This window comes from Kitasatospora sp. GAS1066B, assembly GCF_041262605.1.
GTDB lineage: Bacteria > Actinomycetota > Actinomycetes > Streptomycetales > Streptomycetaceae > Kitasatospora.
Map to the genome: position 1 here is coordinate 1 of NZ_JBGCCO010000049.1, position 43,531 is coordinate 43,531.

Below are 43,531 nucleotides of genomic sequence, written 5' to 3' on the forward strand. Positions count from 1 at the left end.
GAGCTGCAGTTACTCCTCGCCACCTGGGCCGGCGCATGCCCTACCTGCCACCGCGACATACCCACACCCACACGAACCTGACCAAGCCCTACTAGGCCACCGCGTCTACCGGAGCCGCTGCCTGGGCCTGCGCCGGCTGCCCCGGTACGCCGCCGCCCCAGGCGGGGGCCGGCGTGCGCCGGACCAGGGCGAGCACCAGCACGCCCGCCACCAGGCCGGTGCAGCCCGCCACCAGGAAGACCCGGTCGAGCCCGGCCGCGAAGGCCACGTGCAGGTCGGGGCGCCCGGCGACGTGGCCGGTGAACTGCCGTACCCGGTCCTGGAAGACGGTGCCGAGCAGCGCGATGCCCAGCGCGTAACCCAGCTGCCGCGCGGTGTTGACCGCGCCGCTGGCCATCCCGGCCCGCTCGCGCGGCACCGCCGCCAGCGCGGTGGACATCAGCAGCGGCGTGGACATCCCGACGCCGACCCCGGTCACCAGCAGGCCCGGCAGCAGCGCGGCCCAGCCGGAGCCGGCCGAGACCAGGCCGAGCAGCAGGGTGCCGCCGCCGATCAGCAGCAGCCCGACGCCGATCGGCAGTTGCGGCGCCAGCCGGTGCGCCACCTTGCCGCTGACCAGTGCCACCACGAAGGCGGCCAGCGCCAGCGGGCAGACCGCCAGGCCGGCGTCGAGCGGGCTGAGGTCCAGCACCTGCTGCAGCCAGAGCGAGGTGTAGGTGAGCTGCGCGAAGGCCGCGGCGGTGAGCAGCAGGCCGCCCAGCAGCAGGCCGAGGAAGGTGCGGTTGCGCAGCAGGCCCAGGTCGAGCAGCGGGTGCCCGTCCCGGCCGCCGCGCAGCTCGGCCACGACGAAGACGACCAGCGCCAGCACGCTCACCGCGATCGAGCCGAGCACCAGCAGGCTGCCCCAGCCCTTGTCGCCGCTCTCGATCAGCCCGTAGGTCAGCGCACCGGCGAAGACGGTGAAACTCAGCGCACCGGCCAGGTCGAGCCGACCGCGCGCCGCACCCGCGCCGCCCTTGAGGTAGCCCACGGTCATCAGCAGCGCGAGCACCGCCACCGGGACGTTGACCATGAAGATCGAGCGCCAGCCGAACTGGTCGGTGAGCAGCCCGCCGAGCACCGGCCCGACGGCCGCCGCGGCCCCGTTGACCGCGCCCCAGACACCGAACGCGGTGCCCCGGTCCCGGCCGTGGTAGGCGCCGTTCAGCAGCGCGGTGGTCGAGGTCATCATCGCGGCGCCGCCGATCCCCTGGGCCGCCCGGGAGGCGATCAGGGTGGCCGCGTCCGGCGCGAGCGCGCAGGTCAGCGAGGCGACGGCGAAGACGACCAGGCCGCCGAGGTAGAGCCGCCGGTGGCCGAGCCGGTCGCCCAGCGAACCGAGCGCCATCAGCAGCGCGGCCAGCACCAGGGCGTAGATGTCCACCACCCACTGCAGGGAGGTGAACGAGGAGTGCAGGTCGGTCGACATCTTGGGCAGCGCGACGTTCACGATGCTGACGTCGACCAGCAGCATGAACGCACCCAGGCAGATCGCCGCCAGGGGTATCCACTTGCGCACGGGTGGCTCCGATCGGGAATTGTGGAATGAACGACCCCTACGATGAACGGGCCCACTCGAATTCCCCAGCCGGCCGACTTGATCCGGCGAATTTCGACATCCAGTACCCTGATCCGATGGAATCCGACACCTTCGACGAGCTGGACCGCCAGCTCGTCCATGCCCTTCAGCTGAACGCCCGGGCCCCGTTCAGCCGGATCGCGGCGGTGCTGGGCGTCTCGGACCAGACCGTGGCCCGCCGCTACACCAGACTGCGCGGCGCGAACTGGATCCGGGTGCTGGGGCTGACCGCCCCCGAGGCGCTGGGCGAGGTGCGCTGGCACGTCCGGGTGCAGTGCACCCCGGACGCCGCCGGTACGGTCGCCGAGGCGCTGGCCCGCCGCGAGGACACCGCCTGGGTGACCCTCAACTCGGGCGGCACCGAGATCAACTGCTCCACCCGGGCCCACCCCACCCAGGCCGACCACTCGCTGCTGCTGGAGCGACTGCCGCGCACCCCCAGCGTGGTCGGCGTCACCGCGCACTGCGTGATGCACACCTTCTTCGGCGGCGCGCAGAGCATGGTGGTGAAGTCCGGCACGCTGACCGGCGGGCAGGTGGCCGCGCTGACCGTCGACGCACCGGCCGACGCACCCACCGAACGGCCGCCCGGGCCGCCGCCGACGCTGGACGAGGCGGACCGGCGGCTACTCGACGCGCTGGCCGTCGACGGCCGGGCGCCGCTGGCCGAACTGGCCGCCGCCACCGGCTGGTCGGCGAGCACGGTGCGGCGCCGGCTGGACGAGCTGACCGGCTGCGGGGTGCTCTACTTCGACCTGGACGTGGACTGGCGGATCTTCCAGGTGCGCACCCACACCACCCTGTGGCTCTCCGTCGCCCCCGCCGAACTCGCCGCCACCGGAGCCGCGTTGGCCGCCCACCCGGAGGTGGCCTACGCCTGCGCGACCACCGGGCCGACCAACCTGCACGCGGTGGTGCTGACCCGGGACGTCCAGGAACTCTACGGCTACCTCACCACCCGGATCGCCTCGCTGCCCGCGGTGCGGCACCTGGAGACCGCCCCGACGATGCGCATCGTCAAGGGCCCGGGTCCGCTCCCGCTGCCGCCCCGGCGACGCTAGGTCCTGTCCGGTCCTAGGGGCTCTCGTGCGGCAGGTACTTCGACCGGTCGTGCTCGTCGGCCAGGAACGGGACCGACTGGAACCAGAGCACCCCGCAGGCCCGGCAGCAGACCTCCTGGGTCTGCCCCCACTCGGTCGGTGCGAGGGTGGCCGCCCCCTCGACCAGGTCGCGTCCGCACAGGCCCGTCAGGCTGTCGTCCTGGACCATGTGCCACTGCTTCACCGGGCCGGATCGGCCCTGATCGCCGTATTCGGCGTGCATCCGATGCAACATAACTCCACAATGCGCCCGGGCCGGGGCACCCGCTAGGCGAGCGAGCCGTGCAGGCGCAGCCGGGCGACGCCGCCGTCGGGGAAGACGTCGATCCGGGCGTGGGTGGCCGGGCGGGTGCCCGCACCGAGCACGAATCGGTGCACGGCGTCCGGCCGCAGCCCGGTGCGCGGGAGCAGCTCGAACCAGCCGGGTGCGGTGGGGTCGGCCGGGTCGCCGGCCCGCGGGTCGGTGGCGTCGAAGCCCAGCACCGCGGCCCAGCCGGCCGCGTTGCCGAGGTAGTTGCCGGTGTCCACCTCCAGCGCCCGGATCACGCCGCGCCCGGCCAGCCGCAGCCGGACCCAGTCGTGCCCCTGGTCGCGGCGGCGCCGGTTCTCCCAGCCCTCGCCCATCTCGCGGGAGCGGCCGGGCAGGATCAGGTTGAGCGGCGGCGAGAAGAAGCGGTCGGAGGCGTCCTCCACGCTGCCGCCGTGCTCCAGCGCCGCGAGATCGAAGGTGCCCAGCGCGGCGAGCCAGGCCGGGTCGGGCAGCCCGGTGCCGTGCACCCGCAGCCGGGCGATCCCGCCATCCGGGAACTGGGTGAGCCGCAGGTGGGTGAAGCGGCGGCGGTCCTCGACAGCGAAACCGTTGGTGGCGTGGCCCTCGACGGCGGTGGGCGGGACCAGCCGCTGCCAGCGCACCCCCGGGTCGAGCAGCTCGCGCGGGCCCGGCTGGCCGGGCAGTTCGGCGGCCTCGACGCCGATCCGCTGCGGGTAGTTGCCGCGGAAGTGCGCGGTGTCGACCACGATCCCGTGGATCGACCCCGGCAGCCCGAGCCGGATCAGCGCCCAGTCGTGGTCGGCGGCGGTCGGGTGCGGGTGGGCGGTGTCCGCGCCCCGACGGCGGCGGGTCTCCCAGCCGTCCATCAGCTGGCCCTTGGGGCCGAAGGTGTGCGGGCGGAAGACGGCGGCCTCGGGGCGCAGCAGGTTCTCGCGCTCGGCGAAGAACTCGTCACTGGCGGCCAGGACGGCGGCGCCCAGCCGGCGGTCGGCCAGGTCGGGAAGTCGGCGGTAGGGAGCGTCGGCGGCGAGGTCCTGGTAGTCGGCGTATGCGGGGTCGTAGGTGGTCATGGCTCCACTCTGGGAGCCGACGACCCTTCAGGTCCATCGCAAAGAACTGATCAAAACGTTGAGCCCGACTTAACGATTTCCCGCACCACCCGGCGCAGCGGCGGCGCCTGCTCGGTGCCGGCCCGCACCGCGGCCACCACCCGGCGGTTGGGCAGGTCGGCCGGCAGCGTGCGGACCACCACCGGGCCCCCACCGCCCGCCAGCAGCCGGGGCACCAGCGCCACGCCGAGCCCGGCCCCGACCATGGCGAGGATGGCCGCCCAGTCGGCGGCGGTGTGCGCCCGCTCGGGCACGAACCCGGCCTCGGCACAGGCGCCGAGCGTGATGTCCCGCCACGGGCCGGCCGCGCCGAAGATCCACGGCTCGCCGGCGAGGTCGGCCAGCCGCAGCCCCGCCCGCTCGGCCCACGGGTGGTCCAGCGGCAGCGCGATGTCCAACGGGTCGTCCAGCACCGGGAGCTGGACGAACCTCGGGTCCCGGGCCACGCTCCCCCGCACGTTGAGCGAGACCGACACGTCCACCTCCCCGGCGGCCAGCAGCGCCACCGCCTCGGCCGCCTCCGCCTCCACCACCCGCACCACCAACCGCGGCGCCCGCTCCCGCAACCGCACCACCGCCGGCACCACCAGCGCCGTGATCGCCGTCGCGAACGCCCCGACCCGCACCTCCCCCGCCTCCCCGTGCAGATAACCGGCCAACTCCGCCTCGGCCTCCTCCAGTTGACCGAACACCCGATCCGCATGGCGCAACACCAGCCGGGCCGCCGCAGTCAACCGCACCCGCCGCCCGTACGGCTCCACCATCGGCGCCCCCACCTGCCGCGCCAGCGCCGCCAACTGCTGCGACACCGCCGACGGCGTCAGGTTGAGCCGGGCCCCGGCCTCGGTCACCGTGCCGTACTCGTGCAGGGCTTGCAGGATGCGGAGCTTCTTGAGGTCCCAGTCGGTCATGGGGGGAGATTACGTCCCGGAAGTCGGCCAGATCGACGTTCGGTGATATCTCTGAAGGCTGTCAGCGGCGAGTGCTAATTCTTGAGACCGACCGAAATCTCCTACCCGAGAGTCGAGATGAGTCTCTCCAATCTCTTGCCACGCCGTCGAACCGAGCAGCCCGCCATGCCCCCGCAGCCGCCCGCCGGACCGGGGGAGCCGCCCGTGCCGGTGCTCCCCGGAGGCGACTTCGACCTGCGGATTCGGGTCGCTCTCTCGCTTCATCAGGCAGACACCGAACTGATTCTGACAGCCTTTCGGGAGGCGAACTGGAACTGCGTACCTGACGCGGATTTCCAGGACCCCGAGCTGGATTCCCACTGGTTCGTCGACATTCCACTGGTCGGCGGCAGGTGGATGGCCGTGACCCTGGCCAAGCTCAAGGTATGGCGGCTGGTGAAACCGTACGGCGTGCTGGTGGATGTCCGCGGTGGTTGGGTGCTCGAGCCGAGCGCGATGCGCCGCAAGAGCTACTACGTGCGCCGTCCGCCCCGCACCGCGAAGGGCCTCGATCGGCTGCTCACCGACCTCGGGCTGCGCGACGACACGGAGTCGATCGACGCACGCTCCCGCTCAGCCGCCGCGCAGGAGTTCGAGCGTCGGGCCGCGCTGCACAACGGCCCCGCCCGGTCGGCCGGCGCGGTGCTGCACGGCCCGGACGGGGAGACCAGCGGCCGCTACCTGCTCCGCGACGGCGGCACGCCGATCGCGCGGTTCGTCGCCGTCTTCGTGGCGGGCATCGCGCTGGCGCTGTTCAGTCAGCCCCTGTGGAGCGCTGCCACGCTGGCTCCCTTCCTCGGGCTCTTCGCCTTCGCGCTCTACCTGACGTTCGGCCAGGAGGGGACCCGAAGGTTCCGGCTGCTGATCGCGGCCGTCGGGGCGAGCGCCGCCACGCTCCTGTCGGTGGTGGCCGGGCTCCTCGCGCCGTCCGGCAGCTTGTGGGGGCGCGCGGCACCGTTCCTCGCGGTCTTCGCCTTCTTCGGGCTACGGTTCCTGGTCCGCGGCACCGGCGCGCGGAAGCTGGCCACCCTGGCTGTACCCCTGCTCATCACGCTCGTCCCGCCGTTTCTGCAGCAGATCGGCGACTTCTCCTACCGGTCCTACCTGTGGGAATTCGGGATGCGGACGGGCGATGTCGAACTGGGCGGAATCGATCAGACGTGGCCCGCCTTCCGCGTGCTCGCCATCGGGCTGGCGGCGTACGTCCTCACGCTCGCGATCGCGGGATACGTCCGCTGGCTGCACACCGATCTGGGCCGGTACGTGGTCATCCCGCTCGCTCTGCTCTACGTCCTGGTGATGGCCACGGCCGCCAGCCAGCACGGAACCCGAGCCGCCGCCACCGCCTGGCACACCGCCGTCGCCCGGCAGCTCCCCCGCACCTTCCACGCGCTCTCCGCCACCGCGGTCTGCGTGCGCCCGCTCGCCGGCGCCATCGCCAGCGAAGGAGCGCCCCTGCCGCAGGGTGCGCCGCTGCTGACCTTCGACCCGCTCGCTGCCCGGGTCGCGCTCTGGGACCCGGGCACCGGCAAGGTCACCCGGGTCGCCGCGGCGGACGTCGTGATCACCACGGTCGACGGGCTCGCCTCGCGCTGTCCCTGAGGTTCGCTACGAGGCCACCCGCAGCGCCGGGCGGTTCAGCACCTTGTCGAAGCTGACGATCGCGCCGTGCTGCGGGTGGTTCTGCAGGCGGACGTGGTCGGTCAGGGCGCGGATCAGGAAGAGGCCGCGGCCCGACTCGGCGGTGAGGTCGGGGAAGGTGTCCAGGTCGGGCAGCCGGGGGAGGGTGGGGTGCGGGCGGCCGGGCGGGAGCACGTGGGTGTCGTAGGGGGTGGGGCGGTTGCGGCGGGCAGGGCCGAGGGCGGCGGGGCCCGGCAGGGTGGCTCGGCCGCGGCGGCGGCGCGGGCGGGCGTGCGGGTGCGCGGCGGGCAGCGGGGGCAAGGCGGGCAGCGCGCGGCGGGCCGGCACCAGGTGCGGGGCGGCGGGCAGGCCGGGACCGGAGTCGATCACCTCGATCCGCAGCAGGTCGCCGTCGAGCGCGGCGGTGACCTGGAAGCCGTCGCCGCGGCCCGCGCCCGCGTGCTCCACCGCGTTCGCGCAGGCCTCGGTCAGCGCGAGGCCGAGGTCCTGGGCGATCTGCGGGTCGACGCCGGCGCTCTCCATGGTGCCGAGCAGGAAGCGCCGGGCCAGCGGAACGCTCGCCAGCTCGCGCTTGAGGTGCAGAGTCCACCAGATGTCCACGACCGGTCCCTCCTGGCTGGGGCTCCACATACAACTAGGTATTGCCGAGCGATCCGACCGTGAACCGTCGCTGCGCGGCCACTCCGCCCATTCGGCGGATGGACTGCCGCGGCACGGTATGCCGAACGGCGCGCATCTCACCCGTTCGCGCCGGGGCCATCGGGAGTAACGGGAGCAGGCCCGTCCACCGGTACGCACCCCGCCCCGAACGGGCCGGGGCCCGGTGAGATGATGGCTCGGCCATGACCGACCGCCAGCCCGCACCGCCACCGGACGCCACACCGGCGCTCCGGCCCGCGCTGCGCGCGGCGTGGGACCTGCGGCTGCTGCGCGCGGTCCCGTTCGCGCTGGTCTGCACGGTGGTGGCCGCGGCCGGGCACCTGATGGGCGGTGGCGGCGAGATCGCCGTGCCGACCCTGCTGCTCGGCTTCGCCCTGGTCACCGCCCTGGCGTCGCTGCTCGGTGGGCGGGAACGCTCGCTGCTCGGCATCGCCGGTGCGCTGGGCGCCGGTCAGCTCGGCCTGCACCTGCTCTTCCACGGCACCGGCGGCCACATGATGGCCGGGATGACGATGGATCAGGTCGCCGGGCGGCTGATCTGCAACGACATGCCCGGCATGGCGCACACGCTGCCCGCCGGGATCAGCCCCGCACAGCTGCTGAGCAGCGCGGGTCTGGATCCGAACGCCTACCACGCCACCACCACCGGCGCCTGGTGGCAGTTCGGCGTGACCCCCGTGATGCTGCTCGGCCACCTGCTCGCCGCGGTCGTGGCCGGCTGGTGGCTACGGCGCGGTGAGGTGGCGGTGTGGCGGCTGGTCCAGTTGGCCGGCGGCGCCGCCCGTGAGGCGCGGCAGTGGACCGCCCCGCTGAGTCGGGCACTGGCGCTGGTCGCCGCGGTGCTGCGCGGCCTGCTCAGGGCGGCCGGCGCCGGGGTACGCGGGCCGTGCCCCGGGGCGGGAGACCGGCGGCTGCCGGTGGCGGCCGCGCTGCGGCACAGCGTGATCCGGCGTGGTCCGCCGGTGGCGGCCTGCGCGCGCTGACCCGCCGTCACCACCGGGATCGACACTGAGCCGGCTGACGGTCCGGGGTCCGGGCGCGCCTTTCGCACCCGTCATCACCCCACTGTCCGGGGCACCCCTGTGCCCTGCTCCCGATGGAGACCGCCCCGATGCGTTCGCATTCCGCCCGCCGCTGTGCCACCGCCGTCGTCCTGGCGGCCGGTGCCCTGCTGGCCACCGCCGTCCCCGCCTTCGCGCACGTCACCGTGCAGCCGAACACCGCCCAGCAGGGCGGCTACACCGCCGTCGCCTTCCGGGTGCCGGATGAGAGCGACAAGGCGAGCACGGTGAAGCTCGAGGTCACCGTGCCCACCGATCACCCGATCGCCTCGGTGTCCACCCAGCCGGTGCCCGGCTGGACCGCCACCGTCGACAAGACCCACCTGGACACGCCGGTGAAGACCGACGACGGCGACTCGGTCTCCGATGCGGTCAGCAAGATCACCTGGACCGCCGACGCCACCGGCAAGGTCGGCCCGGGCCAGTTCCAGGAGTTCAAGATCTCCTTCGGCCCGCTGCCCAAGGACACCGACAAGCTGGTCTTCAAGGCGCTGCAGACCTACGACGACGGCACCGTGGTGCGCTGGATCGACGAGGCCAAGCAGGGCCAGCCCGAGCCGCAGCACCCCGCCCCGACGCTGACCCTCACCCCCGCCGCGAACACCACCCAGGCCGCCGCGGTGAACGTGCCGACCAGCACCGCCGCGGGCAAGTCCGACGACGGCACCGCCCGCACGCTGGGCGTGGTGGGCATCGTGGTCGGCGTGCTCGGTGCCGGGCTCGGCGTGCTCGGCCTGCGCGGCAAGCGCGGCACTCCGACCTCCTAGCCACGGCCAGCCGCCGGGGCCGTCCGATCCGCACCCGAGCGGACGGCCCCGGCGGACGGCCCCACCAGCCACGAGCCCTCACGAACGGACCGCCACAGCATGAAGTTCCTCTCCTCCCGCCGCCGGGCCGCCGGTGCCGCCACTCTCGCGCTGGCCGCCGCCCTCGCGCTGACCGCCTGCGGCTCGGGCACCACCAAGAGCGCCGGCCCGGTGGCCGTGGTCTCCCAGCAGGCCCAGAACTCGCCCTACCAGGGCACCGTGCTGGCCAAGCACTTCGACAAGCCCGACCTGGTGCTGACCGACACCAGCGGCCAGCCCTTCGACCTGCGCAAGCAGACCGCGGGCAAGACCACGCTGCTCTACTTCGGCTACACCAGCTGCCCGGACGTCTGCCCGACCACCATGGGCGACATCGGCGTGGCCCTGCAGAAGCTGCCCGCCGACCAGCAGGCCGAGATCAACGTGGTCTTCGTCTCCACCGACCCGCAGGTCGACACCCCCAAGGTGCTGCGGACCTGGCTGGACTCGTTCAACAAGAACTTCATCGGGCTGACCGGCGACCTGACCACGGTCAAGGCCGCCGCGCAGAGCCTGGGCATCCTGGTCGAGGATCCGATCGTCAACAAGGACGGCACGGTGACCTCCACCCACGGCGCCCAGGTGCTGGCCTTCCAGCCCTCCGACGACAAGGCCCACGTGGTCTACCTGAGCGACACCTCCACCGCCACCTTCGAGCACGACCTGCCGCTGTTCGCCAAGGGGGTGGCGGCCTGATGCCCGCCTCCCGGGACTTCCGGCGCACCGCGCTGGCCGGCGCCGCGGTGGCCGCCGCGCTGACCGCGAGCGCCATAGTGGTCGCCTGCGGCGGCAGCGGCGGCGGATCCGGCGCGAGCGCCAAGCTGAGCGTCACCGACTCCTACATCCCGCTCCCAGCGGGCGCGAGCGGCGACGACAGCATGGCGGCCGGGTACCTGACGGTCCGCAACACCGGCGGCGCGGCGGACACCCTGGTGCGGGTGAGCAGCCCCGGGGCCGGCTCGGTGAGCATGCACCAGTCCACCGACACCACCATGCGGGAGGTGGACAGCCTGCCGGTCCCGGCCGACGGCACCCTGCAACTGAGCCGCGGCGGCACCCACCTGATGATCATGGGCTGGCAGAAGCCACCCGCCGTCGGCGACCAGCTGGAGCTGGACCTGACCTTCGCGCACAGTGGCACCATCACCGTCGAGGTGCCGGTGAAACCCCTCACCTACCGTCCCGGGAGCTGACCTCCAGATGCTGCTGCGCAAAGCCCGGACCTGGCTCGCCACCGCGGGCGCCCTGTTGATCCTGCTGATCGGCACCGCCTCCCCGGCCGCCGCGCACGCGGCACTGCTGCAGACCGACCCCGCGCAGAACTCGGTGGTGGCCACCGAGCCGGCCGCCGTGACGCTCACCTTCAGCGAAGGCGTGTCGCTGTTCGGCGACTCGGTGCGGGTACTCGACCCGGCCGGCAAGCCGGTCGACCTCGGCAACCCGGGACACGCCGACGGCAAGGGCGACACCGCCACCGTCGCGCTCCGTCCCGGCCTCGGCAACGGCACCTACACGGTGGCCTGGCGGGCCGTCTCGGCGGACACCCACGTGGTCGGCGGCGCCTTCACCTTCTCGATCGGCGCGGCCTCGGACACCTCGGTCTCCGCCTCGCAGATCCAGGGCGCCCAGGCGAACGGCACGGTCTCCGCGCTGTACGGGACCGGGCGGGCGGTGGCGTACGGGGCGTTCGCGCTGCTCGTCGGGGTGGCGGCCTTCGTGCTGCTCTGCTGGCCGCGCGGGGCCCGGACCCGGGCGGTGCAGCGGCTGTTGATGGGCGGTTGGGTCGCGCTGCTCGCGTCCACCGTCGCGGTGCTGCTGCTGCGCGGCCCGTACGAGCAGGGCAGCGGGCTCGGCCAGGCGTTCAACCTCTCGCTGGTGCGCGGCTCGCTGGACGAGCGCCTCGGCACCGCGCTGGCCGCGCGGTTGCTGCTGCTGGCCGCGGCCGGGGTCTTCCTGTCGCTGCTGGTGGGGCAGTTGGGTCAGCAGGACACCGCCGCCGAGCAGGCGCAGGCGCCGACCGGTGATCCGGAGGAGGACGAGCTGCGGCGCCTGGAGCGGCGAGCCGCCGACCGGCCGCTGCGCGAGGCGCGGCTGGCGCTCGGAGTGGGCGGGGCGCTGCTGGCGCTGGGGCTGGCGGCCACCTGGGCGGCGGCCGACCACGCGGCGGTCGGGATCCAGGTCTGGGTCGCGCTGCCCTTCGACATGCTGCACCTGATCGCGATGGCCTGTTGGCTGGGTGGCCTGGTCGCGCTGCTCTTCGCACTGCGGGACGGGGCCGGGGCGGTGGTGGCCGAGCGGTTCTCCAAGGTCGCACTGGTCTCGGTGGCCGCGCTGGTGGCGACCGGCGTCTACCAGGCCTGGCGGGGCGTCGGCTCCTGGGGCGCGCTGGTGGACACCGAGTACGGGCGGCTGTTGCTGATCAAGGTCGGTCTGGTGCTGCTGATGCTGGCTGCGGCCTGGTTCTCGCGGCGCTGGACGGCGCGGCTGCGGGCGGGTGCGGTGGGTGCGGTGGCCGTGGACCTGGCGGAGGGCCTGGCACAGGAAGTCGAACAGGTCGACGTCCGGGTCGCCGCCACGGTCGGCGAGGCGGGGGGCCCTGCTGAGGAGGCCGCCGCCGACGACCCGAAGCGGCAGGCCCAACTGGCCCGGCAGCGGGCCGCGGTGGCGACGGCCGGGGTGCGCCGGGCACAGGACGGCTCACCGGCGCAGGCCGGGCTGCGGCGCTCGGTGCTGATCGAGGCGATGGTGGCGATCGGCGTGCTGGTGGTGACCACCCTGCTGACCAACTCGCCGCCCGGCCGGGTGGCGGCCCAGGTCGCCGCCGCCGGTGCGAGCACCGCCGCCCCGGCGCCGAGCGCCGGCGCCCGCACCGTGGAGCTCAAGCTGCCCTACAACACCGGCGGCACCGAGCAGGGGGCCAAGGGCACCGCCACCCTCACCGTCACCCCGGCCACCACCGGCGCCGACCAGCTCACCCTGCTGGTGGCCGACACCGCCGGCAAGCCGGTGGACGTGCCCGAGACCCAGCTCTCCTTCACGCTGCCCGACCGCGACCTCGGGCCGCTGCCGGTGACGCTGACCAAGGCCGGCACCGGGCGCTGGACCGGCACGGCGCAGATCCCGCTCGCCGGCGAGTGGGTCGCGGCGGTGGTCGTCCGGTCCTCGGACATCGACCAGGACACCGAGACCAAGCAACTGACGATCGGCGGCTGACCCATGACGACGACAGGTTTCTCCCGCCGGGCGCTGCTCGGCGGGGCCGGCGCCGGGCTCGCCGTCGGGGCCGCCGGTGGGGCGCTGGCCCATGCGGCGGCGGTCCCCGCGACGCCGTCCGGGCCGCCGGCGCTCGGCGCCGCCCGGGTCGACTGGCAGGGCCCGCACCAGGCCGGGATCACGCAGCCGCAGCAGGCCCGGGTCCAGCTGGCCGCCTTCGACCTGGCCCCGACCGCCGGGCGCGCCGGGCTGCGGGGACTGCTGAAGGAGTGGTCCCAGACCATCGCCCGGCTGACCGTGGGCGAGCCGGCCGGCAACCACGAGAACCAGATCGCGCTGGACGCCGGGCCCAGCTCGCTGACCGTGACGGTCGGCTTCGGCCCGTCCCTGTTCGACAAGACGGGCCTGGCCGACCGCAGGCCGGCCGCGCTGGCCCCGCTGCCCGCCTTCCCGCTGGACGCGCTCGACCCGGCCCGCGGCGATGGCGACCTGTGGGTGCAGATCGGCGCGGACGACGCGCTGGTGGCCTTCCACGCGCTGCGGGTGCTGCAGCAGCAGGCGGCGCCCGCCGCCACCGTCCGCTGGCAGATGGCCGGCTTCGCCCGCACCCCGGGCGCCACCGCCGAGCCGATGACCGGCCGCAACCTGATGGGTCAGCTGGACGGCACCAACAACCCCAAGCCGACCGACCCGGACTTCGCCGCCAAGGTCTTCGCCACCGGCCCCGACTGGATGGCCGGCGGCTCGTACCTCGTGCTGCGGCGGATCCGGATGCTGCTGGACGACTGGGAGAACCTGCCGACGGACCGTCAGGAACGTGTCATCGGGCGGCGCAAGTCCGACGGCGCACCGCTCTCCGGCGGCACCGAGCGCACCGCGGTGGACCTCGCCGGGCAGAACCCGGACGGCACCCTGGCGATCCCCGCCGACGCGCACATCCGGGTGGCCGCGCCGGCCGCCAACGGTGGCGCGGCCATGCTGCGGCGCGGCTTCTCCTACGCCGACGGGACGCTGCCGGACGGCTCGCCGGACGCCGGCCTGCTCTTCCTCGCCTTCCAGGCCGACCCGGCGCGCGGTTTCGTCCCGGTGCAGCAGAAGCTGGCCCGCGCAGACGGACTCTCCCGGTTCCTGCGGCACGAGGCGAGCGGGCTGTACGCGGTGCCGCCCGGTGTGGCGGGCGGCGAAGGGTACCTGGGACAGGCGCTGCTGGAGGGGTGATCGGACCACTGACCGGACCGCGGCGCCGCGCGGGCGCCGAAGTGGCTATGGTGGCAGGTCTGGTACCGGTCGAACTCGAGCTCACGGAGGCGCGGAATGTCGGCGACCCGCTACACCTACCTGGGGCCGGCCGGCACCTTTACCGAGGCGGCGCTGCACACCCTGCCCGAGGCGGCCACCCGCGAGCTGGTGCCGCTGACCTCGGTGCAGGCCGCGCTGGACGCCGTGCGCGGCGGTGAGGCGGCGGGCGCCTTCGTGGCGATCGAGAACTCGGTGGAGGGCGCGGTCACCGCGACCGCCGACGAGCTGGCCTTCGGCTCGCCGCTGATGATCTACCGCGAGGTGCTGCTGCCGATCAGCTTCGCGCTGCTGGTGCGCCCCGGCACCGAGCTGGCCGACATCAAGACCGTCACCAGCCACCCGGTGGCGCAGCCGCAGGTGCGCCGCTGGCTGGGCACCCACCTGCCGGAGGCCGACTGGGAGGCGGCCGCCTCCAACGCGGACGGTGCCCGGCTGGTCCAGGAGGGGCAGGTGGACGGCGCCTTCGCCGGCGAGTTCGCCGCCCCGCTCTACGGGCTGCACCCGCTGGTCACCGACATCCACGACGCCGCGACCGCGACCACCCGTTTCGTGCTGGTCGGCCGCCAGGGCCGGGTCGCCTCGCCGACCGGCTGGGACAAGACCTCCATGGTGGTCTGGCTCGGCGACAACCACCCGGGCGCGCTGCTCGAACTGCTGCAGGAATTCGCGGTGCGCGGGGTCAACCTGATGCGGATCGAATCCCGGCCGACCGGCCAGGGCCTGGGCAACTACTGCTTCTCGATCGACTGCGAGGGGCACCTGAGCGACCGGCGGGTGGCCGAGGCGCTGATGGGCCTGCGGCGGATCTGCCCGCAGGTCCGGTTCCTCGGCTCCTATCCGCGCGCCGACCGCCGGGCCGCCACGGCGCGCCGTCCGGGTTCTTCGGACGAGGATTTCGTCAGGGCCGCCGATTGGCTGGCGCGTTGCCTGGACGGCCGCGGCGAAAGCTGACGGACGGTTCCACGCCACCTCCCCGTCGCTTTTCGGACATCTCTCCGAAAGGCGACCAGAAGGCTCATCCACAGGGCGGCGACCTGCCCGCTCCGCCATCCACAGGCTGGGCTACCCGGTAGTTATCCACCGGTTATCCACAGACCTGGGGATGAGTCGACAAACCGGCTTAGCTACTCCCAGGCCGGGTCTGATCATCGGTAAGCACGCCAAAAGGGACCGATCACATCAGAGTCACCCTTCTGCAGAGAAGTCACCCCTCCGAGTGGTGGAATTCGCTCCGCCGGGACCGCGAAGCGAGGTTTGAAACCCGAAAACACCGGTTCGGGGGTGCCGAATCCGGCGCCAGGCCGTCATCCACAGGGCCCAGCCCGGGCCTGTGGACAAATAGCGGCGAAGGATCTTGTGAGGCGAGTTATCCACAGGGATCGATAAGTTATCCCCAGCCGGGTCCGGCCCCGGTAGGCTTGCCCCCGTGATTGACCTTCGTCTGCTTCGTGAAGACCCTGACCGAGTGCGCGCCTCGCAGCGCGCCCGTGGCGAGGACGTCGACCTGGTCGACGCCCTGCTCTCCGCCGATGAGCGCCGCCGGTCGTCGGGCAGCCGCTTCGACGAGCTGCGCAACGAGCAGAAGGGTCTGGGCAAGCAGGTCGCCAAGGCCCAGGGCGAGGAGAAGGCCGCCCTGCTCCAGCGCACCAAGGAGCTGGCCGCCGAGGTCAAGGCCGCCGACGCCGAACAGGGCGAGGCCAAGGAGGAGGCCGAGCGGCTGCTGCGCTCGCTGGCCAACCTGATCGACCCCGCCGCCCCGGTCGGCGGCGAGGAGGACTTCGTCACGCTGGAGGAGATCGGCACCCCGCGCGATTTCGCGGCCGAGGGCTTCGAGCCCAAGGACCACGTGGAGCTCGGCCAACTGCTCGGCGCGATCGACATGGAGCGCGGGGCCAAGGTGGCCGGCTCCCGCTCCTACTACCTGACCGGCCCCGGCGCCCTGCTGGAGCTGGCCCTGGTCAACATGGCGATGGCCCAGGCCTCCGCCCTCGGCTTCATCCCGATGATCACCCCGGCCCTGGTCCGCCCGGCCGCCATGGACGGTACCGGCTTCCTCGGCCAGGCCGCCGAGAACGTGTACCACCTGGAGCAGGAGGACCGGTACCTGGTCGGCACCAGCGAGGTCCCGCTCGCGGCCTACCACATGGACGAGATCCTGGACGCCGAGAAGCTGCCGCTGCGCTACGCCGGCTTCTCCTCCTGCTTCCGCCGCGAGGCCGGGACCTACGGCAAGGACACCCGCGGCATCATCCGGGTGCACCAGTTCGAGAAGGTCGAGATGTTCGTCTACACCACCCCGGAGGAGGCGGAGGCCGAGCACCGCCGCCTGCTCCAGTGGGAGAAGGACTTCCTGAACGCGCTGGAGCTGCCCTACCGGGTGATCGACGTCGCCTCCGGCGACCTCGGCGCCTCGGCCGCCCGGAAGTTCGACATCGAGGCCTGGATCCCGACCCAGGGCAAGTACCGCGAGGTCACCTCCACCTCGAACACCACCGAGTACCAGTCCCGCCGGCTGTCGATCCGGATGCGCGAGGAGGGCAAGGTCCGCCCGCTGGCCACCCTCAACGGCACCCTGGCCGCCGTCCCCCGGCTGATCGTGGCGATCCTGGAGAACCACCAGCAGGCCGACGGCTCGGTGGTGCTCCCCGAGGCGCTGCGCCCGTTCCTGGGTGGCCGGACCACGCTGGACCCGGTCAAGTGACCGCCGGGCTGCCGTACCGGCTGATCGCCACCGATCTGGACGGCACCCTGCTCACCCCCGCGGAGACGGTCTCCGACCGGACCCGCGCCGCCCTGGCCACCGCGACGGCGGCCGGGGCGGTCCACATCGTCGTCACCGGGCGAGCGGTCTCCTGGGCCCGCCCGGTCCTCGACGAGATCGGCTACACCGGGATCGCGGTCTGCGGCCAGGGCGCGCAGGTGTACGACGCCGGCGCGCACAAGCTGCTCACCTCGATGACCCTGGACCGGATGCTCGGCCAACTGGCGCTGGCCAAGCTGGAGGCGGAGCTCGGCCCGCTGGCCGTGGCCGCCGTCCAGGACGGCCTGGACGGCGCCGCGCTGGCCCTCGGCCCGTACCGGCTGGAGACGGCGGGCGACTTCTCGTTGCGCCAAGTGCTGGGCCGCGCCGAGCTGTTCGCCGAGCCGATCAGCAAACTCTTCCTGCAGCACCCGGAACTGACGGATGATCAGCTGACCGCCGCCGCCCGGGGGATCGTCGGCGACCTGGTCGGCGTCACGCTGGCCGGGCCGCGGATCGTCGAGCTGCTGCCGCTGGGCCTGACCAAGGCCACCGGGCTGGCCGTCGCGGCCCGCCGGCTGGGGCTGCGGGCCGCCGACACCATCGCGTTCGGGGACATGCCCAACGACCTGCCGATGTTCCACTGGGCCGCGCACGGGGTGGCGATGGCCAACGCGCACCAGGAGCTGCTGGCGGTGGCCGACGAGGTGACCGCGAGCAACGCCGAGGACGGGGTCGCGACGGTGCTGGAGCGACTCTACGGCTGACGGATCGTCAGCCGTCAGCCGTTGTAGCTGAGTTTGGCGCACGGATCGTCGTCGGCCGAGCGGGCGTTGTCGGCGATGCTGGAGGGCAGCGGGGCAGGCTGGGCCGCCGGCGCCGTCGAGCCGCTGGGCGCCGCGGCGCCGGCTGCCGCCGCCGCGTAGTCCTTGCCGAGGATCAGGTCCAGCCCGCTCCCGCTCTTCTCCAACGTCGCGCCGGGGAAGAGCCGGGCCAGCTGCTGAGCCGCCGTCACCGCGCCGGCTCCGTACTGGATCAGCGTGGTGTCGTGGTTCTGCGCGGCCGCGTTGGCGGCGCCGGTCACGGTGAAGCCGGCCTCCTTGAGCTTGGCGCCGGCCACGCCGGTCAGGCCCTTGGTGGTGGTGCCGTTGTAGACCATGACCTTGGCGCCGGCGCCGTCCACCGCGGCGCTCGGGCTCGGGCTGGGTATGGAGGCGGCGCTGGGGCTGGGACTCGGGCCACCGCTCGCCGCCGCGCCGGGCTGCTGTCCGCTGGCGTCCTGGCCGTCCAGCGTTCGGTCGGCCTTGAGCGCGGCCCAGAGCCGGTCCGCGTCCGGCTCGACCCAGGCCACCCGGGGGCCCTCGAAGCGCCAGGGGACGGTGACGAACTTGACGTCGTGCAGGTCGATGTTCTTCATCGACAGCCCGAAGCCGAGCAGCTTTTCGGCCGAGGCCAGGTCCGGGTCCACCGTCACCGACTTGGTGGCGGCGTCGGCCAGCGGCAGCAGGGTGGTGGGGTTCATCCCCTGGCCCTTGACCTTCTTGATCAGCGCGGCGAGGAAGGCCTGCTGACGCTGCATCCGGCCGATGTCGGAGCCGTCCCCGATGCCGTGCCGCACCCGGACGTAGTCCAGCGCCCGCTGGCCGGAGATGGTCTGCAACCCCTTGGCGAAGAGCTGGTCGCCCTTGTGGCCGAGGTTGGGGTTCAGGTCGCCCTGGTAGACGGCGTTCGGCAGGCAGACCTGGACGCCGCCGACCGCGCTGGTCATCGCCGAGAAGCCGGCGAAGTCGACCACCAGGGTGTGGTCGACCCGGAGCCCGGTCAGGTGCTCCACGGTGTTCTGGGTGCAGGCCGGGTTGCCGGCGTTGGTGTTCCCCATCGAGAAGGCCGCGTTGAACATGGTGTTCGGCTGCGGCTTGGTCCACTTGCCGTTGACCAGACAGGACGGGATCTCGACCAGCGAGTCACGCGGTATCGAGATGCCGACCGCGTGCTTGTGGTCGGCGTAGACGTGCAACAGGATCGTGGTGTCCGAGCGGGCGCCGGCGTCGCCACCGCCGCCGAGGTCGCTGTTGCCGCCGCCGCGCGAGTCGGAGCCGATCAGCAGCACGTTGACCGGCTTGTTGCCGTTGGCGTCGGGGGTCGCCTCCGGCGGGCGGTCGGGGGCGATGCCGGCCCGGTCGAAGCTCTTGATGTTGCCGGTCAGCTTCAGATAGACCGCGCCGGTGGCGGAGGCCGTCAGCACCACGGCGGCCGCCGCCGTCCAGGCGATGATCTTCTTCCTACTGGCCGGCTTGCGTCGCGCCCGGGCACGGGCACGACGGGCGGCGGCCCGGCCGCCGGTGCCCGCCGGCGATTCCTGCGGAGTGTCGCGGTCGGACGACCGTGCCCTCTGGCCTGCCATCCGCACTCCCCTCCATCGGTTCTCCGCCGGCGCTTTCAGCGGAGCATATAGAGAGATCACCACGATGCCTTGACCGGGCCTTGACTTGCACTATTGCTTAACCATGCAAGTGGGTCTCACAACCTGCATGCACAGCCCACAGGGGCACTTGTAGGATGACCGGGCAAGTGGTTGTAGGATGACCGGGCAAGCCAGCAGATGGACCAGGCGGACGGGCGGAGGTGGCGGGTGACCAGCGGTAGCGGTAGCGGTAGCGGTACGGGCAACGGCGGCGGCTCCCTGCAGGCCGCCGGTCGGCGCTCCCTGGTGGACCTCGCGATCGAGCAGCTCCGTGCGCAGTTGGCGGCGGGCAGCTGGGCGGTCGGCGAGCGGATCCCCACCGAGCACGAGCTGGCCGAGCGGTTGCAGGTCGGCCGCAACACCGTGCGCGAGGCGGTCCGGGTGCTGGTGCACGCGGGCATGCTGGTCACCCGGCAGGGCGAGGGCACCTTCGTGCGCAGCACCAGCGACCCCGCCGCCGTGCTGCGCGGCGTGCAGCGCTCCGGCGTGCGCGACGTGCTGGAGGTGCGCGCGGCGCTGGAGGCCGAGGCGGCCCGGCTGGCCGCCGTCCGGCACACCCCCGAGGACCTGGACCGGATGCGGGCCGCGCTCGCCCGGGAGGCCGAGGTGATCGCCGCACACCCGGAGCGGGTCGGCCGCGAGGCCACCGTCGAGCATGACCTGGAGTTCCACACCGCGGTCGTCGAGGCCGCCCACAATCCCGCGTTGACCGAGGTCTACCGCTACTTCGGCGCCTCGGTACGCGAGTCGATGCGCACCGCGTTCGGCGACCACGAGATGCCCGAGGTGGTCGTGGCCACCCACGCGGCGCTGGTCGACGCGATCGCGAGCGGCGACCCCGAGCGGGCCGAGACCGCCTGTCGCGCCCTGCTCGCCGAGCCGACCGCGGCGGTCGAGCAGTTGCTCGCGGAGTTCGCCGCGCGGAAGTAGTCGGCAGCCGCCGGCCCGCACCACAGCGGGCCCCCGTCTCCCCCTGCCACCCCCCGTTTCCCTAGAAATGGCACCACCATGTCCGTCACCCGGGCCCAGCAGTCGCTGCCCACTTCGGCCGTCCGTGTCCGTACCAAGCTCGCCCACCCGGCGCTGCTGCTGACCGGGATCGTGCTGGTCGCGCTGAACATGCGGGCCTGCCTGGCCGCGATCTCGCCGATGGTCGGCGAGATCCAGCACACCTTCGGCCTCTCGACCACGGTCAGCGGGCTGATCACCACCGTGCCGGTGCTCTTCCAGGGCCTCGGCGCGCCGCTCACCCCGCGGCTGACCCGCCGCTTCGGCACCGAGCGGGTGGTGCTCGGGGCGGTGCTGGTGCTGGGCGCCGGGGTGCTGCTGCGGGTGCTGCCCTCGGTGGTGGCGCTGTACGCGGGCTGCGTGGTGATCGGGGTGGCGATCGCCGTGCTGAACGTCTCGATGCCCGGACTGGTCAAGCGCGAGTTCCCGCAGCGGGCGGCGGCGATGACCGGGGTGTACTCGACCACGATGCTGGTCGGCGCCACCCTGGCGGCCGGCAGCTCGGTGCCGCTGGAGCACGCGCTCGGCGGCGGCTGGCGGGCCTCGCTCGGGGCCTGGTCACTGCTGGCGCTGGTGGCGGCGGTGGCCTGGCTGCCGCAGGTGCTGAAGGCCCGTCAGGACCGGGCCGCTGGGCTCGCGGAAGCCGCGGGGGCTGCCGCTGCTCCGGCTCGGACGGTCGCCGAGAAGCCGATCGCTGGGATCTGGCGACTGCCGCTGGCCTGGCAGATCAGCCTGTTCATGGGCATCTCCTCGCTGATGGTCTACACCCTGGTCGCCTGGATGCCGACGATCCTGGCCGACCACGGCATGAGCCGGGACCAGGCCGGCCTGGTCTTCGCGTTCAGCAACCTGGTGCAGGTGGTGGGCGCCTTCCTGGTGCCGCTGCTGGCCGGCCGGCTGACCCGGCAGCGCGGGCTCGCGGTGGCGATGGCGGCGCTGAACGCGGCCGGCGTGCTGGTGCTGCTGCTCGCACCGGTCTCCGGTGCCTGGGTCGCGGCGGCGGTGCTCGGCCTGGCGCAGGGCGGTTCGCTCGGCCTGGCGCTGGCCTTCATCGTGCTGCGCACCCGCAGCGCGGCGGGCGCCGCCCGGCTGGGCGGCATGTCGCAGGCGGTCGGCTACCTGATCGCCGCCGCCGGCCCGGTCGGCGGGGGCGCGCTGCACCAGCTGACCGGGAGTTGGACGGCGGTGCTGGTGGTGCTGCTCGCTCTGGCGGGCGTGGCGGCCGTGGCCGGCTGGGGAGCCGGGCGGGACCGGACGCTGTAGCGGACGGAGGTAGCAGTCGGGGGTAGCAGTCGGGGGCGGCGGACACCCGTGCCCACCGCCCCCGCAACCGGCCGGCGTAAGCGTCAGTCGTCCGAGCTGAGCGTCAGCCCGGCCAGCCGGACCGTGGCGAAGGCGGTGGTCGCGACGATGACGATCACCAGCAGCGCAATGGCCGCGCCGAGCGCGACATCGGCGGTGATGGCGCCCGGTGACGCGATGGTCTTGGCGATCGACAGGCCCCACTGCTGGATGCTCAGCGTCCTGGCGCCCTTGACGAAGTTGCCGACCAGGCTCTCCCAGACCAGCGCGTACGCCAGCCCCACCACCACCGCGTTGCGGGTGACCACGCCCAGCAGCAGGAAGAGCGCGCTGTAGGCGGCGCCCGCCACCAGGGTGCCGACCGTGTAGGCGAGCGCCAGCCGGTCCGCGGTGCCGTCCAGGATCAGCCCCGCGATCAGGGTGGGAACGGCGGCGAAGACCCAGCTGGTGAGAACGGCGACGGCGAGCTTGGTGGTGATGATCACCCGCCGTGGCAGCGGCTTGGCCAGCAGGTAGACGATCGAGCCGTCGTCGATCTCGGTCGAGATCACGCCGGTGCCCACCACCAGCCCGAGCAGCGGGACCAGGGTGCCGAGCCCCAGCGTGCCGAGGATGCTGACGGTCAGGTCGTGCTTGTCGGTGTCGGCGGTGCTGGAAGCGCTCGCCACCACGGCCATCAGCAGCAGCAGGACCGGGACGACCAGCAGCAGGATCGCCCGCCGCCGGCCGAGGAGACCGCGTACGGTCAGCCGTGCCACGGTCAGGTTCACGGTGTTCAGCCTTTCTGGACTTCTGGACTTCTGGACTTCTGGAGACTCTGGAACAGGGTTGAGCGAGTCAGGAGTTGACCAGGTAGGAGAAGACGCTCTCCAGCGACTCGTCCGCCGGCGAGACGGTGTAGAGCCGGATCCCCGCCTCCTTGGCCACCTTGGGCAGCAGGGCGGTGAAGCCCTGGAAGTTGATCGCCTGGATCCGCAGCGCCCGTTCCTGCCAGTCCAGTTCGATGCCGGCCGTGGAACCGTCCGCGATCAGCGCGGCGGCCAGCCGCCGGTCGTCGCTCGAGCGGACCAGGTAGCGGTGCGGACGGTCCGTCATCAGCCGGCGGATCCGGCGGAAGTCACCGGAGGCGGCGTGCCGTCCGGCGACCACCACCTCGATGTGCCGGGCCAGTTGCTCGACCTCCTCCAGGATGTGCGAGGAGAACAGCACCGTGCGGCCCTCGGCGCCGAACCGGCGCAGCAGCTCCATGAGTTGCAGCCGCTGGCGCGGGTCCATGCCGTTGAACGGCTCGTCCAGCAGCAGCACCGCCGGGTCGTGGACCAGCGCCGAGGCCATCTTGACCCGCTGCTTCATGCCCTTGGAGTAGGTGCCGGTCTGCCGCTGCTGCGCAGGCTCCATCTCGACCAGGGCGAGTGCCCGGGCGGCCGCCGCGCCCGGGTCGGGCAGGCCGTGCAGTTCGGCGTTGGCGAGCACGAACTCCCAGCCGGTCAGGTAGTCGTACATCGACTCCCGCTCCGGCACCAGGCCGATCGCCCGGTAGACCTCCTGGTTGCGCCAGATCGGCACACCGTCCAGCGTCACGCTGCCGGCCGAGGGCGCGAGGAAGCCGCTCATCATGTGGATCAGGGTGGACTTGCCCGCCCCGTTGGGCCCGAGCAGGCCGGTCACGCCGGGGCCGATCGACATCGAGACGTCGTTGACGGCGACCACGTTGCCGAACCAGCGGGAGACCTTGTCGATGGTGATGACAGCCATGACGACCCCTCAGATCTTCCGGTAGCGGCGCAGCAGCACCAGGTAGGCGCCGACGACGAGGGCGACGATCTCCAGTCCGAAGACCGCCGCGCCGAGCATCCCGGGCGTCCCCGGGGAGTCGGACGCCAGACCGCAGACCTGGTTGACGAACCGATCCACCACCGAGCTCGGCGAGATCAGATAGGCCCAAGTCGCCCCGTTTGCCCCGTCGTTGCGCAGACCGCCGGCGGAGAGCCCGGCGATGATGGTGGCCACGATCCCGGTGACCACCAGCACGCCCATGATCGCCGCGACCCCGAAGCCGCGCCGCGGCGTGGCCGCCGCGATCACCAGGGCGACCGCCGAGAAGACCACCGAGTAGAGCAGTGCGGCGAGCAGCCCCATGCCGAAGTGCTCGGTGTTGTGGGCGAAGTCCATCCCGCCGAGCAGCGCGCCCAGGTAGAGCACCAGCAGCGGCAGGCCGGTGACGATCAGCATCGCGGCCACCAGCGCGGCGGCCTTGGCCCGCACGTAGTCCGCGCGGATGATCGGGCGGGAGAAGTAGAGCGGGACGGTCGCGTACCGCAGATCGCGGGAGAGCAGCACCGGGGCCTGGGCGGCCACGAAGATCTCCGCGAAGAGCAGGCCGACGCTCGCCAGGTACTGCGGATAGTCGGTGCTGAGCTGGGCCTCGCCCCCCTTGATCGCGATCGTCACCACCAGGGCGGCCGGCAGCGTGATCGCGGCCAGCATCAGCATCGGCAACACCTTGGACCGTCCCGAGCGGCCCAACCCGAAGGCGCCGCGCAGGCCTTGGACGAAGAGCGAGCGGGTGGCGTAGCCGCGCCCGAGCCGAGGGCCCCGGTAGCCGCGGTAGCCGATGTTGTGGATGACACCGTCGGGGGCGGCCCCGGGGGCGGCGTCGGCGGCGGCACCGTCGGTGAGCGCCGGGAAGTCGGACTGGTTGGTCATCGGCTGTCCCCTGCCGGCTCGGCGGTCCGCTCGGCAGTCCGCTCGCCGGCCGACTCGGCGGCCGGCTCGGCGGCCGGCTCGGCGGCCGGCTCGGTGAAGATCTCGGCGACCTTGTGGCGGCGCTGTTCCAGGCGGACCAGGCCGAGCCCGAGGTCGGCGACGGTGTCCCGGATCAGGTCGTAGGTGGCGTCGCCCGCCAGCTCGACCAACAGGATGTGCCCGCCGTCGGGGCGGACGCTCAACCCGGCGGCGGCCAGCCGCTGCTGGACCAGCTGATCGGCGCTGCCGTCGGCGTTGTCCGTCACCTCGACCGCGAGCAGCTGGGTGACCTCGGTGAACGAGGCGGTGGAGGAGGAGCGCAGCAGCCTGCCGCCGTCGATCACCACCAGGTGGTCGCAGGTCCGCTCCAGCTCACCGAGCAGGTGGGTGGTGACCAGCACCGAGATGCCGAACTCGCGGTGCACCTTGCGGATCAGCCCGAGCATCTCGTCCCGGCCCACCGGGTCGAGGCCGTTGGTCGGTTCGTCCAGCAGCACCAGCCGCGGGTCGTGGACCAGCGCCTGGGCGAGCTTCACCCGTTGCTTCATGCCGGTGGAGTAGCCGCCCATCGGGCGGTAGCGCTCCTCGTACAGGCCGACATGGCGCAGCACGTCGGCCGTCCGCTCGCGGGCGGCGGTGGCCGGCAGCCCGGACATCCGGGCCATGTGCACCACGAACTCGGTGGCGGACACGTCCGGTGGCAGGCAGTCGTGTTCGGGCATGTAGCCGACCAGCTCGCGGATCGCCGAGCCCTCGGTGGCGATGTTCAGCCCGAGCACCTCGCCGCTTCCCGAGGTGGCCGGCGAGAGCCCGAGCAGGATCTTGATGAGCGTGGACTTGCCCGCCCCGTTGGACCCCACGAGTCCGACCACGCCCGGCTGCACCTCTACGGTGAGCTGATCGAGCGCGGTGACGGCGGGGAACCGCTTGGTGAGGGCGTCCGTTCTGATGACTGGAGGCGCGGTGGACACAGGTCGAACCTAGTGCCTGGCGACCCCGGTGGGACCTGACCGCAGGCGTGGATCCTCTCCTGCTGCGGGATGACGCTGCTCGGGCCATCCCCTAGGGGACGCCCGAGCAGCGTTGCCACACAGGCTGAGTGACGGCGCGTCAGCCCAGCAGGTCCGCCTGGAGCAGGACGACCTGGCGGAAGGCCTGGTTCGGCACACCGTGCGGGTTGCTCATCACGATGGTGGCCACCACGTCACCGGAGCCGAGGTAGGCGACTTCGGCGACCGGCTGCGCGGCACCCTGCGGACCGGCCAGCAGGCCGCTCTTGCTGGTGAAGCTCGCGGTCGGGACCTTGAAGTCGAACTCGTCGATGCCGGTGGCTCCTTGCTGGACCGCCTTGGGGCTGCCGCTCGCGGTCAGGTTGCCGTAGAAGTCGCTGCCCTCGTCCGACGAGCCGAAGCGGAGCAGCCAGATCTCGGTGCGGGTCCCGTCCTTGGCGGTCCAGACCCGGGAGGCGGCGCCGCGGCAGGCATCGGTCGCGAGCATGTTCGGCACGCCGGCCGAGTCGTTGTGCAGCTTCGCGTAGTCGGTGCAGGGGGGTGCGGCGGCGGGCGTCACGCCGTTCGCGGCACCCGGGACGGCCTCGCGGGGCGCCGGCAGCACCAGCGCCCGCAGGTCGGCGTAGTGCCGGTGCAGTGCCGCGAAGGCGCTCGGGGCCGGCTTGCCGTCCGGGAGTTGCGGCAGCGTCGCCTGCGCGAAGGTGTAGCGACCGTCGGCCGGGGTCGCCAGGCCCGGGATGTCGGTACGCGCCGGCGCGGTGACCGCGATGGCGGTGGCAGCGCCCGAGGCCACCAGGAGCAGCGCGGCGACCGACCAGCGCAGCACGGAGCCCGGGCGGGGACGGCGCGGCGGGCGCGGGTCGGACTGGCCCGGGACGGCCCAGGGGTTGACCGCGTCATCGACCTCCGCGATCCAGTCGGCCTGCGCGCGGGCGGGCAGCGCGGGAGGCCGCTCGGGCTGCGTGGGAGGCTGCGCGGGGGCCTGTTCGGGCCGCGCGGCGGTCTGCTCGGCGGTCTGCTCGGTCATACGGACGCTCCGGGAAGGGCCAGCCGCTGCAGCTGCTGACGGAAGATGGACACGGCCTCGCTCAGCGGCAGCGGCGCGACCCCTTCGACGTGCATGGTCACCAGCAGGTCGCCGACGGCCGCCGTGCACTCCATCCCGTCGATCGGCTCGCTCGGCTCGAGCTTGGGCAGGAAGCAGCGGGCGTCCGGGTGGTCGGGCACCTGCGGCCCGTCCCGGAACATCCCCGAGTCCCCGGCCAGCGCGTCGGCGAAGGCGTTCGCGGCGTTCACCGACTGCTGGTCGAACTGGTCCAGCCACACCGTGGCGACCATCGTCGCGTCGTCCTGCTGGTAGCTACGCACGCCCGCGGCCTTGTGGCCCTCGGCCTGCAGCACGGCCTTCACCTTGTCGCGCTGGTCCTTGGGCAGGTCCTTGATCTGCTCGTCCAGGTAGGACGTGAGCTGGTCCTTCGTCAGCGCCGTGTCGTCGCCGTACATCCCGTCGTCCGGGCCCGGCCGGAAGCCTTCCGGCAGCGGAAGCAGCAGGTCCCGCATCGAGCCGAAGTGGCTGCCGTTCGCGCCGGCGCCGTACGCCGGGCCACTGCTCGGCGCGGCGGCCGGGACGGGCGCGGCGGCCGGGGCCTTGGCGGCGCGGGGCGCGGTGCGGTCGGGGGTGGCCGCGATGACGCCGGCGCCGATGACCACGCCGGCCAGCACGGCTGCCGCGACCGCCGCCGTCACCCGCAGCGCGGGGCGCCGGCGGCGGGGAGCGGAGACGAGGGCCGAGGTGGGTTCCGGCTCGAGCGCGGGGAGGGGTGCCGGCTCGGCCCCAGGGGTTTCGAGGTCGGTCATGCCAGCCGCTCCCACTGCTGCTTGGCCAGGTCGCGGACCGTGTCCGCGGTCATCTGGGCGGTACCGAACGCCTCCACGCGCACGACCAGGTCACCGCGCCGGGTGACCGCCGAGGCGTAGTAGAACTGCTCGTTGGTCTCGAAGTACGTGTCCGGCGTGGTCGCCGCCTGGTAGCCGCCGGCCATGCCGTTCGAGAACGGCGTCCCAGCGGTACGGGCGGTCGCCGCCTGCGAGACGGCCGAGGCGGCGGCGTCGGAGAAGTACTGGATCAGCTGGACCCGGTACTTCACCCCGTTCTGCTGCCAGGTGATCAGCGCCGCCCGGCGGAAGCCGCCGGTCAGCAGCTGCTGGAAGTCCCGCGCCTGCCGCCCGGTCTCCTGGGCCAGTTGCCCTGCGGTCTCCCAGTCACCGGTGTCCGCGACACCGAAGTCGTCCTAGTCCTGCGCGCCGGCCGGCCTGGGCACCAGCAGCGGACGCAGATCGCCGTCGATGGCGAGCGGCTTCGGGGCGATCGCCGCCGAGGCCTGGGGGTCCAGGTGGACGGCCGGGTAGCTGGGCAGCGTGACCGGCTGGATCGGCGGCAGCGGTGTCGGCGGACGCTGTGCCTGGATCGCGTATCCGACGCCACCACCGAGCAACGGCCCGAGCAGCAGCGCGCCGACCAGCAGCAGCGCGGTCCGCGAGCGACGCCACGGACGCTGGTCGGCGACGGGCTCGGCGGCCGGTTCGGCGACAGGCTCGGCGGAAGGCTCGGCGGCCGGTTCGGGCTCGGGCACTGGGGCCAACTCGGCGGGGGAATCAGGAACTTCGGGCGGCGTGCTCACAGCGGACTCCTGCGCGGGCGGGACGACGGGCGACGGCGGACCACTGCGGTCCGCGGCCTCAGCCACCGCTCCCCAACCGGTCACGCTGGCGCTTCATCGCGTCCGCCAGCAGCGACGCGTCCGGGTCGCCCTTCACGTACACGTGCACCTCGTACTCGACGTCGCCGACCCAGCCGACGCCGGCCAGCTCGCCGGTGTCCGCCTGCTGGGCCGGCTTGAAGAGGAAGCCCCTGGCCGAGCTGTCGCCGTTCACCGACACCGAGGTGGCGCTGTCCCAGGTGGCCGACTGCGCGAAGGCCTTCGCGTTGTCGGCCGAGGAGAAGCGCATCAGCTGGGCGGAGATCTCGGTCTGCCCGTCCGCGGTGCGGTACCGGCGGTAGGCCGCCTCCTGGTAGCCGTAGGAGTCCAGGATGCCCTGGGTCTCGTCCGGCTTGGCGTAGTTCTTCGCGATGTCGGACACCGTGAGCGCGGTGCCGTCCGCGGCGCCGTAGGCCTCGGCGCCGTCCGGCAGCGTGACCAGGAAGAAGCGCAGGTCGCCGCCGTGGGTGTCGCCGTTGACGGAGCCGTGCAGGTTGCCGGTGGGCGACGGGGCGAGCGAGAGGCTGGGCAGCGGCACCGGGGTCGCGCTGGTGCCCGGGCCCGGCTGGGCGGCCGGCGCGGTGCTCGGGCCGGCCGGCGCGATCGCCGCCGCGGCGGCCGGGTGGTGTCCCGGCCGGCCGACGGCGACGGTCACCGTGGCACTGGCCGCGGTGACCGCGAGCAGTCCGAGGGTGGCCAGGGTGACGATGGTGGCTCGAGGCAGCCGGCGGGACCGGCTGCTGGGCTGCTCACCGGGCGGCTCCGTCGCGAGAACGGGCGCTTCCACTGACTCGAGGTCAGCGGCAGGATCGGGCGCGGACAACAGACTTCCCCCACGAAGTGAATGGGCCCTCGGAGTGAACGGGCCGGACGCGCGCGCCGCCTGCCAAGCTCAGCCGCACCGTCAGTCACCTGGCAGTATGAGAGATCATCAGCCGCGCCAGCAACGGGAAAACCCGCTCCTCTCCCCCATTGCCCCACCTATCGGACACGTTGTGATCCAACCGCAACCATCCGGCGGTTTACGACGATCCGTCAGCTTTCCGGGTGGTCGGCGTCCCTGACGTCAGGACCGGCTGCCGGGCGGATCTCCGGGGGACCGATATCGAGTCAATATCAGGGCGATGCGACCGGCTCCCAGTGTCCCCACCGTCAAGCGGTCTCGGGTAGACGGGCACCGCACCGCAGGCAAGAGAGGACGAACACCATGGAGTTCCGGACGGGAGACTCACCTCGGCCCAGCGTCGAGGCAGCCGCTATCCGTGGCCTATGCGGGATCTATACGAGCGGGACCACCCGAACACCGGCACCCTGACGGCCACGCCGTCGAACCCACCCGCCTGCCCCGCGACAGCGCGGCACGGGGGCCGAACCGCGGCGCGACAGCGGCGTCAGATCGGCTCGACCGAGATGCGCACTTGGCACAGCCGGCGCAGATCATCGGTGTCCCTGGCCACGACGGTCACGTCGCCGTGTTCCAGGTGGGCGGTGGCGGCGAGCATCGCGTCGATGGCGTACTTGTGCCCGTGCAGTCCCTCGGCTGCGAGCAGCTTGCTCGCGGCGCGTGCGACCTCTTCCGTGATGGGCCGCACCTTGACCAGGGACACGGCGTGGTCGAACGCCGCCTGCGGCACCTTGGGGTCGCGCGCCTCGACCAGCGTGGCCGCGCTCGTCACCACCAGGAGGTCGAGCGTCCGGGCGACGTCCAGCCGCACGGTCATGTCGCGATGCCGTCGGGAGAGTTTGGAGAGTGCCTCGCTGTCGAGAACGAGGGTGCCGCTCACGCGGCGTCCGCCGGAGCGGCGAGGGGCGGCGCCGATCCGACGCGGCCCGCCTTGCCTCCGCCCTCAGTGGCGACCGGTCGAGCGACGGCGGGCGGCCATGGTCACCGCGCCCGCGCCGAGGACGACCAGGGCTCCGCCGGCGCCGAGCAGCAGGCCGGACGAGGCGCCGCCGCCGGTGAAGGCAAGCTGCTGCGGGGTGGCGGTCGCCGTGGTCGGGACAGCGGCGGGCGAGGTCGCCGCCGCGGGCCGCACGGCGGCCTGGGTCGGCGCGGCGGTGGGCACGGCAGCCGGGGCGGACTTGGTCGGCGTCCCGGTCGCGGTCCTGGCCGGGGCACTCGCCGGCGCGCTGGTCGGTGCGTCCGGGCGAACGATGTGCAGGGTGCGCACGGGGCCCTGGCCGCCGGGTGCGGTGCCGAGGAACACGGTGATGTCGTGCTGGTCGGCCGGCGCCTTGCCGGAGAGCGCGACGCGGAACATCAGCCGCGAAGCCCGGCCGGTGTCCAGGTGCTGGGCGAGGCCGGAGGTGTCGGGGTAGATCACCGGGTCGCACCCGTGGTGGACCGGCAGCGTCTTCCACTGGCCACCGGTCATGACCTGGACGGTGAAGTCCTCGGGCCGCAGGTTGGTCCCACCGGCCGCCATGTCGTAGAAGCCGAGGGTCGGCCGAAGATCGTCGTACGCCGCGCCGGTGAAGTTGGCCATCTCCACCTGCAACTCGATCGGGCTGCCGCCCGCGGTGATGGTGTCGGGCGTGCCCGGCAGGTAGGCGATCGTCGGCTCGCCCTTGTGCACCGCGGCAGCCGGGCCGCCGGCCGCCGGCGCGGCGTTGGCGGCACCGGTCGGTGCCGGGGCCGTCGGCGTCGCGGGTGCCACTGCGGCGGTGCCGCCGTCACCGCAGGCCCAGGCGGCGGAGGCGCCGGTGAACAGCGGCATCGCGGCGCCGAGCACGGCGGCGGTGGCAGCGGCGGCCAGCAGACGGGAGCGGCGGCGAGTGGAGCGAGCAGACATCGGAGGATCCCCCAGGAGGTTCGGACGCGGACGCAGACGAGACAGTGCGTCCCACCCCCTTCTCCGCTCACGTGTGGGAGACCCGGTGGACGCTCTGTGCACATCTTCTCGGCCTGATGTCCCTTCAGGATCCTTGCTTCGTCATCGTGGTGTAGCAGAACTGACTTCGCATGTGCCTCCGCCGCTCAACTCAGCTGTGCCAGGCCCTCGGTGGCGATCTTCTCGAAGACGGCCAGGTCGTTCTCGAAGATCGAGTCCGGCACCGGCCAGTGGATGACCAACTCGGTGATGCCCAGCTCGCGGTAGCGGCCGGCCCAGTCCACGAAGGCGTCCAGCGAGGCGAGCGGCTTCTCGGCGGTGGAGCCCTGGAGCAGGACCTTCTCCAACTCGGCGACGTCCCGCCCGTGCGCCTCGCAGGCCGTGGCCAGCTTCGCGAGCTGCGCCGCGATCACGTCCGGCGCCTGCTCGACCGGCACGTCGGCCGGCCCCTTCGGATCGCCGTACGTCACCCACCCCTGCCCGTACTCCGCCGCCAGCCGCAGCCCGCGCGGCCCGGTCGCCGCCACGTAGAACGGCAGCCGTGGCCGCTGCACGCAGCCAGGGATGTTCCGAGCCTCGACGGCCGAGTAGAAGCGGCCCTCCTCGGTGGTCGCGTCCTGGGTGAGCAGCTTGTCCAACAACGGCAGGAACTCGCCGAACCGATCCGCCCGTTCCTTCGGCGACCACGCCTCCTGCCCCATCGCCGTCGCGTCGAACCCGACCCCGCCGGCCCCGATCCCGACCGTCAGCCGCCCGCCCGAGATGTCGTCCAGGCTGACCAACTCCTTGGCCAACGTCACCGGGTGGCGAAAGTTCGGCGACGTCACCAGGGTGCCGAGGCGGATCTGCTCGGTCGCGGTGGCGGCGGCGGTGAGGGTCGGCACCGCCCCGAACCACGGCTCGTCGCGGAAGGACCGCCAGGAGAGGTGGTCGTAGGTGTAGGCGGCGTGGAAGCCGAGGTCCTCGGCTCGCCGCCAGATCTTCTGTCCCTCGTTCCACCGGTGGATGGGGAGGATCACTGTGCTCAGGCGCATGGCTTCGACCCTACGCGTTCGCTCCGGCAGGTGAGATTCGAGCGACCCGCGGCGACGGCACCTGCACGACCGCTAGCGTGGCGCCATGGGTGCGCTGGGCAGGGCCGAGCCGCTACTGGTCCGGCTGACGTCAAGCGGCTCACACATCATTTCGGCACTGGCAAGCAGGGAGAGCAGGACATGGTGATCGCCGTTCGGGATGCGGATCACTGCGAGCGCTCGCTTACCGATCTCATCGAGCGCAGTGCCGAGTTGAAGGGAGAGCTGGTCGCCTTCGGGCAGAGCGCTCGCTTCGACCAGTGGTTAACTCCCCTCCTGCTGGAGGCCGCGGGCCCTGAGCGGCGGCTGGACGAGGGTACGGCGGTTCGGATCACCGACCAATTCATCCTGCGGTACCGCCTGCCGGGCGGTACCACCGTTGTGGACCGATTCGTCGCCTCACGGCGGGACTTGAGCGAAGTCGATCGGGAGCTGCTGCTCGGCTGGCGTGGCCCGGTCGAGGGCATCTTCGAGATCCGGCGCAAGGACGGGGATGGCGTCGTCCTGCTGAACCTGGTCGACGACCTGGAGTACCGCGTGTACTCGAACATCGGGCCGAGGGTCTTCCGTGGAGTGTCCAAGGGACAGTTCCTTCTCGCCTGCTTGGTGCCCATCCACTCGGCCGACGGTGTGTGGCTGATCTCCGGGATGATGTCGTCCTACCCGAAGTCCAGTGCCACCGAGATCGCCCAGGCCGCGCTCCAACTGGCCACCAGCCAACCCGAACTGGTCTTCCGCAACCCCGAGAAGATCGAGCAGGGATGGGAGCGGATGCGGGAGGACCGGGCCGCGTTCGTCGAGTTCTGCGGCGGCGACGAACTGGTCCTGCCCCCTGCCGAGGCCGAGGCCAGGCTCAACGCCTACTACCGGCACCGGCAGGAAGCCGCCGTCGCCGGGGCGCCCGACCGCGCCCGAGGCAGGCGGCTCCCTGGCCTGGGTCTGCCGTTCTTCGAACTGCCACAAGATCTTGCGGACTCGGGCACCATCGGCGTCATCTACGACGAGGTCGACGGACTCAACTTCTACGCGGACTACGGACTGTTGCGGGACCTCTTCGCCGACCCGGCCCTCGCGGGCCGCAGGCAGCACCAGGACCTGCTGCGCACATACCTGCGCGAGGAGTCGATCTCACCACTGCCGTTCCGCCGACTGGCCGCCGCGTTTCCGGAGACAGTCGATGAGGTGTTCGGGAAGCTGCTGCGGAAGCCCGGATTCACCTGGGGTGAGCACGGCGAGGCCCTACTGCGCCGACGCAAGTCCCGGTACTACGCGCAGGAGCCCCGACCTGGCGTTTCCGTGATCGGCGAGCGCCTCAGCGAGCTCACCGCCGGCGACCGACGGCAGAAGCTCACAAGAGCGCGGCGCGTCTCGGCGGCCTCATCCGGGTGAAATGCTGGCGAGCCTGATGCCCGTACGGGACGATGAAGTAGCGTCGGATCGTCGTCTGGAGCCAAGGAGGTGCCGCATGTCGTACGAGCCCAAACTGGCTGCCGCGTTGTCCGGTGCGACTCTGCGGCAGCTGTCGCACTGGCGGCGGGCCACCGGCGAGCGCGGCGCTGTCCTCGTGCCGGAGATCTCAGCATCTCGTCCGATCCTCTACTCCTTTCGCGACGTGGTCGCCCTGCGAGCCTGTGTCCGCCTTCGCGAGGAGGCATCCCTCCAGAAGATCAGGCGGGCGCTGAACACGTTGCGCGAGGGCCTCGACGAAAGGGAACACCTCTCGGCCTACCGGCTGGTCGCGGGCGGTGACACGATCTACCTGGCAGACCCGGACCACGCAGTGGACCTCGTGCGGAGCAAGGGCAATGTCGTCATCCACGACATGGTGGACGTGCTTGCGCCTTTCTACCGTGGTGGTCGACGAATCCCGGACCTTCTTGAACCCCGGCCGCACGTGTCCATCGACCCTGCCGTGCGAGGCGGCGAGCCGGTCGTCGAGGGGACACGCATCCCGGCTACAGAGGTTGCCGCTCTCCTACGGGACGGCGTGCCACCTGAGCAGATCGGCGACTACTACCCGGGCGTCACAGCAGAGGCAGCGCGCGACGCAGCGGACTTCGCCGACTATGTCGACAGTTACGAGGACGCGGAAATCAGGCAGGCAGCGTCTTGAAGCTGCTGCTCGACGAGAATGTGCCGCTTCCCATGGCACGGATCGTGCGGCTGCTCCTGAAACACCACGTCGTCGAGCACGTGGCCGAACTCGGAGACTGGGCGGGAACCAAGGACGTCGACCTCTATGCGCGTGCGGCGGCGGACGGCTTTCAGATCGTTGTCACGAACGACACGAAGCAACTGAGCCGCCCACTCGAGGTAGTCGCCATCGCCGAGTCGGGCCTGCATCGCATCGAGTACCGCCAGAATCACAAGCACGGCGGGTTGGTGGGTCTCGGTGCAGCTATCGCCACTGTGTGCGCCGGCCTGCCCCATGCCTTGGCTGAACTCGACCAGGCAGACGGCCAGCGCCTGATCTCGCTGAATGCGGTCGACCCGTCCCAGCAGAGCCGCTTGCGGATCGTGGATCCTGCCAGCGCTCCGCCCAAGTTCTGGCCCGCCAGCTCACAGGGGTAGTGGCATCAGGGGCTGAACCCGCGGAACATCGCAGGTCAGCATGCGATAGGTGAAAAAGGATTGACTGACGTCACCAGGGTGCCGAGGCGGATCCGCTCGGTCGCGGTGGCGGCGGCGGTGAGGGTCGGCACCGCCCCGAACCACGGCTCGTCGCGGAAGGACCGCCAGGAGAGGTGGTCGTAGGTGTAGGCGGCGTGGAAGCCGAGGTCCTCGGCTCGCCGCCAGATCTTCTGTCCCTCGTTCCATCGGTGGATGGGGAGGATCACTGTGCTCAGGCGCATGCATCCGACCCTACGGGACCGTCGAGATCACGATCGGCTTCCCGCTGCGGCCTCGTACGGACGAAATCAGCGAGGCCGCAGACATCCAAGCGGTCAGAGCCGTCGGCTCCGCAATCCGTCGTCCGTCATCAATCGAGTTCGAAGTGGTTCTTCAGGAATCCTGCGGCTGTCGCCGGAAGGCGGGTACCGGTGGAGGAGTCACCGGCCTGCCAGTCGACGTGGAACGTCAGCGCTCCTCGGTGGAACTCAGCCATCGTTCCAGTGCGGCGCGCGTGAACTCGTCCGTACGAGGCCGTTCGACCAGCCACTGACCGTGCTGCCGCAGCATCCCGACCCGCTGGGGATTCCGCAGCAGGACGCAGTCGACCCATTCTTCTCCCCGGTCTCCTCGCACCACCACGTTCCCGTCGAGGGACAGCATGACGAATGCCGGATGGCCAGGACCGTTTCCGAGAATGCCCGAGGCTGCGCCGTCGCCCGCGATGTCCCACCGATCAGCCAGCTTGACCTTCGCCCACCACCAGACTCGAGGCAATGTGTCACCGAACCGGTTGACAGCCACTAGAAACTCCGGGTTCTCCACTCCGAACAACCCGCCGCCACTGGAAATCCGATACCATTCGGAATTCACCTTTTCGATCAGCTGCGGATCTCCGGATTCCACCGACCTCGCAAGGATCCCATCCTCTTCGGAACAGCTGCTGACAAGCGTTGCGAGAGCCGGAGGAATGAGCGGCACGCCTGGGTCGACCATCCCCAGGTAGTCGAGGCCGGCTGTGCTGAACACCGTCGCCAGCGCAGCATCGTCCATTTCGTCCATATACAGACTCCCCTATACGAATATTCGAACCGCCCCGGCGCCGGGACTCGCCGGCCTGCCTGACCCCAAAGGCTCTACGGCTATGTCCGCTTCGCCCACGGGTACGGAATGATCTGATTGTAGTTGTGACTGCCGTCGGCTCGCCTTCCTACATAGGCGATATTTCCATTGCCGTCGACCAGGACGCGGGCCTGGCTGCTGGGATCTCCGTTGTCGAAGATCTTGGAAAGTCGCCACTTCTGAGCAGCCCGGGGGGCGCCGTTGGCCTGGTAGAAGTCCGGTACTCGATGTCCGGCAGGACCGGTCATCCGCTGCGGGTAGTTCGGGTTTGAGACGACATCGGACACCAAGTCATGAATGTCCTGAGGTGTGTCATAGTACGCGCCCTGCTTTTTGCGCCGGTCGTTGACGGTGGCGTCCGAGTAGTTCTCATCAGGTGTCCACTCGCTGGTTGCATTCCCCGGTGGTGTCTCACGGTGGGGTGACAGGCCGAATGGGTCGGACCAGGTGTGGGGGTTGTGGACGTAGGTATCGGGGTTGGGAGCCGGGAGCAGGCCGAGCGGATCCGGCGTGGTGTACCGGGCGGTCTGCGGGTCGTAGTAGCGGTTGAGGTTGTAGTGAAGGCGGGTCTCGGGGTCGAAGTACTGGCCGGGAAATCGCAGCGGGGTGTAGGTGGTGCTGTCGCTGGGCCAGGTTGTCTGTCCCCAGAGGCTGTGGGAGCCCCGCCAGGCGATGGTGTCGGTCGCCGGGTCGACGAGTTCGGTCGCGGTACCGACCAGGTCGGTGACGATCGCGAAGAAGCGGCGATCGATGTGATCATGCGGGCTCGGGCCTGCGCCGACGGCGGATGAGGCGATCACCTCGCATTGGGACAGCGGCTGCAGCCCCTTGTAGTCCCAGGTGAGGCTGTGCGGGCCGGGCAGATACGGAGCCTGGGTGGTCTGTTCGGCCAGGACGGGGCCGTCCCAGGTGAAGTCGACTGTCTCCTCAACCGTGGCCCCGTCGGGGGCGAGCCGGTGCTTGGCGATGCGGCGGCCGAAGGGATCGTGCAGGTAGCGCCAGACAGTGCCGTCGGGCGTGGTGACGTGAGTGAGGCGGTCCTCGGCGTCCCAGCTGAAACGCCAGGTGTCAGGCTTCCTCGAGAGGCGGGTGACCTGGCGCAGAGTGGTACGGCCAGCCGCGTCGTACTCGTAACGGACGCGACCGGCGGTGGCGAGCTGGGTTCCGCTGTATGTGCGCGCACCGAGGGCCTCGCCGCCGCGAGCGGGCCAGTCGGCGTCCGTGACATTGCCGGCCGAGTCATAGGCGTACGTCTCGCTCCAGCTCTGTGCTCGGACGGCGGTAACCCGTCCGGCTGCGTCGAGCTCGAAGCTACGGCGACCCGAGAGTTGGTCATCGACGGCAGTGAGGCTGCCGTCCGCACGGTATGTGTATGAACGGTCTTGGAGAGCCTGCCGCTCGGGCCTCGTTGTTCGGAGGGTCTGGGCCGTCAGACGGCCTCGGGTGTCCCAGGTGCTGGCGAGGGCGAGGTGGCCGTCGACGATGCGCCGCTGTTCGCGCCCGGCCGCGTCATGACTGAACTCGAGCGTGCCCCCGGTCGTCATGAGGGCAGCGGGCCGCCCGGCCGCGTCATAACTCCATTCGCTGGTGTGTCCCGTGGGGGTGGTGCGGTGGGTTCGGCGGCCGAGAGTGTCCCGTCTGTGGGTAAGTGTGCGACCGTTGACGGTCTCAGTCAGCAGATTGCCAAGGAGATCGACGGTCCGGAGCACGTCCGCGTCCGCGTTGGTCGCTCGGACAAGGCACCCCGAGGTGTCATGGACATAGGTGGTGACCCGGCCGTCCGCGTCGACTGCCACGAGCCGGCCCAACGTGTCGTAGCTGTAGCGAGTTGTCTGGCCCAGTGGGTTGGTGACCGAGGTGACCTGTCCGGCTGCATCGAGCTCGTACCGGACCGTACGACCGTGGAAGTCGGTCTCGCCGACCAGACGTCCGGAAGCGTCATAGGAGTAGGTCCACTGCTGGCTCAGAGCGTTGGTGACGGCGACGAGCCGCATGTCCGCATCGTGGGTGAAGCTGATGCGCGCGCCATCAGCGCTGGTACGGGCGGCCAGGAACTCGAAGTGGGTGTACTCGAAGGCGCTTCGTCGGCCGAGCGCGTCAACGTGGCCGAGCTGGTTACCCTCGGCGTCGTAGGACCACGACTCGGTACTGCCATCAGGAGCCGTCCGGCTGGCGAGGTAGCCCTCTGGCGTCCAGCCGAGACGGGTGGACGCGCCGAGAGGGTCCGTAACGATCACGGTTCGCCCGAAGGCGTCCCGTTCGTAGCGGGTGGTAGCTCCGGTCGGGTCGGTGATCTCGGTCGGGAGTCCAGCCGGGTTGCACGTGATCCGGGTGCTGTGGCCGAGGGCGTCGGTGACCGAGGCGATGTGGCCGAGGGCATCGTAGGTGTAGCGGGTGATGGCACCGAGCGGGTCGGTGAGCGAGGTGCGTCGACCGGTCGCGTCATAGGTGTGCCGCCAGGTCGCGCCGCCTGGCTCGGCGATGTGCGCTGGAAGGCTCATCCCGCCGAGATAGTCGGCGGTGGCCCGCTCGCCGTCGGGGCGGGTGACGGCTATCAGATCCCCCGCTCCGTCGTACTCGTAGCGGGTGGTGCGGCCCAGCGGATCGGTCTCGGCCAACAAGCGGTCGTAGTCGTCGCGTTCGAAGTGGCTGGTGTTGCCGAGCGGGTCGGTGATGGTGGTGATCTGGGCGTGCTCGTTGACGTGGTACGTCGTGGTGTGGCCCAGCGCGTTGGTCTCGGTGTGGAGCTTGAGGCCGGTGGTGGGGTCGGGATCGCCGTAGGTGAAGCGGAACTTGAGGGTGCCGTCGGCGCCGCCCTCGTCGATGACGCGGTCGCGGGTGTCGTAGACGTAGAGGTACTGGGAGTTGTTGCGGTCGGTCCAGGAGAGGATGCGGCCGCTCGCGTCGTTGGCGAAGCGCATGGGCTTGCCGGAGGAGTTGTAGACGCTGCTCAGGTGGCCCTCGGTGTAGCCGTAGCGCAGCAGCAGCGCGTCGTGGCCGTGCACGTCGCCACCGGCCAGGCGCAGGGCGGTGATCCGCCCGGCGTCCACGGTGACCAGCAGGCGGTAGCCGCCGGAGTGGGTGATGGAGTGCGGGGTGCCGTGCTCGTCGTAGTCGAGGTCGTAGTGGCGGCCGGAGCGGTCGCGCACGCGGGTGAGCAGGGCCTCGGTGCCGCCCGTGGCGACCGAGAACTCGCGGACCAGCCCGGTGGAGCGATCGGTGATGGTGTAGCCGCCAGCAGCGAGTTCGAGGTCGCGGCGCGCTCCGGCGCTGGCCTGGACGGCCTCGCCCGGCTCGGGGTGCGGGTAGGCCTGGGTGCGGCGGTCGGCGCCCACGTGGACCACGCCCTCGGCGTCGATCTCCAGGCGCTCGTCGAAGGTGCAGACCCAGCGCGGGCCCATCCAACGGCCCGCCTGGTAGCCGGACTCGAAGTTGCGGGTGAACAGCAGCGGCAGCGAACCGGGCAGCGAGACGTCGACCTGGTCGATGAACATCCGCCCGGTGGCCATGTCGACGGGCTCGCCGCCTTCGCAGACCGCGTCCTCCTTGCGGCCCGCCTCCCGTGGGTCCGCGACCTGCTTGCGGCCCGAGCCCGAACCGCCTTCGCCCGAACCGCCCTTGCCACCACGGCCACCGCCCTCACCCGGCAGGTGGGGCTCATGCGGCTCGTCGTGCTTGGCGTCTCCCAGGATCTTCTTCAGCGCCGCCTCGTGCTGGGCGTCCGTCTCGGCGGTCCGCTTCGCCACCGTCTTCAGCTTGGCGCCGGCCGAGTGGTAGAAGTCCTTCACCGTCTTCCCCGCGTCCTCCGCGAGGGCCTTGCCGAGCTTCTTCGCGCCGTCCTCCAGCGCCTTGACGATCTGGTTGCTCATGTGAAGTCCACCCCCGCCAGCTTGCCGCGCAGCACCTGCGCGTGCCCGGCCACCTCCTGCGCGTGCCCGTTCATCGTCTCCGCGTGGTCCTCCAGCGCCGCCGGGTCGATCTTGAACCCGGTCCCGCCCGCGCCCCCGGTGCCCGAAACGCCCAGCACCCCCGAAACCGCCTCGAAGGCAAGCCCGTTGACCGCTTTCGCCACCACGCCCACCAACGGCGTGATCGCCGCCTCGATCACCTGCCCGATGATGTACTGCTCGAGCTGCTGCTCCAGGTAGTCCGTGATCTGCTCCGCACCCTCGACGATCAGCGCCATGCCGGCCTCCGCCAGCCCGAAGGTCGCCACCGCCGCCGCCTGATCGGCCGCGAACGTCACGGCCAGCCCGCCCAGTTCGCCGATCGCCTGCATCTTCATCCCGACGATCACCCCGGCCGCCGCGTCCAGCGCGGTCGCCACCGTGTGACAGGCATCGACCAGTTCGCTCATGTGACTCGACGACAGATGCGCCCAACTCGCCACCAGCGCCTCGTACGAGGAGCCCTGGTAGTCGGCGGCCATCGCGTTGACCGTCCCGGTCGCCTTCTGGTGCGTACCGTCCACACTGTCCGCGAACTCCCGCACATGCGAGGCAAGTTCCCGGACCTTGTCCTCGTTCACGTTCGGCCAGTTCACCCCGATGAACTGGAGCATCGACACGACTTCGCCAGGCAACTCGATCGCCACAGTGACCCCCGTCCACTCATGCGTGCGAGCCCGACCGTAATGCACGACGCCGACCAGAGGAACACCGGTTCCCGTGAGCGCCCGGACGGCCCGCCAGGAGAGCCGCCTCAGGAACGCGTGGGCTTCGCGGTGGTGCGGATCTCGGTCAAGCTCTCCTGCATCAGGGCCCGGGCGCGGGTGAACCAGTCCGCGAGGACGGCGATCTCGTCGGGGGTGTAGTCGGCGAAGAGCCCGCCGAGGCCCTCGTAGAAGGGACCGTAGACCTCCAGCACGCGGCTCTGGGCGGACTCGTCCATGACCACCCGGAGTCGGCGTCGATCGGCCGGATCCGGCGTGCGGTGGACGTATCGCGCCGCCTCCAGCCGGTTGAGCACGCCGGTGACCGCCCCCGTGGTCAGGCGGGCTCGGTCCGCGAGGTCGCTCGCGGTGAGCGCCTCTCCGGCCAGCGCCGCCTCGATGACGAAGCCCAGGCAGGTGAGGTCGGTGACGTTGAGCCCGAGCCGCCCGGCGATGTCCTGCTGGCCGAAGTGGGCGAGCGCGATCATGCGGTCCATCGCCTGCAGTGCCTGCTCGGCCGTCGCCTCCGGACGCGTCTTGCCCTTCACCGGGATTCCCCTTAGCATCTAAGTTACTTAGCTCGTAAGCTAAATTGCTTCCATCGCAGCTGGACTATCACATCCTGGAGGAAGTCCGGATGACCGCACACGGCGGACACGACATGGGCCACACCGTCGCCGGCTGGACCGGCAGCGCCCTGGTGGCCATCGGAAGCCTCGTCCTGGGCGTGGCATTCGCCGCCGGATCCCCGGCGGGACTCTGGCTGGGCGTGGCGATCGTCGCCTCCGCCGCACTGGCCAGCTGGTGGCTGCACCTCGCGGGCTGGGGCAAGCCGAGCGGACCGCGCCCGGTCGACCGCCGGGACTGGCGCCTTCGCGACACCGACGCCCGGGACGGACACCCGGACTGCCTCGGCTGCCGTCTGGCCGGCCGCCGGCCGCAGGCGCCCGAGACGGGCGCCCGCGCTCCGCGCGCCGAGACCACGCAGCTGAGCAAGGCGAGCTGAACCGGCCGTCCCGGCCCGTGCTCCAAGCGCCGCCCGAGTAGGCGTCATATCGTATGCCTACTGCTGGAAATGCCCGAAGCGACCGAAGTTGGCGGAGCGTTCTCCAGGGCTTCGCCCGCGCTCCGTCGCCAGTTCCCGGTCGGCTCATGAGACTGTCTCCGCACCCGCTCTGTCCACGGTGATCCCGGAGCCCCCCAGGAGACAGGTCTGCCATGAGCGCCATCAATCGTCGCCGCTTCATCCAGCTCGCGGGCGGGACCGCCGCCCTGTCCGCGATGTCGACCAGCATCGCGCGCGCCGCGGACATCCCGGCGCACCGGCGGACCGGAAGCCTGAAGGACGTGGAGCACGTCGTCGTCCTGATGCAGGAGAACCGTTCGTTCGACCACTACTTCGGCACCCTGCGCGGGGTCCGCGGCTTCGGCGACCCGCGTCCGGTGACGCTGCCCAGCGGAAAGCCGGTCTGGTACCAGTCGGACGGCGGCAAGGACGTGCTGCCCTTCCGCCCCACCGCGGACAACCTCGGGCTGCAGTTCCTGGAGGACCTGGCCCACGACTGGAACAGCGGCCACCAGGCGCGCAACAACGGCAAGTACGACCAGTGGGTGCCGGCCAAGACCGCCACCACGATGGCCTACCTGACCCGCGAGGACATCCCCTTCCACTACGCGCTCGCCGACGCGTTCACCATCTGCGACGCCTACCACTGCTCGCTGGTCGGCCCCACCGACCCCAACCGCTACTACATGTGGACCGGTTGGACGGGCAACGACGGCAAGGGCGGCGGCCCGGTCATCAACAACGCCGAGGCCGGCTACTCCTGGACCACCTACCCCGAGCGGCTGGAGCGGGCCGGGGTCTCCTGGCGGATCTACCAGGACATCGGCAACGGCCTGGACGCGAAGGGCGGCTGGGGCTGGATAGAGGACGCCTACCGGGGCAACTACGGCGACAACTCGCTGCTGTACTTCAACCAGTACCGCGATGCCAACCCCGGTGACCCGCTCTACGACAAGGCCCGTACCGGCACCGACGCCCAGGCCGGCGAGGGCCTCTTCGACCAGCTCAAGGGCGACGTGGTCGGTGGGAAGCTGCCGCAGGTCTCCTGGATCGTGGCGCCCGAGGCCTTCACCGAGCACCCGAACTGGCCGGTCAACTACGGTGCTTGGTACATCTCCCAGGTGCTGGACGCGCTCACCGCCGACCCCGAGGTGTGGAGCAGGACGGCGCTGCTGATCACCTACGACGAGAACGACGGGTTCTTCGACCACGTCGTGCCGCCGTACCCGCCGAGCTCGGCGGCCGACGGGCAGTCCACCGTGACCACCACCGGGGAGCTCTACGACGGGGGCGCCGCCACGGCCGGGCCCTACGGCCTGGGCCAGCGGGTGCCGATGTTCGTCGTCTCGCCGTGGAGCAAGGGCGGCGCGGTCTGCTCGCAGACCTTCGACCACACCTCGATCATCCAGTTCATCGAGCGGCGCTTCGGGGTGCACGAGCCGAACATCTCGCCCTGGCGCCGCGCCGTCTCCGGCGACCTGACGGCGGCCTTCGACTTCAGCCGCCCCGACCCGGAGGTCCCCGGCCTGCCCGACACCAGCGGCTACCTGCCGCCGGACCAGGACCGCCACCCCAGCTACCAGCCGGTGCCCCCGGCCGACCCGGCGCTGCCGACGCAGGAACCAGGCCTGCGCACCGCCCGTCCGCTGCCCTACGACCTGTCGGCCGACGCCCGCGCCGGCGCCGACGGCCGGCTCCAGATCGAGTTCACCAGCCACGGCGACGCCGGCGCCCACTTCCTGGTGACCTCGGCGACCCAGCCGAACGGCCCGTGGACCTACACCGTCGGGGCCGGGCGGCAGCTGACCGGCGACTGGACCCTCGCGGCGGGCGCCTACGACTTCACCGTGCACGGTCCCAACGGCTTCCTGCGCCGGTTCCAGGGCCAGGCCGGCGCTGCGGGTGTCGAGCTGACGGTGCGTCACCAGGGCGACAGCGGGCAGGTCCAGCTGGTGCTGACCAACACCGGCGCCGGTCCCGTCCAGCTCACCGTCACCGACGGCTACGGCAACGACCAGCCCACCACCCACCAGCTGCGCCCGGGCGCCGAGTTCACCCACCCGGCGGACCCGCGCGGCAGCCACGGCTGGTACGACCTGTCCGTCACCACCGACCAGGACCCCGGCTTCCTGCGCCGGCTGGCCGGCCACGTCGAGACCGGCGCGCCCAGCACCAGTGACCCGGCGATCGCCACTGCCTGACGATCAGTCAGACAGCCTGGCGGGCGCTGGTTCCAGGCACACGGACAGGCCCGTGGGGGGGGCCCCGCGGGGGGCCCCCCCGGGCCCCCCGGGGGGGGGGGGGGGGGGGGCGCGGGGGGGGGCGGGGGGGGGGGGGGGGCGCCCGGGGGGGGGGGGGGGCGCGGCGGCGGGGGGGGGGGGCG

Annotated in this window: 40 protein-coding genes and 1 pseudogene; 18 read left to right on the plus strand and 23 right to left on the minus strand. The window is 71.8% G+C overall.

Features of this window, described 5'->3' with window-relative positions; translation table 11 throughout:
• Positions 1 to 91: 91 nt before the first annotated feature.
• Entirely contained in the window at positions 92 to 1,558 is a 1,467-nt protein-coding gene (locus ABH937_RS35055; RefSeq protein WP_280691126.1) for an MFS transporter, read from the minus strand.
• 116 nt (positions 1,559 to 1,674) lie between these two features.
• Between ABH937_RS35055 and ABH937_RS35060 the strand changes: the two genes are divergently transcribed.
• On the plus strand, positions 1,675 to 2,679 hold the full coding sequence (locus ABH937_RS35060) for an Lrp/AsnC family transcriptional regulator (RefSeq protein WP_280691127.1): 1,005 nt from the start codon (positions 1,675 to 1,677) through the stop codon (positions 2,677 to 2,679).
• A gap of 13 nt (positions 2,680 to 2,692) precedes the next feature.
• Here the strand turns inward: ABH937_RS35060 and ABH937_RS35065 are convergent, their stop codons facing one another.
• The 3 genes from ABH937_RS35065 to ABH937_RS35075 are packed head-to-tail and all read right to left on the minus strand — an operon-like array spanning position 2,693 to position 5,009.
• Positions 2,693 to 2,941, minus strand: coding sequence for a hypothetical protein (locus tag ABH937_RS35065; protein ID WP_280691128.1), 249 nt, complete (start codon positions 2,939 to 2,941; stop codon positions 2,693 to 2,695).
• Between the two features lie 44 nt (positions 2,942 to 2,985).
• Positions 2,986 to 4,059, minus strand: a complete 1,074-nt coding sequence (alc, locus tag ABH937_RS35070) for an allantoicase (protein ID WP_370220598.1) — start codon at positions 4,057 to 4,059, stop codon at positions 2,986 to 2,988.
• Positions 4,060 to 4,109: 50 nt separating this feature from the next.
• Positions 4,110 to 5,009 carry a LysR family transcriptional regulator gene (locus ABH937_RS35075; protein WP_370220599.1) on the minus strand — a complete coding sequence of 300 codons (900 nt, stop codon included), beginning with the start codon at positions 5,007 to 5,009 and terminating at the stop codon, positions 4,110 to 4,112.
• Positions 5,010 to 5,411: 402 nt separating this feature from the next.
• Between ABH937_RS35075 and ABH937_RS35080 the strand changes: the two genes are divergently transcribed.
• A complete protein-coding gene (locus ABH937_RS35080) occupies positions 5,412 to 6,650 on the plus strand; it encodes a hypothetical protein (protein ID WP_370220600.1) in 1,239 nt (412 codons plus the stop codon).
• A gap of 6 nt (positions 6,651 to 6,656) precedes the next feature.
• Here the strand turns inward: ABH937_RS35080 and ABH937_RS35085 are convergent, their stop codons facing one another.
• Entirely contained in the window at positions 6,657 to 7,289 is a 633-nt protein-coding gene (locus tag ABH937_RS35085) for an ATP-binding protein (protein WP_370220601.1), read from the minus strand.
• Between the two features lie 242 nt (positions 7,290 to 7,531).
• Between ABH937_RS35085 and ABH937_RS35090 the strand changes: the two genes are divergently transcribed.
• The 9 genes from ABH937_RS35090 (at position 7,532) to ABH937_RS35130 (ending at position 17,274) form a co-directional block, all read left to right on the plus strand.
• Positions 7,532 to 8,332, plus strand: a complete 801-nt coding sequence (locus tag ABH937_RS35090; protein WP_370220602.1) for a hypothetical protein — start codon at positions 7,532 to 7,534, stop codon at positions 8,330 to 8,332.
• Positions 8,333 to 8,460: 128 nt separating this feature from the next.
• Positions 8,461 to 9,177 carry a YcnI family protein gene (locus tag ABH937_RS35095; protein ID WP_280691134.1) on the plus strand — a complete coding sequence of 239 codons (717 nt, stop codon included), beginning with the start codon at positions 8,461 to 8,463 and terminating at the stop codon, positions 9,175 to 9,177.
• Positions 9,178 to 9,276: 99 nt separating this feature from the next.
• On the plus strand, positions 9,277 to 9,951 hold the full coding sequence (locus ABH937_RS35100) for an SCO family protein (protein ID WP_370220603.1): 675 nt from the start codon (positions 9,277 to 9,279) through the stop codon (positions 9,949 to 9,951).
• On the plus strand, positions 9,951 to 10,448 hold the full coding sequence (locus ABH937_RS35105; protein WP_280691136.1) for a copper chaperone PCu(A)C: 498 nt from the start codon (positions 9,951 to 9,953) through the stop codon (positions 10,446 to 10,448). The genes ABH937_RS35100 and ABH937_RS35105 overlap by 1 nt, the downstream gene beginning before the upstream one ends.
• A 7-nt stretch (positions 10,449 to 10,455) precedes the next feature.
• Positions 10,456 to 12,468 carry a copper resistance protein CopC gene (locus ABH937_RS35110; protein ID WP_370220604.1) on the plus strand — a complete coding sequence of 671 codons (2,013 nt, stop codon included), beginning with the start codon at positions 10,456 to 10,458 and terminating at the stop codon, positions 12,466 to 12,468.
• 3 nt (positions 12,469 to 12,471) lie between these two features.
• Positions 12,472 to 13,686: an iron uptake transporter deferrochelatase/peroxidase subunit gene (efeB, locus tag ABH937_RS35115; RefSeq protein ID WP_370220605.1), complete on the plus strand. Its 1,215-nt coding sequence runs from the start codon at positions 12,472 to 12,474 to the stop codon at positions 13,684 to 13,686.
• A gap of 96 nt (positions 13,687 to 13,782) precedes the next feature.
• On the plus strand, positions 13,783 to 14,718 hold the full coding sequence (pheA, locus tag ABH937_RS35120; protein ID WP_280691139.1) for a prephenate dehydratase: 936 nt from the start codon (positions 13,783 to 13,785) through the stop codon (positions 14,716 to 14,718).
• 475 nt (positions 14,719 to 15,193) lie between these two features.
• Positions 15,194 to 16,468 carry a serine--tRNA ligase gene (gene serS, locus ABH937_RS35125; RefSeq protein ID WP_280691140.1) on the plus strand — a complete coding sequence of 425 codons (1,275 nt, stop codon included), beginning with the start codon at positions 15,194 to 15,196 and terminating at the stop codon, positions 16,466 to 16,468.
• Positions 16,465 to 17,274 (plus strand): HAD family hydrolase, encoded by an 810-nt coding sequence (locus ABH937_RS35130; protein ID WP_370220606.1) that lies wholly within the window; start codon positions 16,465 to 16,467, stop codon positions 17,272 to 17,274. Before serS ends, ABH937_RS35130 begins: the two co-directional genes overlap by 4 nt.
• A 14-nt stretch (positions 17,275 to 17,288) precedes the next feature.
• Here the strand turns inward: ABH937_RS35130 and ABH937_RS35135 are convergent, their stop codons facing one another.
• The gene (locus tag ABH937_RS35135) at positions 17,289 to 18,911 is read right to left on the minus strand and encodes an LCP family protein (protein ID WP_370220607.1); all 1,623 of its coding nucleotides are present in this window, start codon (positions 18,909 to 18,911) and stop codon (positions 17,289 to 17,291) included.
• Between the two features lie 228 nt (positions 18,912 to 19,139).
• On the opposite strand from ABH937_RS35135, the gene ABH937_RS35140 reads away from it, so the two are divergent.
• Positions 19,140 to 19,901 (plus strand): FadR/GntR family transcriptional regulator, encoded by a 762-nt coding sequence (locus tag ABH937_RS35140; protein ID WP_370220608.1) that lies wholly within the window; start codon positions 19,140 to 19,142, stop codon positions 19,899 to 19,901.
• 78 nt (positions 19,902 to 19,979) lie between these two features.
• Positions 19,980 to 21,242 carry a CynX/NimT family MFS transporter gene (locus tag ABH937_RS35145; RefSeq protein WP_370220609.1) on the plus strand — a complete coding sequence of 421 codons (1,263 nt, stop codon included), beginning with the start codon at positions 19,980 to 19,982 and terminating at the stop codon, positions 21,240 to 21,242.
• 83 nt (positions 21,243 to 21,325) lie between these two features.
• On the opposite strand, the gene ABH937_RS35150 is transcribed toward ABH937_RS35145, so the two are convergent.
• From ABH937_RS35150 to ABH937_RS35205, 12 genes are all read right to left on the minus strand, one after another.
• Positions 21,326 to 22,051, minus strand: a complete 726-nt coding sequence (locus ABH937_RS35150; protein WP_280691145.1) for an ABC transporter permease — start codon at positions 22,049 to 22,051, stop codon at positions 21,326 to 21,328.
• A 67-nt stretch (positions 22,052 to 22,118) separates the two neighbouring features.
• Positions 22,119 to 23,036, minus strand: a complete 918-nt coding sequence (locus ABH937_RS35155) for an ABC transporter ATP-binding protein (protein ID WP_370220610.1) — start codon at positions 23,034 to 23,036, stop codon at positions 22,119 to 22,121.
• A 9-nt stretch (positions 23,037 to 23,045) separates the two neighbouring features.
• Complete coding sequence (locus tag ABH937_RS35160) at positions 23,046 to 23,987, minus strand: ABC transporter permease (RefSeq protein ID WP_370220611.1); 942 nt, start codon at positions 23,985 to 23,987, stop codon at positions 23,046 to 23,048.
• On the minus strand, positions 23,984 to 24,997 hold the full coding sequence (locus ABH937_RS35165; RefSeq protein WP_370220612.1) for an ABC transporter ATP-binding protein: 1,014 nt from the start codon (positions 24,995 to 24,997) through the stop codon (positions 23,984 to 23,986). The genes ABH937_RS35160 and ABH937_RS35165 overlap by 4 nt, the downstream gene beginning before the upstream one ends.
• A gap of 139 nt (positions 24,998 to 25,136) precedes the next feature.
• Positions 25,137 to 26,063: a hypothetical protein gene (locus ABH937_RS35170; protein WP_370220614.1), complete on the minus strand. Its 927-nt coding sequence runs from the start codon at positions 26,061 to 26,063 to the stop codon at positions 25,137 to 25,139.
• Positions 26,060 to 26,893 (minus strand): hypothetical protein, encoded by an 834-nt coding sequence (locus ABH937_RS35175; RefSeq protein WP_370220615.1) that lies wholly within the window; start codon positions 26,891 to 26,893, stop codon positions 26,060 to 26,062. The genes ABH937_RS35170 and ABH937_RS35175 overlap by 4 nt, the downstream gene beginning before the upstream one ends.
• Positions 26,890 to 27,183 (minus strand): hypothetical protein, encoded by a 294-nt coding sequence (locus tag ABH937_RS35180; RefSeq protein ID WP_370220616.1) that lies wholly within the window; start codon positions 27,181 to 27,183, stop codon positions 26,890 to 26,892. Before ABH937_RS35180 ends, ABH937_RS35175 begins: the two co-directional genes overlap by 4 nt.
• A 144-nt stretch (positions 27,184 to 27,327) precedes the next feature.
• Complete coding sequence (locus tag ABH937_RS35185; protein ID WP_370220617.1) at positions 27,328 to 27,717, minus strand: hypothetical protein; 390 nt, start codon at positions 27,715 to 27,717, stop codon at positions 27,328 to 27,330.
• 58 nt (positions 27,718 to 27,775) lie between these two features.
• The gene (locus tag ABH937_RS35190; RefSeq protein ID WP_280691152.1) at positions 27,776 to 28,582 is read right to left on the minus strand and encodes a hypothetical protein; all 807 of its coding nucleotides are present in this window, start codon (positions 28,580 to 28,582) and stop codon (positions 27,776 to 27,778) included.
• Positions 28,583 to 29,186: 604 nt separating this feature from the next.
• Positions 29,187 to 29,579 (minus strand): type II toxin-antitoxin system VapC family toxin, encoded by a 393-nt coding sequence (locus ABH937_RS35195; protein ID WP_370220618.1) that lies wholly within the window; start codon positions 29,577 to 29,579, stop codon positions 29,187 to 29,189.
• Positions 29,580 to 29,642: 63 nt separating this feature from the next.
• Entirely contained in the window at positions 29,643 to 30,587 is a 945-nt protein-coding gene (locus tag ABH937_RS35200) for a hypothetical protein (protein ID WP_370220619.1), read from the minus strand.
• Positions 30,588 to 30,772: 185 nt separating this feature from the next.
• Positions 30,773 to 31,660, minus strand: a complete 888-nt coding sequence (locus tag ABH937_RS35205; RefSeq protein ID WP_370220620.1) for an LLM class flavin-dependent oxidoreductase — start codon at positions 31,658 to 31,660, stop codon at positions 30,773 to 30,775.
• Positions 31,661 to 31,840: 180 nt separating this feature from the next.
• Between ABH937_RS35205 and ABH937_RS35210 the strand changes: the two genes are divergently transcribed.
• The 3 genes from ABH937_RS35210 to ABH937_RS35220 all read left to right on the plus strand — a co-directional run bounded on the left by ABH937_RS35210 (position 31,841) and on the right by ABH937_RS35220 (position 34,270).
• Entirely contained in the window at positions 31,841 to 33,088 is a 1,248-nt protein-coding gene (locus ABH937_RS35210; protein WP_370220621.1) for a hypothetical protein, read from the plus strand.
• A 76-nt stretch (positions 33,089 to 33,164) separates the two neighbouring features.
• Positions 33,165 to 33,812 carry a DUF433 domain-containing protein gene (locus ABH937_RS35215; RefSeq protein ID WP_280691158.1) on the plus strand — a complete coding sequence of 216 codons (648 nt, stop codon included), beginning with the start codon at positions 33,165 to 33,167 and terminating at the stop codon, positions 33,810 to 33,812.
• Positions 33,809 to 34,270 (plus strand): DUF5615 family PIN-like protein, encoded by a 462-nt coding sequence (locus ABH937_RS35220; protein WP_370149640.1) that lies wholly within the window; start codon positions 33,809 to 33,811, stop codon positions 34,268 to 34,270. The genes ABH937_RS35215 and ABH937_RS35220 overlap by 4 nt, the downstream gene beginning before the upstream one ends.
• A 44-nt stretch (positions 34,271 to 34,314) precedes the next feature.
• Here the strand turns inward: ABH937_RS35220 and ABH937_RS35225 are convergent.
• The 5 genes and pseudogenes from ABH937_RS35225 to ABH937_RS35245 all read right to left on the minus strand — a co-directional run.
• A pseudogene (locus ABH937_RS35225) lies at positions 34,315 to 34,551 on the minus strand (LLM class flavin-dependent oxidoreductase); the annotation flags it as partial.
• Positions 34,552 to 34,777: 226 nt separating this feature from the next.
• On the minus strand, positions 34,778 to 35,371 hold the full coding sequence (locus tag ABH937_RS35230) for a hypothetical protein (protein WP_370220622.1): 594 nt from the start codon (positions 35,369 to 35,371) through the stop codon (positions 34,778 to 34,780).
• An 80-nt stretch (positions 35,372 to 35,451) separates the two neighbouring features.
• Positions 35,452 to 39,300: a DUF6531 domain-containing protein gene (locus ABH937_RS35235; RefSeq protein WP_370220623.1), complete on the minus strand. Its 3,849-nt coding sequence runs from the start codon at positions 39,298 to 39,300 to the stop codon at positions 35,452 to 35,454.
• Entirely contained in the window at positions 39,297 to 39,992 is a 696-nt protein-coding gene (locus ABH937_RS35240; RefSeq protein WP_280691162.1) for a WXG100 family type VII secretion target, read from the minus strand. The genes ABH937_RS35235 and ABH937_RS35240 overlap by 4 nt, the downstream gene beginning before the upstream one ends.
• Before the next feature lie 140 nt (positions 39,993 to 40,132).
• Positions 40,133 to 40,630, minus strand: coding sequence for a MarR family transcriptional regulator (locus ABH937_RS35245; RefSeq protein ID WP_370220624.1), 498 nt, complete (start codon positions 40,628 to 40,630; stop codon positions 40,133 to 40,135).
• An 89-nt stretch (positions 40,631 to 40,719) separates the two neighbouring features.
• Between ABH937_RS35245 and ABH937_RS35250 the strand changes: the two genes are divergently transcribed.
• A complete protein-coding gene (locus ABH937_RS35250) occupies positions 40,720 to 41,088 on the plus strand; it encodes an HGxxPAAW family protein (protein ID WP_370220625.1) in 369 nt (122 codons plus the stop codon).
• A 212-nt stretch (positions 41,089 to 41,300) separates the two neighbouring features.
• Entirely contained in the window at positions 41,301 to 43,349 is a 2,049-nt protein-coding gene (locus ABH937_RS35255; protein WP_370220626.1) for a phosphocholine-specific phospholipase C, read from the plus strand.
• Positions 43,350 to 43,531 lie beyond the last annotated feature (182 nt).

Bases quoted from the DNA above. Each gene is read 5' to 3' on its own strand.
- ABH937_RS35175 (WP_370220615.1), bottom strand. From the start codon at position 26,893: ATGACCGACCTCGAAACCCCTGGGGCCGAGCCGGCACCCCTCCCCGCG.
- ABH937_RS35095 (WP_280691134.1), top strand. From the start codon at position 8,461: ATGCGTTCGCATTCCGCCCGCCGCTGTGCCACCGCCGTCGTCCTGGCG.
- ABH937_RS35160 (WP_370220611.1), bottom strand. From the start codon at position 23,987: ATGACCAACCAGTCCGACTTCCCGGCGCTCACCGACGGTGCCGCCGCC.
- ABH937_RS35135 (WP_370220607.1), bottom strand. From the start codon at position 18,911: ATGGCAGGCCAGAGGGCACGGTCGTCCGACCGCGACACTCCGCAGGAA.
- ABH937_RS35235 (WP_370220623.1), bottom strand. From the start codon at position 39,300: ATGAGCAACCAGATCGTCAAGGCGCTGGAGGACGGCGCGAAGAAGCTC.
- ABH937_RS35090 (WP_370220602.1), top strand. From the start codon at position 7,532: ATGACCGACCGCCAGCCCGCACCGCCACCGGACGCCACACCGGCGCTC.
- ABH937_RS35215 (WP_280691158.1), top strand. From the start codon at position 33,165: ATGTCGTACGAGCCCAAACTGGCTGCCGCGTTGTCCGGTGCGACTCTG.
- ABH937_RS35100 (WP_370220603.1), top strand. From the start codon at position 9,277: ATGAAGTTCCTCTCCTCCCGCCGCCGGGCCGCCGGTGCCGCCACTCTC.
- ABH937_RS35170 (WP_370220614.1), bottom strand. From the start codon at position 26,063: ATGACCGAGCAGACCGCCGAGCAGACCGCCGCGCGGCCCGAACAGGCC.
- ABH937_RS35155 (WP_370220610.1), bottom strand. From the start codon at position 23,036: ATGGCTGTCATCACCATCGACAAGGTCTCCCGCTGGTTCGGCAACGTG.
- ABH937_RS35210 (WP_370220621.1), top strand. From the start codon at position 31,841: ATGGTGATCGCCGTTCGGGATGCGGATCACTGCGAGCGCTCGCTTACC.
- ABH937_RS35145 (WP_370220609.1), top strand. From the start codon at position 19,980: ATGTCCGTCACCCGGGCCCAGCAGTCGCTGCCCACTTCGGCCGTCCGT.
- ABH937_RS35060 (WP_280691127.1), top strand. From the start codon at position 1,675: ATGGAATCCGACACCTTCGACGAGCTGGACCGCCAGCTCGTCCATGCC.
- ABH937_RS35105 (WP_280691136.1), top strand. From the start codon at position 9,951: ATGCCCGCCTCCCGGGACTTCCGGCGCACCGCGCTGGCCGGCGCCGCG.
- ABH937_RS35250 (WP_370220625.1), top strand. From the start codon at position 40,720: ATGACCGCACACGGCGGACACGACATGGGCCACACCGTCGCCGGCTGG.
- ABH937_RS35230 (WP_370220622.1), bottom strand. From the start codon at position 35,371: ATGGACGAAATGGACGATGCTGCGCTGGCGACGGTGTTCAGCACAGCC.
- ABH937_RS35255 (WP_370220626.1), top strand. From the start codon at position 41,301: ATGAGCGCCATCAATCGTCGCCGCTTCATCCAGCTCGCGGGCGGGACC.
- ABH937_RS35065 (WP_280691128.1), bottom strand. From the start codon at position 2,941: ATGCACGCCGAATACGGCGATCAGGGCCGATCCGGCCCGGTGAAGCAG.
- ABH937_RS35205 (WP_370220620.1), bottom strand. From the start codon at position 31,660: ATGCGCCTGAGCACAGTGATCCTCCCCATCCACCGGTGGAACGAGGGA.
- ABH937_RS35240 (WP_280691162.1), bottom strand. From the start codon at position 39,992: ATGCTCCAGTTCATCGGGGTGAACTGGCCGAACGTGAACGAGGACAAG.
- ABH937_RS35110 (WP_370220604.1), top strand. From the start codon at position 10,456: ATGCTGCTGCGCAAAGCCCGGACCTGGCTCGCCACCGCGGGCGCCCTG.
- ABH937_RS35200 (WP_370220619.1), bottom strand. From the start codon at position 30,587: ATGTCTGCTCGCTCCACTCGCCGCCGCTCCCGTCTGCTGGCCGCCGCT.
- ABH937_RS35075 (WP_370220599.1), bottom strand. From the start codon at position 5,009: ATGACCGACTGGGACCTCAAGAAGCTCCGCATCCTGCAAGCCCTGCAC.
- efeB (WP_370220605.1), top strand. From the start codon at position 12,472: ATGACGACGACAGGTTTCTCCCGCCGGGCGCTGCTCGGCGGGGCCGGC.
- pheA (WP_280691139.1), top strand. From the start codon at position 13,783: ATGTCGGCGACCCGCTACACCTACCTGGGGCCGGCCGGCACCTTTACC.
- alc (WP_370220598.1), bottom strand. From the start codon at position 4,059: ATGACCACCTACGACCCCGCATACGCCGACTACCAGGACCTCGCCGCC.